This is a genomic window from Cupriavidus yeoncheonensis (assembly GCF_905397275.1).
Classification (GTDB): domain Bacteria; phylum Pseudomonadota; class Gammaproteobacteria; order Burkholderiales; family Burkholderiaceae; genus Cupriavidus; species Cupriavidus yeoncheonensis.
Genome location: NZ_CAJPUY010000010.1, coordinates 168,302 through 225,972 on the forward strand (window position 1 = coordinate 168,302; position 57,671 = coordinate 225,972).

General features: G+C 65.7%; 45 protein-coding genes and 3 tRNA genes (2 of these 48 running past the window's edge). 28 read left to right on the plus strand and 20 right to left on the minus strand.

The features are described from left to right. From KHO22_RS15695 to ompR, 4 genes are all read right to left on the minus strand, one after another. Window positions 1-170: the beginning of a peroxiredoxin gene (locus KHO22_RS15695; protein ID WP_011297535.1), read on the minus strand. The gene continues 379 nt to the left of window position 1, outside the view; the window shows 170 of its 549 coding nt (coding positions 1-170); its start codon is at window positions 168-170; its stop codon lies beyond the left edge, outside the window. 264 nt (window positions 171-434) lie between these two features. Beyond that, entirely contained in the window at window positions 435-1,733 is a 1,299-nt protein-coding gene (gene tcuC, locus KHO22_RS15700) for an MFS transporter (protein ID WP_211948076.1), read from the minus strand. 257 nt (window positions 1,734-1,990) lie between these two features. After that, window positions 1,991-3,340: an ATP-binding protein gene (locus KHO22_RS15705; RefSeq protein ID WP_211948077.1), complete on the minus strand. Its 1,350-nt coding sequence runs from the start codon at window positions 3,338-3,340 to the stop codon at window positions 1,991-1,993. A 22-nt stretch (window positions 3,341-3,362) separates the two neighbouring features. Continuing rightward, window positions 3,363-4,085, minus strand: coding sequence for an osmolarity response regulator transcription factor OmpR (gene ompR, locus KHO22_RS15710; RefSeq protein WP_010810107.1), 723 nt, complete (start codon window positions 4,083-4,085; stop codon window positions 3,363-3,365). A gap of 277 nt (window positions 4,086-4,362) precedes the next feature. On the opposite strand from ompR, the gene KHO22_RS15715 reads away from it, so the two are divergent. Further along, window positions 4,363-4,716 carry a hypothetical protein gene (locus KHO22_RS15715; RefSeq protein WP_211948078.1) on the plus strand — a complete coding sequence of 118 codons (354 nt, stop codon included), beginning with the start codon at window positions 4,363-4,365 and terminating at the stop codon, window positions 4,714-4,716. Window positions 4,717-4,737: 21 nt separating this feature from the next. Here KHO22_RS15715 and KHO22_RS15720 read toward each other — a convergent pair whose 3' ends face one another. Together KHO22_RS15720 and hpnD are read right to left on the minus strand one after the other, a co-directional pair. Next, window positions 4,738-6,003, minus strand: a complete 1,266-nt coding sequence (locus KHO22_RS15720; RefSeq protein ID WP_211948079.1) for a Zn-dependent hydrolase — start codon at window positions 6,001-6,003, stop codon at window positions 4,738-4,740. Window positions 6,004-6,097: 94 nt separating this feature from the next. Continuing rightward, window positions 6,098-6,934 carry a presqualene diphosphate synthase HpnD gene (gene hpnD / locus KHO22_RS15725; RefSeq protein WP_211948080.1) on the minus strand — a complete coding sequence of 279 codons (837 nt, stop codon included), beginning with the start codon at window positions 6,932-6,934 and terminating at the stop codon, window positions 6,098-6,100. Between the two features lie 461 nt (window positions 6,935-7,395). On the opposite strand from hpnD, the gene KHO22_RS15730 reads away from it, so the two are divergent. Together KHO22_RS15730 and KHO22_RS15735 are read left to right on the plus strand one after the other, a co-directional pair. Next, window positions 7,396-8,604: an efflux RND transporter periplasmic adaptor subunit gene (locus KHO22_RS15730; protein WP_211948081.1), complete on the plus strand. Its 1,209-nt coding sequence runs from the start codon at window positions 7,396-7,398 to the stop codon at window positions 8,602-8,604. A 9-nt stretch (window positions 8,605-8,613) separates the two neighbouring features. Continuing rightward, entirely contained in the window at window positions 8,614-11,724 is a 3,111-nt protein-coding gene (locus KHO22_RS15735; protein ID WP_211948082.1) for an efflux RND transporter permease subunit, read from the plus strand. Between the two features lie 76 nt (window positions 11,725-11,800). Here KHO22_RS15735 and KHO22_RS32860 read toward each other — a convergent pair whose 3' ends face one another. After that, entirely contained in the window at window positions 11,801-12,202 is a 402-nt protein-coding gene (locus KHO22_RS32860; RefSeq protein ID WP_230426887.1) for a hypothetical protein, read from the minus strand. Window positions 12,203-12,531: 329 nt separating this feature from the next. Between KHO22_RS32860 and KHO22_RS15740 the strand changes: the two genes are divergently transcribed. From KHO22_RS15740 to KHO22_RS15750, 3 genes are all read left to right on the plus strand, one after another. Further along, a tRNA-Leu gene (locus KHO22_RS15740) sits at window positions 12,532-12,618 on the plus strand. A gap of 138 nt (window positions 12,619-12,756) precedes the next feature. Then, window positions 12,757-13,707 carry an SOS response-associated peptidase family protein gene (locus tag KHO22_RS15745; protein WP_211948083.1) on the plus strand — a complete coding sequence of 317 codons (951 nt, stop codon included), beginning with the start codon at window positions 12,757-12,759 and terminating at the stop codon, window positions 13,705-13,707. 79 nt (window positions 13,708-13,786) lie between these two features. Then, entirely contained in the window at window positions 13,787-14,170 is a 384-nt protein-coding gene (locus KHO22_RS15750) for a VanZ family protein (RefSeq protein WP_211948084.1), read from the plus strand. Between the two features lie 20 nt (window positions 14,171-14,190). Here the strand turns inward: KHO22_RS15750 and KHO22_RS15755 are convergent, their stop codons facing one another. After that, window positions 14,191-15,048 carry a 23S rRNA (adenine(2030)-N(6))-methyltransferase RlmJ gene (locus KHO22_RS15755; RefSeq protein WP_211948085.1) on the minus strand — a complete coding sequence of 286 codons (858 nt, stop codon included), beginning with the start codon at window positions 15,046-15,048 and terminating at the stop codon, window positions 14,191-14,193. Window positions 15,049-15,163: 115 nt separating this feature from the next. Here KHO22_RS15755 and mnmC point away from each other — a divergent pair, with 115 nt between their 5' ends. The 8 genes from mnmC (at window position 15,164) to KHO22_RS15795 (ending at window position 26,173) form a co-directional block, all read left to right on the plus strand. Continuing rightward, complete coding sequence (gene mnmC, locus KHO22_RS15760; protein ID WP_211948086.1) at window positions 15,164-17,170, plus strand: bifunctional tRNA (5-methylaminomethyl-2-thiouridine)(34)-methyltransferase MnmC2/FAD-dependent 5-carboxymethylaminomethyl-2-thiouridine(34) oxidoreductase MnmC1; 2,007 nt, start codon at window positions 15,164-15,166, stop codon at window positions 17,168-17,170. 152 nt (window positions 17,171-17,322) lie between these two features. Further along, on the plus strand, window positions 17,323-18,678 hold the full coding sequence (gene tig, locus KHO22_RS15765) for a trigger factor (RefSeq protein WP_211948087.1): 1,356 nt from the start codon (window positions 17,323-17,325) through the stop codon (window positions 18,676-18,678). 90 nt (window positions 18,679-18,768) lie between these two features. Further along, window positions 18,769-19,419 (plus strand): ATP-dependent Clp endopeptidase proteolytic subunit ClpP, encoded by a 651-nt coding sequence (clpP, locus tag KHO22_RS15770; RefSeq protein WP_211948088.1) that lies wholly within the window; start codon window positions 18,769-18,771, stop codon window positions 19,417-19,419. A gap of 225 nt (window positions 19,420-19,644) precedes the next feature. Further along, the gene (gene clpX, locus KHO22_RS15775) at window positions 19,645-20,922 is read left to right on the plus strand and encodes an ATP-dependent Clp protease ATP-binding subunit ClpX (RefSeq protein ID WP_211948089.1); all 1,278 of its coding nucleotides are present in this window, start codon (window positions 19,645-19,647) and stop codon (window positions 20,920-20,922) included. Window positions 20,923-21,178: 256 nt separating this feature from the next. Continuing rightward, on the plus strand, window positions 21,179-23,590 hold the full coding sequence (gene lon / locus KHO22_RS15780) for an endopeptidase La (protein WP_211948090.1): 2,412 nt from the start codon (window positions 21,179-21,181) through the stop codon (window positions 23,588-23,590). Between the two features lie 243 nt (window positions 23,591-23,833). Beyond that, window positions 23,834-23,909: transfer RNA gene (locus tag KHO22_RS15785), tRNA-Val, on the plus strand. 42 nt (window positions 23,910-23,951) lie between these two features. Next, window positions 23,952-24,028: transfer RNA gene (locus KHO22_RS15790), tRNA-Asp, on the plus strand. A 195-nt stretch (window positions 24,029-24,223) separates the two neighbouring features. Beyond that, window positions 24,224-26,173 (plus strand): SurA N-terminal domain-containing protein, encoded by a 1,950-nt coding sequence (locus KHO22_RS15795; RefSeq protein ID WP_211948091.1) that lies wholly within the window; start codon window positions 24,224-24,226, stop codon window positions 26,171-26,173. Window positions 26,174-26,249: 76 nt separating this feature from the next. Here the strand turns inward: KHO22_RS15795 and KHO22_RS15800 are convergent, their stop codons facing one another. Beyond that, on the minus strand, window positions 26,250-26,906 hold the full coding sequence (locus KHO22_RS15800; protein WP_230426888.1) for an arylesterase: 657 nt from the start codon (window positions 26,904-26,906) through the stop codon (window positions 26,250-26,252). Here KHO22_RS15800 and KHO22_RS15805 point away from each other — a divergent pair. Then, a complete protein-coding gene (locus tag KHO22_RS15805; RefSeq protein WP_211948093.1) occupies window positions 26,905-27,603 on the plus strand; it encodes an ABC transporter ATP-binding protein in 699 nt (232 codons plus the stop codon). The two genes, KHO22_RS15800 and KHO22_RS15805, sit on opposite strands and share 2 nt — an antisense overlap. Here the strand turns inward: KHO22_RS15805 and pgi are convergent. The 4 genes from pgi to KHO22_RS15825 all read right to left on the minus strand — a co-directional run bounded on the left by pgi (window position 27,600) and on the right by KHO22_RS15825 (window position 32,672). Continuing rightward, window positions 27,600-29,237, minus strand: coding sequence for a glucose-6-phosphate isomerase (gene pgi, locus KHO22_RS15810; RefSeq protein WP_211948094.1), 1,638 nt, complete (start codon window positions 29,235-29,237; stop codon window positions 27,600-27,602). The two genes, KHO22_RS15805 and pgi, sit on opposite strands and share 4 nt — an antisense overlap. A 221-nt stretch (window positions 29,238-29,458) precedes the next feature. Further along, window positions 29,459-31,039 carry an NAD(P)H-hydrate dehydratase gene (locus tag KHO22_RS15815; protein WP_211948095.1) on the minus strand — a complete coding sequence of 527 codons (1,581 nt, stop codon included), beginning with the start codon at window positions 31,037-31,039 and terminating at the stop codon, window positions 29,459-29,461. Window positions 31,040-31,079: 40 nt separating this feature from the next. Continuing rightward, window positions 31,080-31,271: a hypothetical protein gene (locus KHO22_RS15820; protein WP_230426889.1), complete on the minus strand. Its 192-nt coding sequence runs from the start codon at window positions 31,269-31,271 to the stop codon at window positions 31,080-31,082. A gap of 45 nt (window positions 31,272-31,316) precedes the next feature. Next, the gene (locus KHO22_RS15825; RefSeq protein ID WP_211948096.1) at window positions 31,317-32,672 is read right to left on the minus strand and encodes an amidase; all 1,356 of its coding nucleotides are present in this window, start codon (window positions 32,670-32,672) and stop codon (window positions 31,317-31,319) included. Between the two features lie 205 nt (window positions 32,673-32,877). On the opposite strand from KHO22_RS15825, the gene KHO22_RS15830 reads away from it, so the two are divergent. Both KHO22_RS15830 and purL read left to right on the plus strand, forming a co-directional pair. Continuing rightward, window positions 32,878-33,483, plus strand: coding sequence for a winged helix DNA-binding protein (locus KHO22_RS15830; protein WP_211948097.1), 606 nt, complete (start codon window positions 32,878-32,880; stop codon window positions 33,481-33,483). Between the two features lie 203 nt (window positions 33,484-33,686). After that, complete coding sequence (gene purL / locus KHO22_RS15835) at window positions 33,687-37,733, plus strand: phosphoribosylformylglycinamidine synthase (RefSeq protein ID WP_211948098.1); 4,047 nt, start codon at window positions 33,687-33,689, stop codon at window positions 37,731-37,733. A gap of 105 nt (window positions 37,734-37,838) precedes the next feature. On the opposite strand, the gene KHO22_RS15840 is transcribed toward purL, so the two are convergent. From KHO22_RS15840 to KHO22_RS15865, 6 genes are all read right to left on the minus strand, one after another. Continuing rightward, on the minus strand, window positions 37,839-38,129 hold the full coding sequence (locus tag KHO22_RS15840; protein WP_230426890.1) for a hypothetical protein: 291 nt from the start codon (window positions 38,127-38,129) through the stop codon (window positions 37,839-37,841). A 51-nt stretch (window positions 38,130-38,180) separates the two neighbouring features. Further along, a complete protein-coding gene (locus KHO22_RS15845) occupies window positions 38,181-38,975 on the minus strand; it encodes a peptidylprolyl isomerase (protein ID WP_211948099.1) in 795 nt (264 codons plus the stop codon). 4 nt (window positions 38,976-38,979) lie between these two features. Continuing rightward, window positions 38,980-39,294, minus strand: a complete 315-nt coding sequence (locus KHO22_RS15850) for a BolA family protein (protein ID WP_211948100.1) — start codon at window positions 39,292-39,294, stop codon at window positions 38,980-38,982. Between the two features lie 68 nt (window positions 39,295-39,362). After that, complete coding sequence (locus tag KHO22_RS15855) at window positions 39,363-39,902, minus strand: septation protein A (protein WP_211948101.1); 540 nt, start codon at window positions 39,900-39,902, stop codon at window positions 39,363-39,365. 76 nt (window positions 39,903-39,978) lie between these two features. Further along, window positions 39,979-40,389, minus strand: a complete 411-nt coding sequence (msrB, locus tag KHO22_RS15860; protein WP_211948102.1) for a peptide-methionine (R)-S-oxide reductase MsrB — start codon at window positions 40,387-40,389, stop codon at window positions 39,979-39,981. 116 nt (window positions 40,390-40,505) lie between these two features. Further along, window positions 40,506-42,068, minus strand: a complete 1,563-nt coding sequence (locus tag KHO22_RS15865; RefSeq protein WP_211948103.1) for a protein adenylyltransferase SelO — start codon at window positions 42,066-42,068, stop codon at window positions 40,506-40,508. Window positions 42,069-42,452: 384 nt separating this feature from the next. Between KHO22_RS15865 and KHO22_RS15870 the strand changes: the two genes are divergently transcribed. The 6 genes from KHO22_RS15870 (at window position 42,453) to KHO22_RS15895 (ending at window position 49,395) form a co-directional block, all read left to right on the plus strand. Continuing rightward, on the plus strand, window positions 42,453-44,078 hold the full coding sequence (locus KHO22_RS15870) for a 3-(methylthio)propionyl-CoA ligase (RefSeq protein WP_211948104.1): 1,626 nt from the start codon (window positions 42,453-42,455) through the stop codon (window positions 44,076-44,078). 144 nt (window positions 44,079-44,222) lie between these two features. Then, on the plus strand, window positions 44,223-45,473 hold the full coding sequence (locus tag KHO22_RS15875; protein WP_211948105.1) for a branched-chain amino acid ABC transporter substrate-binding protein: 1,251 nt from the start codon (window positions 44,223-44,225) through the stop codon (window positions 45,471-45,473). Window positions 45,474-45,640: 167 nt separating this feature from the next. Beyond that, window positions 45,641-46,588: a branched-chain amino acid ABC transporter permease gene (locus tag KHO22_RS15880; protein ID WP_211948106.1), complete on the plus strand. Its 948-nt coding sequence runs from the start codon at window positions 45,641-45,643 to the stop codon at window positions 46,586-46,588. Between the two features lie 10 nt (window positions 46,589-46,598). Beyond that, the gene (locus tag KHO22_RS15885; RefSeq protein ID WP_420839607.1) at window positions 46,599-47,912 is read left to right on the plus strand and encodes a branched-chain amino acid ABC transporter permease; all 1,314 of its coding nucleotides are present in this window, start codon (window positions 46,599-46,601) and stop codon (window positions 47,910-47,912) included. Next, a complete protein-coding gene (locus KHO22_RS15890) occupies window positions 47,909-48,682 on the plus strand; it encodes an ABC transporter ATP-binding protein (RefSeq protein WP_211948108.1) in 774 nt (257 codons plus the stop codon). The genes KHO22_RS15885 and KHO22_RS15890 overlap by 4 nt, the downstream gene beginning before the upstream one ends. Beyond that, window positions 48,682-49,395, plus strand: a complete 714-nt coding sequence (locus KHO22_RS15895) for an ABC transporter ATP-binding protein (protein WP_211948109.1) — start codon at window positions 48,682-48,684, stop codon at window positions 49,393-49,395. Before KHO22_RS15890 ends, KHO22_RS15895 begins: the two co-directional genes overlap by 1 nt. Before the next feature lie 50 nt (window positions 49,396-49,445). Here the strand turns inward: KHO22_RS15895 and KHO22_RS15900 are convergent, their stop codons facing one another. Further along, window positions 49,446-50,966 (minus strand): amino acid permease, encoded by a 1,521-nt coding sequence (locus KHO22_RS15900; protein ID WP_211948110.1) that lies wholly within the window; start codon window positions 50,964-50,966, stop codon window positions 49,446-49,448. Window positions 50,967-51,467: 501 nt separating this feature from the next. Between KHO22_RS15900 and KHO22_RS15905 the strand changes: the two genes are divergently transcribed. The 5 genes from KHO22_RS15905 to KHO22_RS15925 all read left to right on the plus strand — a co-directional run. Continuing rightward, window positions 51,468-53,549, plus strand: coding sequence for a 3-hydroxyacyl-CoA dehydrogenase NAD-binding domain-containing protein (locus tag KHO22_RS15905; RefSeq protein ID WP_211948111.1), 2,082 nt, complete (start codon window positions 51,468-51,470; stop codon window positions 53,547-53,549). 34 nt (window positions 53,550-53,583) lie between these two features. Beyond that, a complete protein-coding gene (gene pncA, locus KHO22_RS15910; protein WP_211948112.1) occupies window positions 53,584-54,240 on the plus strand; it encodes a bifunctional nicotinamidase/pyrazinamidase in 657 nt (218 codons plus the stop codon). Window positions 54,241-54,268: 28 nt separating this feature from the next. Then, a complete protein-coding gene (locus KHO22_RS15915; protein WP_211948113.1) occupies window positions 54,269-55,447 on the plus strand; it encodes an acetyl-CoA C-acyltransferase in 1,179 nt (392 codons plus the stop codon). A gap of 196 nt (window positions 55,448-55,643) precedes the next feature. Beyond that, entirely contained in the window at window positions 55,644-57,506 is a 1,863-nt protein-coding gene (locus KHO22_RS15920) for an acyl-CoA dehydrogenase (RefSeq protein ID WP_211948114.1), read from the plus strand. A 46-nt stretch (window positions 57,507-57,552) separates the two neighbouring features. Continuing rightward, window positions 57,553-57,671, plus strand: the beginning of a protein-coding gene (locus KHO22_RS15925) for an SDR family oxidoreductase (RefSeq protein WP_211948115.1). It continues 664 nt past the right edge of the window; only the first 119 of its 783 coding nucleotides appear in the window; its start codon is at window positions 57,553-57,555; its stop codon lies off the right edge, out of view.

Here is a 57,671-nt window from a genome sequence, read left to right on the forward strand (position 1 = left end):
CACACAAAGGTGAAGTCCTTCGGGTAGAAGTAGATGATCTTCCACTTGCCTTCGAACGACTTTTCGGTGATGTCTTCGAAAGCCGACTGGCCGTTTTCCTCATGGTTGTTGAAACCCGGCTTGACACCAACGACGTGGAAGGCTTCGAGCTTGTCACCAACGGTCTTCATAGACTTCTCCTGATACGGTTGAAGAGAGAGTTTGTGCAAATGCGGTCAACCCCGCCACTGGCCAGGGCCAGAGGCTTTGGTGCACCGCGACAAGGCGAGATTATGCGTCAGGACGCACTGCAGGGCTAATTGAAATAATCAAACAGCGCGATAGCCGTGCGGCATGACGAGCTTAGTCGTCGCCCATGACAGTTTGCGCAAGCGGGGAAGTATGCCACGACCGGCCCCGAGAGGGCCGGTCGTGGCGGGAACGGCACTGCCGTGTCAGGCGGGGCGCAGGGCCGGCTGGCCACGGCGCGAGCGGAAGATGATCAGGGTGGCGATCAGACCGCAGGCGGCGGCGAACATCAGCCACAGGCCCGGGGCGGCCTTGTTGCCGGTGGCGTGGATCAGGTAGGTCGACACGGCCGGCGTGAAGCCGCCGAACAGCGCCGTGGCCAGGCTGTATGCAAGCGAGAAGCCCGCGGTGCGCACGGCCGGCGGCATGACTTCGGTCAGCGTGACCACCATCGCGCCGTTATAGCTGCCGTACAGGAAGGACAGCCAGAGTTCCACCATCAGCAGGCGCGAGAACGAAGGCTCGGCCACCAGCCACGTCACGGCAGGATAGGCGGTCAGCAGCGTGGCGACGGTGAAGAACAGCAGCAGCGGCTTGCGGCCGATGCGGTCGGACAGCGCACCCATCAGCGGCAGCCAGATGAAGTTCGACAGGCCCACGCACATCGTGACGATGAGGTTGTCGACGTCATCGAGCTTGAGCACCGTCTTGCCGAACGTGGGCGTGTAGGCGGTGATCATGTAGAACGACACCGTGGTCATCACGACCATCATGCAGCCGGCCACAATGATGCGCCAGTTCTCGGCCATGGAGCGGTAGATCTCGCGCACGGTCGGGCGATGCTTGCGGGCCTTGAATTCCTCGGTCTCTTCGAGCGAGCGGCGGATCAGGAACAAGAACGGCACGATCAGGCAGCCGATCACGAACGGCACGCGCCAGCCCCAGTCATCCATTTGCTGCGGTGCGAGCGTGGCGTGCAGGATCACGCCGAGCAGGCCGGCGAAGATCACCGCCACCTGCTGGCTGGCCGATTGCCAGGCCACGTAGAAGCCCTTGCGGCCCGGCTTGGCGATCTCCGCCAGGTAGACCGAGACGCCGCCCAGTTCCACGCCAGCCGAAAAGCCCTGCAGCAGGCGCCCCGCCAGCACGAGCAGCGGCGCGGCAATGCCGATCGAGGCGTAGCCCGGCACGCAGGCGATCAGCAGCGTGCCGGCCGCCATCAGCGCCAGCGTGACGATCAGGCCCTTGCGGCGGCCATGGTGGTCGATGTAGGCGCCGAGCACGATGGCGCCCAGCGGGCGCATCAGGAAGCCGGCGCCGAAGGTCGCCAGCGACAGCATCAGCGAGGCGAACTCGTCGCCGCTCGGAAAGAAGGTCCTGGCAATGGCGGCGGCGTAGAAGCCGTACACCATGAAGTCGTACATTTCCAGGAAGTTGCCGCTGACCACGCGGAACACGGTCTTGAATCCGTGCTGCTGGCCGGAGGTTTGGGTGGTCTCTGACATGGCTGTCTCTCTCGGACGCCGCCGGTGGGTTCCGGCGCATGATTGTTCGGTGAGCCAGCCAGGGCGTGGGGAGGAGGCAGCAGGCGTCGCCATGGCTGGGAAGATGCGTTTGCATCGGCCCTGCTGACGGGCGCCAGTGTGCGCCGCGCCGCTGTCATTGCCCTGTCAAATACCTTTCAGATCCCTATCAGCAGCTGTCGAAAACCTGTCAGCGGACAGGCGGGGTTCGTTGTGGGTGAGCGCTGAATGCCGGGTTCTCAGGCGCGGCGGAAGCAGGCGCTGACGACCAGGCCGGTATGCGGTGCGGAGCGGTTGGACAGCACCAGCCGTCCGCCGTTGCGCTGCAGGATGCGGTTGACGATCGACATGCCAAGACCGGCTCCCTTGGCTTCGCTGCGCGCGCTGTCCAGGCGGTAGAACGGACGCGTCAGCAGCGACAGCTGCGCGTCGGGCACGCCCTTGCCCTTGTCCGCCACGGTGAGCACGGCGTCCTTGTCGTCGAGCTTCGTGATGATCTCGACTTCGGCAATGCCGGTTTCATCGTCCTTGGCATAGCGGCGCGCGTTCTCGACCAGGTTGTCGAGAATGCGCTGGACCTCCATGCGATTGGCCACGGCCATGACCGGTTCGGTGGCGCGCACCGCCACGCGCACATCGTCGTGCGCGGCATAGACGCCCACGGCATCGTTGACCAGTGCCGACAGGTCCACCGGTTCGACCATCTCCAGTGGCGGCCGCGCGTAGTTCAGGAACTGGCCGATGATGGCGTCCATCTGCTCGATGTCGGTGATCATCGCATCGCGCGTGGCGTTGTCCGCCGGCGACATTTCGGTTTCCAGGCGCAGGCGCGTGAGCGGCGTGCGCAGGTCGTGCGAGATGCCGGCCAGCATCACCGCGCGGTCGTCGTCGAGCTGGCGCAGGTCGCGCACCATCTGGTTGAAACTATGGTTGGCCACCGCGACTTCGCTGGCGCCATGCTCGGGCAGCGAGGGCGGGTCGCCGCCCGCGCCGATATCGCGCGCGGCATTGGCCAGGCGCTTGAGCGGGTAGTTGACGCGCGCGGTGATGAACGCGGCGCCGATGATCGACAGCAGCAGCGCGGCAATACTCCACCACAGCCACTGGATGCCGGACACCCGCTCGAAGCGTTCCGGGCTGATCGCCACCCAGTAGTCGTCGCCCTCGATCTCGAAGCTGACCCACACGCCGGGGATGTCGTTGACGGTGGTGGCCAGCACCGTATCCTCGCCCAGCCGGCTGCGGATCTCCTGTTGCACCAGCTGGGTCAGGAACGGGTTGGCGGTGGGCGCGGCGAAATCGTCGTCCTTTTCGCGCGGATAGACCTTGATGCCTTCGTTCTGCACCAGGTCGAGCAGCAGGAATCGGCGCCGCGCCGGGTCGGAATAGAGCAGGGCCGCGCGCGTGAGCTTGACCACGCTGACCACCTGCATGGCAATCTGCTGCGCGCGCGGGGCGCGCTCGAACAGCCGGTAGCTCTGGAACCAGATGCCCAGCGAAATGGCCAGCAGGAGCGCGATCAGCATGAAGGTCCGCCAGAACAGCGAACCAAAGAAACGCGTGGCCGTACGGCCAATGACGGTCGGCACGATGGATGAGCGGCCGACTTTTTTACTTCACGCCATCGGGAATGAACACATAGCCCAGGCCCCAGACCGTCTGGATGAAGCGCGGGTTGCTCGGATCGGGCTCGATCAGCTTGCGCAGGCGCGAGATCTGCACGTCCAGGCTGCGGTCGAACACTTCGTATTCGCGGCCGCGGGCCATTTCCATGAGTTTCTCGCGCGACAGCGGCTGGCGCGGGTGGCGGGCAAAAACCTTGAGCACGGAGAATTCGCCCGTGGTCAGGGTGATTTCCTCGTCGTTCTTGGTCAGCGTGCGGGTGGCCAGGTTCAGCACGAAATCGCCGAAGGCAAAGGTCTCGGGCGTTTCCGACGGCGCACCCGGCACTTCCGCAGGCCCCTTGCGGCGCAGCACGGCATGGATGCGGGCAATCAGCTCGCGCGGGTTGAACGGCTTCGGCAGGTAGTCGTCGGCGCCCATTTCCAGGCCGACGATGCGGTCGACGTCCTCGCCCTTGGCGGTCAGCATGATGATCGGCGTCTGGTCGTTGGCGCCACGCAGGCGGCGGCAGATGGACAGGCCATCTTCGCCAGGCATCATCAGGTCGAGCACCAGCAGGTCAAAGCGCTCGCGCAGCCAGAGCTTGTTCATGGCGGTAGCATTCTCCGCCACCAGTACCGTAAAACCCTGTTCGCCCAGATAGCGGCGCAGCAGATCGCGCAGGCGCGGGTCGTCGTCCACGACGAGAATCTTGTGGCTGGTATTTTCCATGGCGGTATCTTAGCGACTATCGCTTTCGCTCAAAATGGCTTAACAAAACGTTACATACTTTACCCTGTGGTATGGCAGCGTGCACGAACCATGCCTTTACACTGCCGCATACCGTCTTTCGCGTACCGTCATTATCCGGTTGGCGTGGGTTTTGCCACCGAATTATCTGCGGCCATCCGCATATTGCATTGCGGCGACCGCGCGGACGGGTACCCGATTTTCCGGCTTCAGTCAGTCCAGGCGGCTGCAAATTCCGAAGCCAAAAACGCCATTATCGATGAAAGTGAACCGTAACCGGCATGGGCTGACCTTGCACGGCGCCTTCGGCGCCTGTCTGGTGCTCGCCGGTATGGCGCTGTGGCTGTGCGCGGCGCCGCAGCCGGCCCGCGCGCAGTCGGCCGGCATGGCCAACCTGCTGCACGGGCATGAGCGCCCATCCACCCACGCCAGCGATGCCGGCGCCAGCCAGCACGAGGCGCGCACCCGCGCCGAACGCCACCGCGCCGAGCAGCGCGAGGCCGAGCGCAGCAACCGCCAGGGACGCTCCGGCTCCAGCCTGTCCCCGGACGAGCGCCGCAAGCTGCGCCAGAACCTCTACGACCTCGGCCGCGAAATGTACCGGGGCGGCTGACGCCGCCGCACCGTCGCGCGCTCAGCCCTGCGGCTGGAAGTGCCGCAGGAAATCCACGAACACCTCCGCGGCAAGCTGTGCATCTTCAGCGGTGATGGTTTCCAGCGGGTTGTGGCTGATGCCGCCATTCCCGCACCGCACGAACAGCATGGCAACGTCGGTGATGCGCTGCATCATCATCGCGTCATGGCCCGCACCCGATGGCAGCTCGAAGGCAGGCAGGCCGCGCTTGCGCAGCACCGCCCCGAACTGGTCCATCAGCCAGCGCGCGCAGGGTGCGTTTTGCACCGGCCTGACCCGGTCCACGTGGGCGGACAAGCCGCGCCGCGCGGCGATCTGCTGGATGCCGGCCACGATGTCGGCAATGGCGGCTTCGCGAATGCCATCCTCGCCGGCGCGGATGTCCATCGAGAAGGTACAGGCTGCGGGAATGACATTGCTCGATCCGTCGGGTATCTGCAGTTGGCCCACGGTACCGACCAGCGTCGGTGCGGCGCTGCATCGCGCTTCGACCAGCAGGATCATCTCGGCGGCGCCGGCGGCGGCGTCCCGGCGCATGCCCATCGGCGTGGTGCCGGCATGACTGGCCTGTCCCTCGACCCGCACCTGGAAGCGGCTGCTCCCGGCGATCTGGGTCACGACGCCGAGTGCCAGTCCCTTGTCCAGCAGTACCGGGCCCTGTTCGATATGGACCTCGACAAAGCCGAGCAGGGCAGCCGGGTCGACGGCGGCGGCCTGCAGCGCCGCGAGTTCGCCGTTGCCGGGTAGGCCGGAGGCCGCGAGCGCCTCGCGCATCGTCACGCCGTCGGCATCCGTCCTGGCCAGCAGTGCCGGATCGAAGCGCCCGGCGAGCACGCTGCTGGCCAGGAAGCTCGTCTTGAAGCGCAGGCCCTCCTCTTCGGCGAAGCCGACGACATCGAGATGGTAGGGCAGGCGGATGCCTGCCGCATGGAGCGCGCCGACCACCGCGATCGGGAGCAGGATGCCGAGGCGCCCGTCGTAGCGGCCGCCATTGCGCACGGTGTCGAAGTGCGAGCCGGTCATGAGCACGCGCGCGTCGCCACCGGCAGCCGCGTCAGCGGCATACCGGCCGATCACGTTGCCGATGGCATCCGTGCGTACCTGCATGCCGGCCGCCTCCATCCACTGTGCCAGCAGGGCCTGGGCGGACCGGTGCGCAGGCGTGAGGAATGCGCAGGTGAGCCCGCCTTCCATGTCGGAGAACCGGGCGAGCGCTTCGGCGCGATCAAGAATGCTCTGTCCGAGCGGGTGGAGGTTGTTGGTCATGGCTGCGGTGCCGTACGGCGCGATGATGCTGGGGCAAATCCTGGCGATGGCCCGGGGTGTGGCCGGCCGCGTGGTCGGATTTCGGTGGCTTGATTCAACTGTTGCGCAGCCATGTTTTCCAGGCGATCCACAGCTTGCGCAGCGGGGTCAGCGCAATGCGCTGGTTCAGCACCTGGAAGTCGCTGCGTTCGATTTCGTCGAGCAGGGCGTGGTAGATGGCCCCCATCAGCAGGCCGGCGCGCTGGGCGCGGCGGTCCTGGCGCGGCAGGAGTTCGAGCGCTTCGCGGTACAGCGCGCGGGCGCGTCCGGCGTGGTACTGCATCAGCGCGACAAAGCGCTCGGAATGCTTGCCCTGCAAGATCTCGGAGGCGGGTACCTGGAATCGCTGCAGCGTGTCCACCGGCAGGTAGATGCGGCCACGGCGGGCGTCCTCGCCCACGTCGCGCAGGATATTGACGAGTTGCAGCGACAGTCCCAGCTTTTCGGCAAACACCAGCGTACGCGCATCGGAGTATCCGAACAGCCGCGCGCTGAGCGTGCCGACTACGCCGGCCACGCAGTGGCAATAGCGGTTCAGGCCGGTTTCGTCGAGGTAGCGGGTCTGGGTCAGGTCCATTTCCATGCCGTCCAGCACCTCGGCCATCTCCGCGTGCGGCAGGCCGGCGGACTTGACGTGAGGCTGCAGGGCCTGCGTCACGGGGTGGGTCGGCTCTCCCCCGAACAGGCGGCGCAGTTCACCGCGCCACCAGTCGAGTTGCTGGTGGGCCAGTCCGGGGTCGTGGGTGTCGTCGACCACATCGTCGACTTCGCGGCACCAGGCATAGAGCGCCGTAATGGCGCGACGGCGCTCCGCAGGCAGGAACAGGAAGCTGTAATAGAAGCTGGAGCCGCTCTGGGCGACTTTCTCTTGGCAATACTGATCGGGCGTCACGCCGGTCTCGGTCTGATGAGGTAGGGTGGGTGCGGGCGGGGTCGGGGGCTGGGCTGATGCCAACGCCGTCCAACGCCGCGGCCGGTCGGCGTCCCCGACGCTTGCGGCACGGCACGTTGAAGCAGGCAGCTCCGCCGCCTCTGCGCCTTGGTGGCACGGTAGGCGTCAAGCGGCGCGCCGGATTGTAGCATTGCGCTACCGCCGACCCGGCGCCTCGCCGGTCGGGCGGACGGCCTCCAGGCGTTGCATTTCAGGCAATTCATCCGTCTGGAGGAAAGCTTCGGTGGCCATTGCGGCCGTTTCGTCGCTGGCCGTTTGACGCACCTGAGGGGGCTCGCTATATTGCTGACCGGCCAGTTATTAATCGCCTGCGGCCGCCCTTGCCATGCAGTTTGTGTGCTGTGGGCCACTTATGCCGGCCGTGCCAGCCTTTCCCACGTTGTTCGATTCGCTGCTTATCCATGCCAGTGCATTGCCAAGTGCCGGAAGTTGCGGCCGTTCGTCCCGAGACTGCTCCTTACTTCCCGCCGCGGCCCCGGCTGGCCCGGGTGGGCGCCGCCATCCTCGCCTGCGTGGCCCTCACGCTGGCAGCCTGCGGCAAGAAGAGCGAACCTGTGCCGGAGGTTCGGCCGGTGCGCTTGCAGCAACTGAGCCAGCACACAGGCAAGACCATCTTTGAGTTCTCGGGCGACATCAGGCCTCGCGTGGAGTCGCGGCTGGGCTTCCGCGTGGGCGGCAAGATCGCGGCGCGGCTGGTTGACGTCGGTGCCGTGGTGCGCAAGGGCCAGCCGCTGGCCCGCCTGGACCCGACCGACCTGTCGCTGGCGGAAGCGGGCTCGCGCGCCCAGTACGAGGCGGCCCGCACCGACCGAGACCTGGCCGCTTCCGACCTCAAGCGCTACAACGAACTCTTCGCCAAGGGCTTTATCAGCGCGGCCGAGCAGCATCGGCGCCAGGCCACCTTCGATGCCGCCGAATCCCGCCTCAGGCAGGCCTCGGCGGGGTTGCGCAGCCAGGCCAACCAGACCGCCTATGCGGTACTGCTGGCCGATGCCGACGGCGTGGTGACCGCCGTGGACGCGGAGGTCGGGCAGGTCATCACCCCCGGCCAGCCGGTGATCCGCGTGGCACAGACGGCGGAAAAGGAAGTGGCCATCGGGCTCCCGGAAGACCAGGTCGACCTGTTGCGAGGCACGACGGAGGTGACGGTGCGAACATGGGCCGACCCGGGCCGCGCGCTGCCCGCACGCGTGCGCGAGATCGCCGCCGCCGCGGATCCCGTGACCCGCACCTATGCCACGCGCGTTTCGGTGCCCAACCCGCCGGCAGACCTCAAGCTTGGCATGACCGCCGTCGTCACCTTCGTGCGCACCGGCGCAGCGGCCGCGGTACGCGTGCCGCTGACCGCACTGCTGCAGGAGCAGGGCCGCGACCAGGTCTGGGTCTATGACCAGGCCGCCGGCACGGTCCGGCCAGTCCAGGTGACGCTGGGCGATCCGGTGGGCAACGAAATCGAAGTGCGCCAGGGTCTTGCGCCGGGGCAGACCATTGTCACGGCCGGCGTGCACCTGCTCAAGCCGGGGCAGAAGGTCAGGCCGATGCAGACTGTGGCGCCGGCCTCTGCACCGGCCTCGGCACCTGCGGCCGCTCGCGCGCCCCGGCAGGGTTGAGGGCGCGGCATGGATCATTCCCGCTTCAACCTGTCGCGCTGGGCCCTGGAGCACCAGCCGCTGACCCGCTACCTGCTGGTGGTGTTGCTGCTGGCCGGCCTGCTGGCATTTTTCCGGCTCGGCCAGGACGAAGATCCGCCGTTCACCTTTCGCGTGATGGTTGTGCAGGCGTTCTGGCCCGGTGCCACCGCCGAGCAGATCGCGGTGCAGGTCACGGACAAGATCGAGCGGCAACTGCAGGAAGTGCCATACGCCGACAAGATCCGCAGCTTTTCCAAGCCGGGCGAGACCACGGTCATCTTCCAGCTCAAGGACACGTCTCCGGCCAAGGAAACGGCGCAGATCTGGTACACGGTGCGCAAGAAGATCGGTGACATCGCGCAAACGCTGCCGGCCGGCGTGCGGGGCCCGTACTTCAATGACGAGTTTGGCGACGTATATGGCAGCATCTACGCGCTGTCGGCCGATGGCTTCAACTACAAGGAACTGCGCGAGTATGCCGACCTGGTGCGCCAGGAGCTGCTGCGCGTGCCTGCCGTGGCCAAGGTCTCGTTGCTGGGCCTGCAGGACGAGAAAATCTACATCGAGTTCAACCAGGCGCGCTTTGCCCAGCTTGGGCTCGACATCAATGCCATCGCCGACCAGATCACGCAGCAGAACAACCTGAACGGCAGCGGCGTGCTGGTCACGCCGACCGATAACCTGCAGGTGCGCGTGACCGGACAGTTTGCCAGTGTGTCGGATCTGGAGAACCTGGTGCTGCGTGGCCCGAACGGCATTGCCAATATCCGCCTGGGCGACATCGCGCATGTGTACCGCGGCTATGTCGACCCGCCGCAGAGCACCATGCGGTACAACGGCAAGAACGTCATCGGGCTGGGTATCTCGATGGCAAAGGGCGGCGACATCATCGAGCTTGGCAAGAACCTGCGCACCGCGTTCGAACGCTTGCGCGGGCAGTTGCCGGTCGGCATCGAGATGGACCAGGTGCAGGACCAGCCGCAGGCGGTCAAGCGCTCGGTCGGCGAGTTCGTGCATGTGCTGATCGAGGCCGTGGTCATCGTGCTCGGGGTCAGCTTTGTCTCGCTGGGCCTGCATACGCGGCCGCTGCGGCTGGATGTGCGCCCCGGCCTGGTGGTGGCCCTGACCATCCCGCTGGTGCTCGCGGTGACGTTCCTGTTCATGAACATCTTTGGCATCGGCCTGCACAAGATATCGCTGGGCGCGCTGATCGTGGCGCTGGGCCTGCTGGTCGACGACGCCATCATTGCCGTGGAGATGATGGTGCGCAAGCTGGAGGAGGGGCTGTCGAAGATGGAGGCGGCGACCTACGCCTACACCTCCACGGCCATGCCGATGCTGACCGGGACGCTGATCACGGCCGCGGGCTTCCTCCCGGTAGGCCTCGCGAAATCCACGGTAGGCGAATACACCTTCGCCATCTTCGCCGTGACCGCGCTGGCGCTGGTGCTGTCATGGCTGGCGGCCGTCTATTTCACGCCTTACCTGGGCTACCTGCTGCTGAAGTCGCGTCCGGGAGGCGGCGAGCACCACGAGGTATTCGATACGCCGTTCTACGCAGGCTTCCGGCGCCTGGTCGACTGGTGCGTGACCTGGCGCAAGACCGTCATCGCGGTCACGCTGGTGACGTTCGCGCTGGGCCTGTACGCATTCAAGTTCGTCGAGAAGCAGTTTTTCCCGGACTCGAGCCGGCCCGAGCTGATGGTCGAGCTGTGGATGCCGGAAGGCACCAGCTTTGCCCAGATGGAATCGGAAGCCAAGCGCTTCGAGGCCGCCATGCGCCAGGACCGCGACGTCCAGAGCCTGACCACCTTCGTCGGTACCGGCACGCCGCGCTTCTACCTGCCGCTGGACCAGATCTTTCCGCAAAGCAACGTGGCACAGGTGATCGTGATGCCGGTCAGCGCCGAGGCGCGCGATGCGCTGCGCCAGCGCGTGATCGCGGTGCTGAACAGCCAGTTTTCGCAGTTGCGCGGGCGCGTCAAGCTGCTGCCCAACGGGCCGCCCGTGGCGTACCCGGTGCAGTTCCGGGTGATCGGTCCGGATGCCGCGGGCGTGCGCCGGCTCGCCGACCAGGTCAAGGCGCTGATGCGCGCGAACCCGAACACGGTCGGCGTGAACGACAACTGGAATGAGAGCGTCAAGATGCTGCGCCTGGAGATCGACCAGGACAAGGCCCGTGCGCTGGGCGTGACGACCAGCTCGATCGCGCGCGTCATGCAGACCGTGCTGACCGGGATTCCGGTGGGCCAGTACCGCGACGGCGACAAGCTGATCGACATCATGATGCGCACGCCGCGCAACGAGCGCGACGCCATGTCCGACCTCGGCAATATCCAGGTGCCGACCAACACCGGCCGCGTCGTGCCGCTCACGCAGGTGGCGCGGCTGTCGCTGCGATCCGAGCCGGGCGTGATCTGGCGCGAGAACCGCGACTTCGGCGTGACCGTGCAGGCCGACGTGGTGGACGGCATCCAGGGTCCCACCGTGACCGCGCAGATCGATCCGCTGCTCAGCAAGCTGCGCGAGCAGCTGCCGCCGGGCTATCGCATTACGGTGGCCGGCGCCGAGGAAGAAAGCGGCAAGGCCGGGGCGTCGATCGCGGCGCAGCTGCCGCTGTGCATCTTCCTGATCTTCACGCTGCTCATGCTCCAGCTCCACAGCTTCTCGCGCACGCTGATGGTGTTTCTGACAGGCCCGCTCGGGCTGATCGGCGCCGCCGCCACGCTGCTGCTGCTGCGTGCGCCGATGGGCTTCGTGGCGCAGCTGGGCATCACGGCGCTGCTGGGCATGATCATCCGCAACTCGGTGATCCTGGTGGACCAGATCGAACAGGACATCAACGCCGGCGTGCCGGCGTGGAACGCCATTGTCGAAGCGGCGGTGCGGCGCTGCCGTCCGATCATCCTGACCGCCGCGGCGGCCGTGCTGGCCATGATCCCGCTGTCGCGCTCGCTGTTCTGGGGGCCGATGGCCGTGGCCATCATGGGCGGTCTGATCATCGCCACGGTGCTGACGCTGCTGTTCCTGCCGGCGCTGTACGCGGCATGGTTCCGGGTCACAAAGCCGGCGGCGGGTGCAGGGCCCCTGACGGCCTGAGCTTGCCAGGCCGATCGATCTGATCGAGTGCGACCGGCTGGCACAGGTGCCTGCATTCATGCAGGCACCACGCCAGCTAGTTGCAGAGCGTGCCAGGAACAGGCTTGCCGGAGGACGTCAGGCCCTGGCAGGCATCGCCGACCACGAGCGTCGAGTCGCCGGCGCTGGCCGGGGACAGCCTCAGCTTCCCTGCCACGGTGCAGCAGCCACGCGGCACCGGCACTGGCGCTGGCACTGGTACAGGAGCTGGCGCTGCTGCCGGTGCCGGCGTCGCCGGGGGAGTCGTCCTGGTAGTGGTTTGAGGGGGCTTGGGCGCGGTCGATTCCACCTGCTCATCCGTATCGGGGGAAACGCATTGGCCCTGCTGGCAAATCCGCTCCCCTTTGCATTGCATGTCGTACTGACAACCGGCAGCCTTGACCGTGGATGACCATGCAAGCGCCATCGAGGCTGCCAACAGCAAGGCAGAACATTTCATATCCCCCTCCGTGCGGGGCTGATGCAATGCGGCTGCGCCCGGCACGTTGCGATGTTGTGCGAGCATGCGTGCGCGTCCGACAACTTCAGAATAGATGGCGGACCACCGTCGCGAAAGGCGGCGCATATGAGGGCTTGCACTATGTCACCGGGGCGGGGCTGGATTTCCCCCCAAGGCTTGCGCTACAATCCCCGACTTCGTTGCACAGCCGGCGCGCAAGCGCGGCAGCGGGCGATGCGAGAAGGCGGGCAGTTCCAGCCGCCTTTTTTGCTTTCGCGCGCCGTGGCTGCAACGTGCATCGTGGCCACCGTCCGGCGGCCGCAAGGACCGCGAGGGTGGCGAAATTGGTAGACGCACCAGGTTTAGGTCCTGACGCCAGCAATGGTGTAGGGGTTCGAGTCCCCTCCCTCGCACCAGTCACATCTCTTGTTATTCCATTTCAAGTGGCGAAAGGCTGACTTCCCGTCTGCCGCAGCACGCGCCGCCTTTCCCGGCACCTCGGCTTAGAATGATCCTGCGCCAGCTCCGCTGGCGTCACGCGAAAGGACATTGCCATGTGCTATTCCTCCCAGATTCAGGCGGAGTTCCGCAAGTTCGAGCGCGAATACGGGGCGTCGATCAGCATGGAACGCTTCGTGGAGTTGTTCTGGCACCAGCGCCGCACCGGCGGCTGGCAGCGCATCCCGAAGGCGCTGCGCATGGCGTTTGCCGATGCAGGCACGGACGCTGCGCTGGTCGAGGAAGGCAACCAGGAGCAGGCCAACCGGTTCGAGGCAGAGATCTTCCAGCAACGAACGCGTCTTGCGGAGGCGGAGCGGGCGCTGGCCGTGCGGCCGACCAAGAAGGCCGAGACTGACCGTCGCATTTCGACGGACAAGATCGCCAGGGCCCAACAGAACCTTGCGGACCTGCGGCGTCCGGCGCTGACCGAGCAGGATTACCGCCTCTTTCCGGGCTACTACGCGCCCGTCATCATCGCGCAAGGCGGTCGCCGGGTGGTGGTGCCGATGCGCTATCAATGCCGGCTGCCGGGCTGGACGGAAGCCGACGAACGCAAGCGACCCGGCACCTACAATGCGCGCCGCGACAGCCTGGAGCGTGCCTGGCGCCCGTTGTTCGGGCATCGCCACGGTGTGGCGGTGATCACCGCGTTCTACGAGCATGTGCCGCGTCACAAGGCTGAACGACGCGCGCTACGGCCGGGCGAGGCAGAGGAGAGCGTCATCCTGGCATTCCATCCGCGCCCGCCGCAGGACATGCTGGTGGCCTGCCTGTGGTCGGTGAGTCCGGGCGAGGAGGATGGGCAGGACCTGTACTCGTTCGCCGCGATTACCGACGAGCCGCCGCCGGAGGTGGCCGCCGCCGGGCACGACCGCTGCATCATTCCAATCCGCCCCGGGCATCTCGATGCGTGGCTCAACCCGGATGCCTCTGACCTGGCTGCGATGCAGGCCATCCTTGACGATCGCGAACCGCTGTACTTCGACTGCAAGCTGGCCGCCTGAGCGCGGCGGCATCGGCGGATGCGCGGCAAGCCATGCGAACCGTTAGTATGCGGGTTCGTGAAGACCACATCGCCACCACATGAGCCTCAACTCCGCTTTTCGGCCGACGCCGCGCGTCTGGCGCCTGCTGTTCTGGCCATGCCTGGTTGCCGTGCTGGTGCTGGCGCTGATGCCGCCCACGCAGCCCCTGCCCACGACGGGCTGGGACAAGGCCAACCACGTGCTGGCCTTCCTGGTACTCGGCTGGCTCGGCCGGCGGGCTTATGGGCGCCAGCGTACGGCCGTGCTGCTGGCCCTGGTGGGATATGGCGTTCTGATCGAACTGCTCCAGGGCATGACGACGTATCGCGATGCCGATCCTGCGGACGTGCTGGCCGACTCCATCGGGCTGCTGGCCGCCCTGGCGCTGGATTGGTGTCTCGCCTGGGCTGGCCGGTTGCGTGCCGGCGCTTGGCGCGGTTAGCCGCGCGGTCAGTCCCGCGGTTACTCCTCTTCGGCTTCGAGCACGAAGCTGGCGCCATCATCCTGCGCCAGCAGTTCCCTGAGCACCGGCATGGCTTGCTGCAGCGATTCCTTGAGCCGCCATGGCGGGTTGACGATAAACATCCCGCTGCCGTGCAGGCCGAGACCTCCCGCAACGGGATGCTTGACGGTCAGGCTGACGTGGAGCCAGCTCTTGAGCGGCAGGTTCTTCAACTGCACCGGCAGTTGGATCGATTCGCGGCGCTGGACCTGCGGGTACCAGACGGCGTAGACGCCGGTGGCAAAGCGTTGCAGCCCGTCCTGGACGGTCTGCAACGTGCGCGCGTAGTCCTGCTTGTCTTCATAGGACGGGTCGATCAGCACCAGCGCGCGGCGCGGGGGCGGCGGCAGGATAGCCCTGATGCCGCCAAAGCCGTCGCCGTCATAGAGCATGACTTTGCGGCCGGCGCCGCGAAAGTTGTCGCGCAGCACCTGGATCTCCGTGCTGTGCAGTTCGAACAGGCGCAGGCGGTCCTGGTCGCGCAGCATCTGCCACGCCAGCCACGGCGAGCCCGGATAGTGGCGAAGGTGCCCGTCCGGATTGAGCGCGCGCACCTGGTCCAGGTACTCATCGAGCATGGGCGGCAGCGGGGTGCCACTGGCGGCGGCGCGCCAGAGCGGGGCGATGCCGGTCTCGAACTCAGATTTCTTCTGCGCGTAGGCATGATCCAGCGCATACAGGCCGGCGCCCGCGTGCGTGTCGATATACCAGAATGCCTTGTCCTTCTGCGTCAGGTGCTCGAGCAACTGCACCACGACGGCGTGCTTGAGGACATCGGCATGGTTGCCGGCATGGAAGGCGTGACGATAGGACAGCATGGTGGATCAGCACAGGGCAGCAGCCGGGGCGGCCGTGCCGGGTTCAGGACGGGGCGCTATGCTACCATCCGCCGCGAGTCGCCCCCTGACTCTTGTTCCTGTTTCTGTTCAGTCTATGCCGCGCGCACTCGAGCCCGCCGAGCCCATCCTGTCTGCCGAGGGCACCCCGTATTCCCCGCGTTACGACGACGTCTACCACAGCACTGAAGGCGGCCTGGAGCAGGCGCATCATGTCTTCCTTGCCGGCAACGCGCTGCCACAGGCCTGGGCCGGGCGCGAGCAGTTCGTCATCATCGAAACCGGGTTCGGCCAAGGGCTGAACTTCCTGGCAACGTGGCAGGCCTGGCGCAAGGATCCGCAGCGCTGCGCCCGCCTGCATTTCGTCTCGATCGAGAAGCATCCGTTCACGCGCCAGGGGCTGGCGCAACTGCACGCACGGCTGGAAGACCTGCTGCCGCTCGCAGGCCAGCTTCAGGCTGCGTGGCCCGATGCGCTGCCGGGTCTGCACCGGCTTGCCTTCGAGGATGGCGGCGTCATCCTGACGCTGGCGCTTGGCGATATCGAGACCATGCTGCCCAAGCTGGTAGCCGGCGCCGATGCGTTCTATCTGGACGGTTTTTCCCCCGCGCGCAATGCCGATATGTGGTCGCCCAAGGTGTTCCGCGGGCTGGCGCGCCTGGCACGGCCGGGTGCCACGCTTGCGACCCATACGGCGGCGGGCTTCGTGCGCCGTGGCCTCAAGGAGGCCGGATTCGACGCGCGCAGGGCGCCGGGCTTCGGTGGCAAGCGCCACATGACGGTCGCCACGTTCCGCCCGGCGTGGAAGGTCAGGCGGCATGCGCCAAGCCCTGCCGCGGACTGGCAGGCCCGGCATGCCATCGTGATCGGCGCCGGGCTGGCCGGGTGCGCCATGACGGAGCGGCTGGCTTCGCGTGGCTGGCGGGTGACACTGCTGGACGGCCACGACGGCCCGGCCAGGCAGACATCCTCCCATCGCGCGGCGGCCATGCATGCGCATATTTCGGCCGACGACAGCCTGTTGTCCCGCCTGTCGCGCGCGGGCAACCAGTACGCGCTGCGCGGCTGGGCGGCGCTGGCCGCTGCCGGCCATCCCGTCGGCTGGCATGGGTGCGGGGTACTCCAGATCGGCGAAAACGAAGCGGAGGCCGAAGCGCAGCGTGCGGCGCTCGAGGCGCTGGGTTTGCCGGAGTCCTTCGTGCGCTGGATGACGCCCACGGAAGCGGCGACGCATCATGGCGCCGGAGTGCCGCGCGGCGGGCTCTGGTTCGCCCAGGGCGGTTGGGTCGCGCCGCCGGATATCTGCAACGCGCAGTTGCGCCGCGCGGGAGATGCCGTCCATGCGAGATTCGGCGTGCGCGTGGATCGCATCCGCCGACACGACGGCGCGTGGGAAGCCATCGGCCAGGATGGCGCGATCCTGGCGTCGGCCCCCGTCATGGTCCTGGCCAATGCCCACGAAGCGCCGCGGCTTGCCCCGATGCGGCACCAGGTGGTGCGTCGTGTCCGGGGGCAGCTCACCACGCTCTCGCCGGAGCAGGTCGGTGCCCTCGGGCAATGGCCTGACTGCGTGGTGACCGGAGCAGGGTACCTGCTGCCGGTGGCTGAAGATGGCAGCGCCAGAGTGGGTTCCAGCTATGAGGCGGATGAAGGACCTCTGGTCGCGCGGACGGCAGTGCACGCCGAGAATCTTGAGCGCCTGGCCGGGCTGCTGCCCGGCGCCTCAGCGGGGATCACCAGCCTGGACGTCCACGCGATGAGCGGATATGTCGGGGTGCGTACCGTCTCGCACAACCGGCTGCCATTGATTGGCCAGATGCCGGATGAGGCGGCGGCCGCAGCCGCAGCGGCGGCATTGCGCGGAGCGCACTTGCGCGACATTCCGCGCCTGCCAGGGCTGTACGCGGCACTTGCATATGCGTCGCGCGGCCTCACATGGGCCGCATTGGGCGCGGAACTCCTGGTCAGCCAGATCGAGGGCGAACCCCTTCCGCTCGAAGCCGACCTGGCCGATGCCGTGGATCCGGCGCGCTTGCTCCTTCGCGCGCTGCGCCATGGGCAAGTCATCCGTGCGGAAGAGCATTCTGGCGGTACGTCAGGGTAAAAACTGCCAGAACCGGATGGAAACCGTGCGATAATGCTCGTTTTCCGTTTGCGCGGAGCTTGCAACTCGCGGGCACGCGCCAGTGCCGGACTGGCCGGCGCAAAAGCGATTGCGCTACGAACACAACTACATTTCTGGATTGGATCACGACCATGTCGAACGTCATTGAAAACCTCGGCAAGCTGGACCGCAAGGTGACCCTGGCCATTCCCAAGGCCGAAGTCGAAAAGGAAAAGCAGGAGCGCCTGGTTCGCCTGTCGAAGACGGTGAAGATGTCGGGCTTCCGTCCGGGCAAGGTGCCGATGAAGATGGTCGAGAAGCAATACGGCCAGCAAGTCGAATTCGAAGTTCGCTTCGACAAGGCTGCCCGCAAGTTCTTCGACATCACGAAGGAACAGGACGTCAAGGTTGCCGGCCAGCCGAAGTTCGAGATCAAGACCGAAGGCGTGGAAGCGGACGAAGTCGCGTTCGACGCGACCTTCGAGGTGTACCCCGAAGTCAAGCTGGGTGACCTGACGGGTGCGGAAGTGACTCGCACCAAGACCGAAATCACCGACGCCGAAATCGACAAGACCATCGACATCCTGCGCAAGCAGCGCGTGCACTACCACGTGCGCGGCGAAGCCGGTGAGCACGGCGACGGCGGCGGCGACGTGACCGCCCAGAACGGCGACCGCGTGACGCTGGACTTCGTCGGCAAGATCGACGACGTGGAATTCCCTGGCGGCAAGGCCGAAGACTTCCCGTTCGTGCTGGGTGAAGGCCGCATGCTGCCCGAGTTCGAGGCCGCCACGCTGGGCCTGAGGGTCGGCGAAAGCAAGAGCTTCCCGCTGTCGTTCCCGGCCGACTATCACGGCAAGGACGTGGCCGGCAAGACTGCCGAGTTCACCGTCACGCTGAAGAAGATCGAGTGGGCCCATCTGCCGGAAGTGAACGATGCGTTCGCCAAGTCGCTCGGCATCGCCGACGGCAGCGTCGAGAAGATGCGCGCCGACATCCGCGAGAACCTCGAGCGCGAAGTGAAGCGCCGCACGCACGCCATGCTGAAGGACCAGGTCATGGATGCGCTGCTGAAGGTGAGCGAACTGGACGTGCCCAAGGCCCTGATCGAACAGGACCAGGAGCGCCTAGTGGAAATGGCCCGCCGCGACCTCGAGCAGCGTGGCATGCCAAACGCCAAGGACATGCCGATTCCGGCCGAGATGTTCGTGCAGCAGGCCGAGCGCCGCGTCAAGCTGGGCCTGATCCTGGCCGAGATCGTCAAGGCCCACGGCCTGGAAGCCAAGGCTGACCAGATCAAGGCCGAGATCGAAGACTTCGCCAAGAGCTACGAAGACCCGAAGGAAGTCATGCGCTGGTACTACGGCGACCAGCAGCGCCTGGCCGAGATGGAAGCCTACGTGCTCGAAAACAACGTGGTAAATTTCGTGTGCGACAAGGCCAAGGTCACCGACAAGTCGGTGTCCTTCGAGGAACTGACCGCCGAAGGCAACGCACCGCAAGCCTGAGGTCCGGCATGATTCGCAGCCCCCGCGCCGTGGCGCGGGAATGTGAAGACCGGCGTTCCTTGCCATCCAACGATACCCTGGAGAACTTGCATGACCCGCAATGATTTGCTTGACCGTCTGGCCACCACGCAGGCTTCAGCGCTGGAAACCCAGGGTCTGGGGCTGGTGCCGATGGTGGTCGAGCAGTCCGGCCGGGGCGAGCGCGCCTACGACATCTACTCGCGCCTGCTGAAGGAGCGCGTGGTGTTCCTGGTTGGCGAGGTCAATGACCAGACCGCCAACCTGGTGGTGGCGCAGTTGCTGTTCCTGGAAAGCGAAAACCCGGACAAGGATATTTCGCTGTACATCAACTCGCCGGGCGGTTCGGTTTCGGCAGGCCTGGCGATCTACGACACCATGCAGTTCGTCAAGCCCGATGTGCAGACGCTGTGCATGGGCATGGCAGCGAGCATGGGTGCGTTCCTGCTGGCGGCCGGTGCCAAGGGCAAGCGCTCCGCGCTGCCGAACTCGCGGATCATGATCCACCAGCCGCTGGGCGGCGCGCGTGGCCAGGCTTCCGATATCGAGATCCAGGCACGCGAGATCCTGTACCTGCGCGAGCGCCTGAACAGCATCCTGTCCGAAGTGACCGGCCAACCGGTCGAGAAGATTGCGCGCGACACCGATCGCGACAACTTCATGAGCGGCGACCAGGCAGTGGACTACGGCCTGATCGACAAGGTCATTGCCCGCCGAGGCTGATGCTGCGCGCCGCTGCGGCAAGGTTGTTCGCGGCGGCACGCTGGCTGGCCGAAACGGCACAGGCTACACCGGAACGAGGCCTTGTGCCTCGTTTTTTGCGTTTGCCCCACATGCCGGGGTAACCCTGCCGGCTGGGCAAATTGATTTGGCGTATGATGCGTCAGAAGCGTACTCCTGCGGCACCCCCCGTGTCGCGGTGCGCGCACTGCTAAGTGACTGATTCCTATGGCGGAAAAAAAAGGTTCATCCAGCGAAAAGCTTCTCTATTGCTCCTTCTGCGGCAAGAGCCAGCATGAGGTGAAGAAGCTGATTGCCGGCCCGTCGGTGTTCATCTGCGACGAATGCATCGACCTGTGCAACGAAATCATCCGGGACGAGGCCACCGCGTCCGAGAAGGATGCGACCGCGGCCGCGCGCTCCGACCTGCCCACGCCGCATGAGATCCGTGAAAGCCTGGATCAGTATGTGATCGGGCAGGAACAGGCCAAGAAGATCCTGGCCGTGGCGGTGTACAACCACTACAAGCGCCTGAAGCATCTTGGCAAGAAAGACGATGTCGAACTTTCCAAGAGCAACATCCTGCTCATCGGTCCGACCGGCTCCGGCAAGACGCTGCTCGCGCAGACGCTGGCCCGACTGCTGAACGTGCCGTTCGTGATCGCGGACGCGACCACGCTGACCGAGGCCGGCTATGTCGGCGAGGATGTCGAGAACATCATCCAGAAGCTGCTGCAGAACTGCAATTACGAAGTCGAGAAGGCGCAGCGCGGCATCGTCTACATCGACGAGATCGACAAGATCTCGCGCAAGTCGGACAACCCGTCGATCACGCGCGACGTTTCGGGCGAGGGCGTCCAGCAGGCGCTGCTCAAGCTGATCGAGGGCACCATGGCCTCGGTGCCGCCCCAGGGTGGCCGCAAGCACCCGAACCAGGACTTCCTGCAGGTCGACACCACCAACATCCTGTTCATCTGCGGTGGAGCGTTCGATGGCCTGGAGAAGGTCATCATGCAGCGCTCGGACAAGACGGGCATCGGTTTTGCCGCCCAGGTCCAGAGCAAGGAAGAGCGCGATGTCAGCGAAGTGCTGCCGCAGACAGAGCCGGAAGACCTGATCAAGTTCGGCCTGATTCCCGAACTGATCGGCCGCTTGCCCGTGGTCGCCACGCTGGCCAAGCTGGACGAGACCGCACTGCTGCAGATCCTGGTCGAGCCCAAGAATGCGCTGGTCAAGCAATACCAGAAGCTGCTGGCGATGGAAGGCGTCGAGCTGGAAATCCGGCCCGGGGCGCTGTCGGCCATTGCGCGCAAGGCGATCCGCCGCAAGACGGGTGCACGCGGACTGCGATCGATCCTCGAGCAGTCACTGATGGATGTCATGTACGACCTGCCCAACTACAAGGGCGTGCAGAAAGTGGTCATCGACGAAAGCACCATCAACGGCGATGCACCTCCGCTGCTGATGTACGAGGAGCAGCAGCCGAAGGTGTCGGGCTCCAACTGACGCGAGCGCTGTCCGGGGGTGAAGTGGTCAGGAGCCCACGGCAGCCAGCCAGCAAGGCCGTTCGCGTAGAAGCGAGCGGCTTTTTTTGTTTATTTCAACCGACGAAGAGGAGGAAACGCGGGTATGCTGTTCCAGATGGGCCTGCAAGTGCAGGATGCGGCATCAGCCTGTCAATCCGAATCGGTTTCGTCACGGTATCTTGTAATCGATTTGGGCGGCCCAATTTACGCCTTAAATGACTGACTTGGGGAAAATGATGTCCGGAACACAACTCCTCCCGGCCGAGCCGATTCGCCTCCCATTGTTGCCGCTGCGCGACGTGGTGGTGTTTCCGCACATGGTGATCCCGTTGTTCGTGGGACGCCCGAAGTCCATCAAGGCGCTTGAGACTGCGATGGAGTCGGGCAAGAGCATCATGCTCGTGGCGCAGAAGACCGCCGCCAAGGACGAACCGACCGCCGACGACCTGTACGAGGTCGGCTGCATCGCCAATATCCTGCAAATGCTGAAGCTGCCGGACGGCACCGTGAAGGTGCTGGTCGAAGGCACGCAGCGCGCAAACATCCGCGAGGTCAGCGAAGACGAGTCGCACTTCATGTGCGAAGCCGTCCCCGTGCCGCCCGCGGCGGTCGAAAGCGCCGAGACCGAGGCCCTGCGCCGCGCGATCGTGTCGCAGTTCGACCAGTACGTGAAGCTCAACAAGAAGATCCCGCCGGAGATCCTGACCTCGCTGTCGGGCATCGACGAGGCAGGGCGCCTGGCCGACACGATCGCCGCGCACCTGCCGATCAAGCTCGAGCAGAAGCAGAAGATCCTGGAGATGGTCAATGTGACCGAGCGCCTGGAAAGCCTGCTGTCGCAGCTCGAGGGCGAGATCGACATCCTGCAGGTGGAAAAGCGCATCCGCGGCCGCGTCAAGCGCCAGATGGAGAAGAGCCAGCGCGAGTACTACCTGAACGAGCAGGTCAAGGCTATCCAGAAGGAACTGGGCGAGGGCGAGGAAGGCGCCGACCTGGAAGAGCTCGACAAGCGCATCAAGGCTGCGCGCATGCCGAAGGAAGCCAAGAAGAAGGCCGACGCCGAATTCAAGAAGCTCAAGCTGATGTCGCCGATGTCGGCGGAAGCCACCGTCGTGCGCAACTACATCGACACGCTGGTGAACCTGCCGTGGCGCAAGAAGAGCAAGGTCAACAACGACCTGGCCAACGCCGAACGCGTGCTCGATGAAGACCACTACGGTCTCGAGAAGGTCAAGGAACGCATCCTTGAGTACCTTGCCGTGCAACAGCGCGTGGACAAGGTCAAGGCGCCGATCCTGTGCCTGGTCGGGCCTCCCGGCGTGGGCAAGACCTCGCTCGGCCAGTCGGTGGCGCGCGCCACGAACCGCAAGTTCGTGCGCATGGCGCTCGGTGGCGTGCGTGACGAGGCCGAGATCCGCGGCCACCGCCGTACCTACATTGGTTCGATGCCGGGCAAGATCCTGCAGAGCCTGTCGAAGGTCGGTGTGCGCAATCCGCTCTTCCTGCTTGACGAAATCGACAAGATGGGCATGGATTTCCGCGGCGATCCGTCGTCGGCGCTGCTCGAAGTGCTGGACCCGGAACAGAACCACACGTTCCAGGACCACTACATCGAGGTCGACTTCGATCTGTCCGACGTGATGTTCGTGGCGACGTCGAACTCGCTGAACATTCCGCCGCCGCTGCTCGACCGTATGGAAGTGATCCGCCTGTCGGGTTACACGGAGGAAGAAAAGCTCAACATCGCCACGCGTTACCTGCTGCCCAAGCAGATCAAGAACAATGGTCTGAAGGTTGGCGAGATCGAGGTGACCGATGCCGCGATTCGCGACATCATCCGTTACTACACGCGCGAAGCCGGCGTCCGTTCGCTCGAGCGCGAGGTGTCCAAGATCGCCCGCAAGGCGGTCAAGCTCCTGCTGCTGAAGAAGGAGTCGGGCACGATCAAGGTCGATTCGGACAACCTCGACAAGTTCCTGGGCGTGCGCAAGTACGACTTCGGCCTGGCCGGCAAGGAAAACCAGGTCGGTCAGGTGACCGGTCTGGCGTGGACCGAAGTGGGCGGCGATCTGCTGACCATCGAAGCCGCGATCATGCCGGGCAAGGGCAACATCACCCGCACCGGTTCGCTGGGCGATGTGATGAAGGAGTCGGTCGAGGCCGCGCGTTCCGTGGTGCGTTCGCGGGCACGTCGCCTGGGTATCGCGGATGAGATGTTCGAGAAGCGCGACATCCACATCCACGTGCCCGAAGGTGCCACGCCCAAGGACGGCCCGTCGGCCGGCGGCGCCATGACGACCGCGCTGGTGTCGGTGCTGACTGGCATTCCGGTGCGTGCGGATGTGGCAATGACCGGCGAGATCACGCTGCGTGGTGAAGTGCTGCCGATTGGTGGCCTCAAGGAAAAGCTGCTGGCTGCCCACCGTGGCGGTATCAAGCTGGTGCTGATCCCGGAGGAAAACGTCAAGGATCTCGCCGAGATTCCCGACAACGTGAAGAACGCCATCGAGATCGTGCCGGTCCGCTGGATCGACAAGGTGCTGGAGCTGGCACTCGAGCGCAAGCCCGAGCCGCTGCCCGAGGAAGACGCCAAGCCCGCCGAGGTGTCGGACAAGGCCACGGCCAAGGTCGAGATGATCCACCACTGATCCGCTTACTGCACAGCAGGACAAAGCGCCGCGGAGTCACATCCGCGGCGTTTTTCTTTGCTGCGCGCAGGCCGCATCCGTGTCTTAGGCCTTCGAAAAGATTATTGCGGTCAGTGCTTGGCAAATCGAAAACTCTCGTATTACAATCGCGGCCTCGCAACGCAAACAGCGGCATCCAGGCAGTAACTGTCGAGTCGTGCGAAGCGAGATACCTGCGGGCGGCCCAGCCTGCGATGGTCTAGTGGGTGCTTAGCTCAGTTGGTAGAGCGGCGCCCTTACAAGGCGTAGGTCGGGGGTTCGAGCCCCTCAGCACCCACCACTTCACCATCGCGCATATCCGGCCGTTGCGGGAACCGACATAGGAGTGGTAGTTCAGTCGGTTAGAATACCGGCCTGTCACGCCGGGGGTCGCGGGTTCGAGTCCCGTCCACTCCGCCAGATCATGCAATGCAAAAATGCCCGCCTGCGCGGGCATTTTTGTTTTTTGCGTCAGTGGCGCCGGCCATGGCAAGGGGCGGGATCGAGCGCTGGCATCTGTGTCCGCTGCCCCGGCGGCAAATGGCGGTGTGGCGCCCGGCTCCTGCTAGAATCGCGGGGTTTGACGTTCGTGCCAACCCTCTTACCTGAGTCCGCATGCTTGATTTCGTACGCAACAACCGGCGCCTGATGCTTTTGCTGCTGCTGGTGCTTGTCTTTCCTTCGTTCGTGTTTTTCGGCGTGGAGAGCTATTCGCGCTTCATGGACAGCTCGCACGATGTCGCGAAGGTCGACGGCCGCGCGATCACGGTGCAGGAACTGGACAACGTGGTGCGTGAACAGAGCGAACGCATGCGCCAGATGCTGGGGGCCAGCTACGATCCGCGCCAGTTCGAAGGCCCGGCGCTGCGCAAGAACGTGATGGACCAGCTGATCCTGCAACGCGTGGTGGCCAACGAGGTGGCGCGCGAGCACCTGACGGTTTCGAATGCGCGTTTGTTCGAGGCCATCAACAGCATCCCGGCCATTGCGCAATTGCCGCGCAAGCAGGACGGCTCGATCGACGACAAGGCCTATCTGCAACTGCTGGCGGCGCAGGGCATGACGCCCGAGCAGTTCGATGCGCGCATGCGCTTTGACCTGGCCACGCAGCAGCTGGGCACCTCGATCGCCGGCACGGCGTTCGTACCCAAGTCGTTGCTGGATCGCCTGATCGCCGTGCGCGACCAGCAGCGCGACGTGCAGTCGCTGCTGTTCAAGCCGGCCGACTACACGGCCAAGGTGCAGCCGGATGCGGCAGCGCTCAAGGCATATTACGAGAGCCACCAGTCGGCGTTCTCGGTGCCCGAGCAGGCCAAGGTGGAATACGTCGTGCTGTCGGGCGATGCGCTGGCGGCGACGCAGGCTGTCACGCCGGAGGAACTGAAGTCCTACTACGACAGCAACATCGCGCGCTTCCGCACGGATGAGCAGCGCCGTGCGAGCCATATCCTGATCGCGGCGCCCAAGGATGCGCCGGCGGCGCAGCGGCAGGCAGCGAAGGACAAGGCCGCCAAGCTTCTGGAGGACCTGCGCAAGCACCCCGACACGTTCGCCGATGTGGCGCGCAAGCAGTCGCAGGATCCGGGTTCGGCGGAAAAGGGCGGTGACCTTGGCTTCATGGGCCATGGCGCATTGGTCAAGCCGTTCGAGGATGCCATGTACGCGCTCAAGGAAGGCCAGATCAGCGACGTGGTGGAAACCGACTATGGCTATCACATCATCAAGCTGACCGGCCTCAAGCCGGCGGAAACCAGGCCGCTCGAGGCCGTGCGGCCCGAGCTCGAGGTCGAGTTGCGCAAGCAGCTTGCCGCCAAGAAGTACGCGGAAGATGCCGATGCGTTCGGCAATATGGTGTACGAGCAGTCTGACAGCCTGAAGCCGGCTGCCGACAAGTTCAAGCTGACGATCCAGACCGCGGATGGCGTGACCCGCCAGCCGAACCCGGCGCTGGGCCAGAACAGCCCGCTCAACAACGACAAGGTGCTCAAGGCGCTGTTCAGCGATGATGCCATCAAGAGCAAGCGCAACACCGAGGCTGTCCAGATCGGCCCGACCACGCTGATCGCGGCCCGCATCGTGGATTACCGTCCGGCGACCGTGCGCAAGTTCGAGGAAGTCGAGGGCAAGGTACGCGAAGGCTACGTTGCCCAGCAGGCGGCGGAACTGGCCCGCAAGGATGGCGAGGCACGCCTGGAAGCGCTGAAGAAGAGCGACAACGCGCAGGGCTTCGGCGGTGTGACCATGGTGTCGCGCGCCAAGGCCGAAGGCATGGAGCCGAAGGCGGTCGAGGCCATCATGCGCGCGGATGCCACGAAGCTGCCCGCCGTGGTCGGCGTGGACCTGGGCGCGAACGGCTACGCGGTGTACCGCATTACCAAGATCACCCAGCCGCAACAGGCCAACGAAGGCCAGCGCCAGGCCGAGGCGCAGCAGCTTGCGCAACTGGCTGGCCAGACGGAGATCGGAGCCTACTACGAGAGCCTGAAGGCTCGCTCGAAGGTCAAGATCCTCAAGCCAGTCACGCCGGCCGATACGGCGGCCGGCAGCGAAGCGGCGGCGCAGTAAGGCCCGCGCCAATGACAAAGACCCCTGCGAAACTCGCAGGGGTCTTTTTTTTTCTCGGCCAGAGTGTGCAGTGCGCTCAGCCTTTTCCGCCGGCCTTGAGCAGGGGCTTGAGCTGGGGCCACACGGTATCGAGCAGGGCGGGCTGCGCGTCTGCCGTCGGATGGATCCGGTCTGGCTGGAACCAGTCCTGGCGCGAGATGACCTTGTCGAGGAAGAAGGGCACGAGCGGCGCCTTGAATTCCCGGGCCAGCCGCGGATAGAGCGCGAAGAATTTCTCGGTGTAGTCCTGGCCGTAGTTCGGCGGGATGCGCATGCCGACCAGCAGCACGCTGGCGCCGGCTTTCTGCGCGCCGCCAACGATCGTGCGCAGGTTGGATTCAGTCACCTGCAGAGAAAGGCCGCGCAAGGCGTCATTGGCGCCCAGTTCCACGATCACCACGGCGGGACGATGCCGCGCCAGCAGGTCAGGCAGGCGCGTCTTGCCGCCAATCGTGGTCTCACCGCTGATGCTCGCGTTGACGACGCTATAATCGAGGCGCTCTTTCTGCAAGCGCTGCTGCAGCAGGCTGACCCAGCCGGTGCCGCGCGCGATGCCGTATTCAGCCGAGAGGCTGTCGCCAAGCACCAGTACGGCAGGCGCTGCCTTGGCGGCGGCGTCTGCCGCGGACACCATGAAGGCCATGCAGGCGGCCAGTGCCGCCTTGTGCCAACTGCTTCGGATCCAACTCTTCATGTCCTCTTCCATCCTCGACGTCGAGTCATTGGGCAAGACCGTTGCCGATGCGACCGGTTCGCTGACGATTCTGCACGACGTCACGTTTTCCGTCACGAGCGGCGAAACGCTCGCCATCGTGGGGGCATCGGGCTCGGGCAAGTCCACGCTGCTCGGCTTGCTGGCCGGACTGGATCTGCCTACCAGCGGCGCGGTACGGCTCATGGGCCAGGACCTGTTCGCCCTGAACGAGGATCAGCGTGCAGCGCTGCGGGGCAGGCATGTGGGGTTCGTGTTCCAGTCGTTCCAGCTCGTGGGGCACCTGACCGCGCTGGAAAATGTCATGTTGCCGCTCGAGCTGCGCGGTGAAGCGGAGCGGATCAGGGAGCGGGCCATCGATATGCTTCAGCGCGTCGGTCTGGGCGCGCGGCTGAACCACTATCCGCGCACACTCTCCGGCGGTGAACAGCAGCGTGTGGCGCTTGCCCGCGCGTTCGTCACGCGTCCCGACATCCTGTTTGCCGACGAACCCACGGGCAGCCTCGATACCTCCACTGGCGAGGCCGTGATTGCGCTGATGTTCGAGCTCAACCACGACGCTGGCTCGACCCTGGTGCTGGTTACCCATGACCGGTCGGTGGCGGCGCGCTGCAACCGCATACTGACGATCGATGCTGGCCGCGTGGCCAGCGACGAGTGGATGGCGACCGAGGTCTAGCCCCCACGCGCCAGCACGCCACGGGCCCTGGCAATGAGGGCTGCCGTGGACGCGTCGTGCGGGCTGGCTTCGGCACCGTCCAGTTCCGCTTCGATCGGGCGAGCCAGGATCTTGCCGAGTTCCACGCCCCATTGGTCGAAGGAATTGATGTTCCAGACCACACCCTGCACGAAGGTCCTGTGCTCGTAGAGCGCGATCAGGGCGCCCAGTACATGCGGCGTCAGGTCTTCCATCAAGAGCGTATTGCTGGGGCGGTTGCCCTCGAACACCATATGGGCGATGCGCAGTTCGTCGGTCATGCCGGCCGCACGCAGCTCCTCCGCGGAGCGGCCGCGCATCAGCGCCTCGGCCTGCGCGAAGCAGTTTGCCAGCAGCTTGGCATGGTGGCCGGGCAGTTCGCGCGGAGGCACCAGCGGCGCAACGAAATCCACCGGCACGATCTGCGATCCCTGGTGGATCATCTGGAAGTACGCATGCTGGCCATTGGTGCCCGCGGTACCCCACACCACCGGCGAGGTATGCGTGCGCACGCGCCGCCCGTTGAGCTGCACGGACTTGCCGTTGCTTTCCATCTCCAGTTGCTGCAGGAACGCCGGGAACAGCTCCAGCGACGTGGAGTAGGGCGCCATGCAACTGGTCGGCAGGTTGAAGAAGTTGCGGTACCAGATGCCGAGCATGCCCAGCACGACAGGCATGTTGCGTTCAAGCGGCGCGGTGCGGAAGTGCTCGTCCATGGCGCGGCCACCCGCCAGCAGGTCGGCAAAGGCATTGAAGCCGACCGCCAGGGCGATCGACAGGCCCACCGAGGACCACAGCGAGAAGCGGCCGCCGATCCAGTCCCAGAACTCGAACATATTGGCCGGGTCGATGCCGAACGCGCGTACGGCCTCCAGGTTCGTCGAAACTGCGACGAAGTGCCGGGCCAACTGGTCCTCGGCCACGCCATTGGCCAGGAACCATTGCCGCGCGCTGTGCGCATTGGCCATGGTTTCCAGCGTGGTAAAGGTCTTCGAGCAGACGATCATCAGCGTGCGCCGCGGATCCAGGCGCTCAAGCGCTTCGGCCAGCTCGGTACCGTCGACGTTCGATACGAAATGCATGCGCGGCCCCGCGTGGCCGTCGTCGTGCGCCAGGTGCGACAGCGCGCGGCACACCATCTTCGGACCGAGGTCGGAGCCACCGATGCCGATATTCACGACATCGGTGATGCGCTCGCCGGTCATGCCGGTCCACGCGCCGCTGCGTACCGCTTCGGAGAATGCGCGCATGCGAACCAGCACAGCCTGAATTGCAGGAACCACCGGGACGCCGTCAACCTTGAAGCCGGCACCGGCAGTAGCGCGAAGCGCAACATGCAAAGCGGCACGATCCTCGGTGGCGTTGATATGCTCACCGGCGAACATGGCATCGCGGCGAGCCGGGACACCGGCTTCATCGGCAAGCTGCAGCAGCAACTGCATGGTCTGCGGCGTGATCCGGTTCTTGGAGTAGTCCAGGTACAGGCCGGCGGCTTCCAGCGAAAACTGCCTGACGCGATCCTCGCCGCCTTCTGCAAACCAGTCCCGCATCTGGTGATCGCGAATGGCGTCGTGATGCTGCAGCAGGGCGTTCCAGGCGTGAAGATTGGTGGGCATGCGAGGTACAGATTCGTTGCGGGAGCTTTGCTGCCCGGAAATCTCCAGGCTTTGCAAGTATAAAGCGTGTCTTGCGTCGATCACGCTTTGTCGGGGGCGTTATCGTTACGAGATGAAACCGTAGCGCATCTCGTTGCCACCGGCCTGTCGGCCTTTGTCCGATTGTGGCGATGATAACGGTGCCATTGTGTCCGTTGAAGCACCGGTGCAACCGTGTTGCGCTATCCCGCTTCGGCACGCAATAGCGCATTCAGGATCGAACGGGCAGGGAGACAGAGTTCGCTGGCGGTGAGTCCGGCCGGCCCGGCCCCATTGGCGACCAGCAAGTCGGCCGCGCGGCCATGGATCCATACGGCCGCCTGTGCTGCCTGCAGCGGCGGCATGTCCTGGGCAAGCAGGGCGCCTGCCATGCCGGCCAGAACGTCGCCGGTCCCGGCGCTCGCGAGCGCCGCGTTGCCGGTCGGGTTGATCGCGCAGGCCGGCGTGCCGGGCGCGGCGATCACGGTTCCCGAGCCCTTGAGTACGACGACGGCCTGCCACTGTGCGGCCAGCGCATCGGCGGAGGCCAGGCGGTCGCCCTGCACCGCGGCCACGGTGCTGCCGAGCAGACGTGCCGCTTCTAGCGGATGCGGCGTCATGATGCGGGGCAGTCCCGAGGCCGACAGCGTGGCCGCGAGGCCGGCATCGGCGGCCAGCAGATTGAGTGCGTCCGCATCGAGGGCCAGCGCTGGCGGCGATGCGCAACGGCCGGCATCCTCCAGCCATTGCGCGAGAGCCTTGCGTGCGCCGGGATCGGTCCCCATTCCTGGCCCGATGACCAGGGCCGACATCGCGCCGGGGGCAAGGTCCGACAGCGGATGCAGCATCAGCTCGGGGTGAAGCGGATCGATGGCAGGCGCGGAGGGCGCAAGGAAGCCGATGTGGACTTTGCCGGCGCCAAGGCACTGCGCCGCACGCGCGCCAAGCAAGGGGGCGCCGGTCATGCCGGTGTTGCCGCCGATGATCGCAAGCGAGCCGAATGTGCCCTTGTTGGCGGCGTGGCGACGTGCCGGCAGCGCGTGCCGGAACAGCGAAGGTCCGTTCACCCACGCACGGGGCGTATGCGCCGGGGGATAGTCCAGCCCGAGCGGTGCGATGTCGACGTTGCCGGCGCAATCTCGCCCGTCGAGCGTGAGCAGGCCCGGCTTGGCGCCGAGGAACGTGAGCGTGCGGCACGCGCGTACAGCGGGGGCACCGGCACCGGTATCCGCAAACAGGCCACTTGGAATATCGAGCGCGAATATCGGAGCCGGCGCTTGCGCAAGGCGCTCGATCCACGCGGCGATCGTGCCGCCCGCGGGGCGGTTCAGGCCGATGCCGAGCAGGCCATCGACAATGGCCGTCATCCCCTCGGGCCACGCGGCCATTGCCGGCACGGTCTGCATGGGCACGCCCGCGGCGCTGGCGTCCTGCCATGCGCGCGTGGCGTCGGCTGGCATGCGTGCGGGATCTGCGGCGAGCCAGACCAGCACTGCGCGTCCCGTCTGGTGCAGGCGCGTCGCGGCGACCAATGCGTCGCCGCCGTTGTTGCCGGGACCGGCCAGGAACAGCAGCAATCCTTGCGGCACGTGCTGCGCCAGCCAGCCCGCGGCGGCGCCGCCGGCGCGAGACATCAGTTCAAACGACGGCAGGCGCGCGAACGCGTCTGTCTCGATGCGGCGGATGGTGTCGACATCGTAAAGCGGGATGGCCTGTTCCGAATCAACGGTCAGCGCGGTCCAGCCTTCGGCCGGGATGGAGGAGCAAGGTTGCATTGGTTTCATGCAGGTTCATGCGGGTTCAGCCGGGGCCGAGGCGATCTGGTCAGCGGCAATCTTGCCGCAACCTCGTGCCATTGCCCAGTCCTCCCTGTCCGAGTTCCTTCTGCATGACGACGCCGGGCAGCCACGTCACCAGGCCCCGGCCGGATCGTGACGATGCACCGATCGCCACGACCATCGACATGAAGAAGGGCAACGATACCCGGGCAATATCGTTGCTGTCCTTGCCCGTCATGCTCTGCGACACCGCAGGCGCAAGATCAGCGGCGCGGCGGCAGGCTTATTCGTCGCGCAGGCCGGGTTGCACGATGCTTTCCAACGCAAGGGCCGTGCCGAGCAGATGCGCGTCGCGCATCGGCCCATGGGACAACATCAGGCCCACCGGCAGTTCGTCGGGGGCATGGCAGGGCAGCGAAATCGAGCAGCCATCAAGGAAGTTGAAGGCCGAGGTATTGCGCAGCAGCAGCGCGTTGGTGCGGAAGAACAGGTCGTCGTCGCTGCGCAGCGGCTCGATGGCGGGAGCCACCATCGGCACGGTCGGGCAGATCACGGCGTCGAAGCGGGCGAGGCGGGCTTCGACCCGCGCGATCCAGTCAATGCGCGCACGGGCCAGGTCGACATAGTCGGCCGCGCTCATGGCCGCGCCGCGGTCGATGCGCATCGCCACACGCGGGTCGTAAAGCTCGCGCCGGGTCGCGAGCATCTGGCGATGGATGGCGTAGGCCTCGGCCGAGCTGAAGCCGCCCATGGCGTTCAGGTCCGGGAGTTCGGCCAGCTCGGGCAAGTCCGTGTGCTCCAGCTGCACGCCTGCGGCGGACAGCCGTCCCAGCGCGCGGTCGAAGGCTCGCGCGACCACGGGATCGAGGTCGTCCAGCAGCACCTGGCGCGGGATGGCCAGGCGGATCGCCGCCGGAGCCGGGGCGCTCGGTATCAGCGCGCTGTCGGCAATCACGCTGTCGACCAGCAGGCAGTCGTTGACCGTGCGGGCCATGGCACACGCGGTGTCGAGCGTGTAGGACAGCGGAAAAGCTCCGCTGAGCGGTACGCGGCGCGTGGTCGGCTTGAAACCGGTCAGGCCGCACAGGGCCGCCGGGATACGGATCGATCCGCCGGTATCGCTGCCGAGCGCCGCTACTGCGAGCCCCAGTGCAACCGAGACCGCCGCGCCGGACGAAGATCCACCGGGGATGCGGGCGATGCCATCCTCGCTCGCCGGGTTCACCGGTGTGCCGAAATGGGGGTTGATGCCCACGCCCGAGAACGCGAACTCGGTCATGTTGGTGCGGCCGACAATGGCCGCGCCGGCCTGGCGCAGGCGGGCGACCACGGCGGCATCGGCGCTGGCTGGCGCCGCGTCGTGGCGTACCGCCGACGCCGCGCGCGTCACCTCGCCGGCCACATCGAAGAGATCCTTCACCGAGACCGGCAGGCCGGCGAGCGGGTGCAGGGGCTTGCCGGCGCGGCACGCGGCATCGGCCGCGCGGGCGGTCTGGGCAGCGCTGTCGAAGGTGCTGTGCAAAAACACGGCCTGCGCGCGTTCGCCGGCCGCCGCCGCGGCAGCCGTCGCGACCAGGTCGGCGCGGCTCGTGGCGCCTTCGCGCAGGCGGGTGTTCAGTGTGTTGAGGTCTGGAAGCATCGGTGGCGTGGAGGCGGGCAGGGCGCGAGGGCTCGGAAGTGGCCGGCGCGCTGGCTCCAGGCGCGCAGCCGTTCGAGCCCTGCCTGTTCTTGTCAGGCACTCATGCTCATAATTTGCCGATAAACTGTCAAGCCAAAAATTGGCGGGGGCGTCACCGTGGGCATGGCCCGGCGGCTCCCGTCCAAGGTTGCAAGGAGCATTCCCCATGGCACGCAAGCCCGCCGCGTCCGGTCCGGCCGCCGAAGCGGACCTCATTCCCGCGCCGGACAACGCCTCCGTCAAGCCGGCCACCTCGCTGTCGCGCGCGTCGGGCACCAACATCGTGTCCTCGTCGCACCTGGTGTCGGCGCGCAGCCCGGAGCTGTCCGAGTTCGAGTTCGGGCTGAACACCGCGTACAACGCCTACAGCCGCTGGGTGGTGCGCTGCATGGGTGCGGCCGGCGTGCGCGACCTGACCTTCCTGGACGTGCTGGTGCTGCACCATGTCAACCACCGCGGCCGCGCCAAGCGGCTCGCCGACATCTGCTTCGTGCTGAACGTGGAGGACACCCACCTGGTGACCTACGCGCTGAAGAAGCTGCAGGGCCTGGGCCTGGTGACGGGCGAGCGTGTCGGCAAAGAGGCCACTTATTCGACCACCCCGGCAGGTGGCGAGGCCTGCGCGCGCTACCGCGAAATCCGCGAACAATGCCTGACCAGCAACTTCACCGAGGGCAGCGAGGAAAACGCGGAGATCGGCGAGCTCGCGCGATTGATGCGCGTGCTGACGGGGCTCTACGAACAGGCTGCGCGCTCGGCCACGTCACTTTGAGTGTGGGAAGCGGGTCGCGTTGGTAAAAGTGATGCATAGGCATTATCACGGTGAGACGTAACACGGGGCGGCGGTGATGGCGCAGTGCAAAATCCGGGTGCCGGCAAGGTACAATAGCGGTTTCCCGCCGGCCGGCATCCCATGCAGCGGTGCCGGCAAGCAGCAGCCCCTACCTCCTCCTTCGCCTCCCGACCGCTACGATCATGGCGCATTTTTCATGCTTCCCCGGCGCTTTGGCGCTTTCCGCCTTCCGCCAGCAACGCCTGCTCACCGCCCTGCGGCAGATCGACTCCGATATCGAATCGGTGCACGGCCAGTTCCTGCATTTCGTTGACTCGGACACGCCGCTGTCCACCGAAGACCAGAGCCGCATTGCCGCATTGCTGACCTACGGCGCCCCGTTTGCCGAGCAGCCGGAGGGTGACCGCTTTGTCGTGATCCCGCGTTTCGGCACGATTTCGCCGTGGGCCAGCAAGGCCACCGACATCGCCCACAACTGCGGGCTGACGCATGTGCATCGCATCGAGCGCGGCATCGAGATCACCGTGATCTGCAAGAAGGGCCTGCTGCGCGGGCGCAAGGCGCTGGATGCCGACACGCGTGCGGCCGTGGCCGCGCACCTGTTCGACCGCATGACCGAAACGGTGATCGCCACGCGTGAGGACGCCGCCGGACTGTTCCAGGAACTGCCGGCCAAGCCGCTGCGCTTTATCGACATTTCCGCCGGCCGCGGCGCGCTGGCCGAGGCCAACGTGGCCATGGGCCTGGCCCTGTCGGAAGACGAGATCGACTATCTGATCGACGCTTACGCCCGGCTGGAGCGCAATCCGACCGACGTCGAGCTGATGATGTTCGCGCAGGCCAACAGCGAGCACTGCCGCCACAAGATCTTCAACGCCACCTGGACCATCGACGGCGTGCAGCAGGACAAATCGCTGTTTGCGATGATCCGCAACACGCACCAGCTCAATCCGCAGGGCTCGATCGTCGCCTATTCGGACAACTCCGCCGTGATGGAAGGCGGCATGGCCGAGCGCTGGTTCCCGCGCGGCGAAGACCATCAGTATGGCCGCCACGAGGCGCTGACCCATACGCTGATGAAGGTCGAGACGCACAACCACCCGACCGCGATCTCGCCGTTCCCGGGGGCCTCCACGGGCGCCGGCGGTGAAATCCGCGACGAGGGCGCGACCGGCCGCGGCGCCAAGCCCAAGGCGGGCCTGACCGGCTTTACCGTCTCGAACCTGATGCTGCCCGAGGCCGTGGAGTCCTGGGAGAACGACCGCGACGCGGCCCAGCCGACGGCGCACCGCAATCCCGACGACAAGGCCGGCGTGACCGGCAAGCCGGACCGCATCGCCTCGCCGCTGCAGATCATGATCGAAGGCCCGCTCGGCGGCGCCGCGTTCAACAACGAATTCGGCCGGGCCAACCTGGGCGGCTATTTCCGCGTCTACGAGCAGAACGTGGGCGGCACCGTGCGCGGCTACCACAAGCCCATCATGATCGCGGGCGGCATCGGCAATATCGACGCCAACCACACGCACAAGAACGACCTGCCGGCCGGCACGCTGCTGATCCAGCTCGGCGGTCCGGGCATGCGCATCGGCATGGGCGGCGGCGCCGCCAGCTCGATGGCGACCGGCACCAACACCGCCGACCTGGATTTCGATTCGGTCCAGCGCGGCAACCCCGAAATGGAGCGCCGTGCGCAGGAAGTGATCAACGCCTGCTGGCAGCTCGGCGACGAGAACCCGATCCTGTCGATCCACGACGTTGGCGCGGGCGGCATTTCCAATGCGTTCCCCGAAGTGGTGGACGGCGCCGGCCGCGGTGCGCGCTTTGACCTGCGCAAAGTGCACCTGGAAGAGTCCGGCCTGTCGCCGGCCGAGATCTGGTGCAACGAATCGCAGGAGCGCTATGTGCTGGCCATTGCGCCGGACAATTTCGCCAGGTTCCAGGCCATGTGCGAGCGCGAGCGTTCGCCGTTCGCCGTGGTGGGCGTAGCCACCGAGGAAAAGCAGCTGCAGCTGGTCGATTCGCATGTCGACGCCGCGCTCAAGGAGCACTACACGGTCGACATGCCGATGGACGTACTGCTGGGCAAGCCGCCGCGCATGCACCGCGACGTGAAGCGCGTCGAGCAGTCGCTGCCGGCGGTGGACGTCACCGGCATCTCGCTGGAACAGGCCGTGCGCGACGTGCTGCGTCACCCGACGGTGGCCAACAAGTCGTTCCTGATCAGTATCGGCGACCGTACCGTGGGCGGCATGAACGCGCGCGACCAGATGGTCGGGCCGTGGCAGGTGCCGGTGGCCGACGTGGCCGTGACCACGCTCGACTACAAGGGCAATGCCGGCGAGGCGATGACCATGGGCGAGCGCACCCCGCTGGCCGTGATCAATGCCCCCGCTTCCGGCCGCATGGCGATCGGCGAAGCGCTGACCAACCTGGCCGCCGCGCCGGTCAAGGACCTGGGCAAGGTCAAGCTGTCCGCCAACTGGATGGCCGCCTGCGGCGTCGAAGGCGAAGACGCCAGGCTGTATGACACCGTGCATGCCGTCGGCATGGAGCTGTGCCCGGCACTCGGCATCAGCATCCCGGTGGGCAAGGATTCCCTGTCGATGCGCACCAAGTGGCAGGACGATGGCGTGGCCAAGGAAGTGGTGGCGCCCGTGTCGCTGATCATCTCGGCGTTCGCCGCGGTGGACGACGTGAACCGCACGCTGACGCCGCAACTGCGTACCGACGCGGGCGACACGGTGCTGATCGGCATCGACCTGAGCCGTGGCAAGAACCGCATGGGCGGCAGCATCCTGGCCCAGGTCACGCAGCAGGTGGGCGACAGTGCGCCGGACGTCGACAGCGCCGAAGACCTGAAGAACTTCTTCAATGTGATCCAGCGCCTGAACGCCGAGGGCAGGCTGCTCGCGTACCACGACCGCTCGGATGGCGGCTTTGTCGCCACGCTGGCGGAAATGGCGTTTGCCGGCCACTGCGGCATCTCGCTGAACGTCGACATGCTGGCGCTGGATCCGCAGCAGGAACAGGACTATGGCGATGCCAAGAACTGGGCCCAGCAGATCGCCGAGCGCCGCAATGACCAGACCCTGCGCGCGCTGTTCTCGGAAGAACTCGGTGCTGTAGTGCAGGTGCGCCTGCAAGACCGCGACACGGTATTCGCCGTGCTGCGCGAAGCCGGCCTGTCGGCGTGCAGCCACGTGGTCGGCAAGCCCAACGCGACCGACCAGATCGAGATCTATCGCGACGCCAAAAAGGTGTTCGGCGCTTCGCGTACCGACCTGCAGCGCAACTGGAGCGAGGTCAGCTGGCGCATCGCGCGCCTGCGCGACAACCCGGCCTGCGCCGACAGCGAATACGATCGCCTGCTGGACGCCGCCGACCCCGGCATCAGCCCGGTGCTGACCTTCGATCCGGCCGAGGACATCGCGGCGCCGTTCGTGGCGACCGGTGCCCGTCCGCGCGTGGCCATCCTGCGCGAGCAGGGCGTCAACTCGCAGATCGAGATGGCTTACAGCATGGACCGCGCGGGCTTCGATACGCACGACGTCCACATGAGCGACCTGATCGCGGGCCGCGCGAACCTGGCTGACTTCAAGGGCTTTGTCGCGTGCGGCGGCTTCAGCTACGGCGACGTGCTGGGCGCGGGCGAAGGCTGGGCCAAGACCATCCTGTTCAATGCCCAGATGGCCGAGCAGTTCGCGGCGTTCTTCAACCGCCAGGACACCTTCGCGCTGGGCGTGTGCAACGGCTGCCAGATGATGAGCAACCTGGCCCCGATCATCCCGGGCGCCGGTGCCTGGCCGAAGTTCACGCGCAATCAGTCGGAGCAGTACGAGGCGCGCTACGTCACGGTGGAAGTGCAGCAGTCGCCGTCGATTTTCTTCACCGGCATGGAAGGCAGCCGCATTCCCATCGTCGTCGCGCACGGCGAAGGGTTTGCCGATTTCTCGCAACAGGGCGAGATCGGGCAGGCCAATGTGGCGCTGCGCTTTGTCGACAACCTCGGCGCGGTGACGCAGACCTATCCGTTGAACCCGAACGGCTCGCCGGATGGGATCACCTCGGTGACGACTACCGATGGGCGCTTTACCGTGCTGATGCCGCACCCGGAACGCGTGTTCCGTGCCGCGACCATGAGCTGGGCGCCGGACGCCTGGAAGCAGGTGGCGGATGGGGCCAGCCCGTGGATGCGGATGTTCCGCAACGCGCGCAAGTGGGTGGGGTAAGGCAGGGACTCCGCCGGGCGGCGCATGCCGCCCGGCGCGAAATCAGTGGAAGCGGAGGAAGCGGCGTGTCGCACCCGGATCAGCGGGTGTGGCACGCCGCTTTTCTTATTCCGGTAGCGGCGCTACCAACCGTGAACTCCACGACGCATACGCGAAGTGCAGCAGCCGGTGCCGGTCGCAATCCTTGAGGGGAATGATTTCGCCGCGCGATTCCTTGTAGGCGACCACTGCCCGAAGGATCTTCTCCGGCGCATAGCGGTCCCGCAACGGCAGGTGGTGGTGGAGCGTGCGCCACCCGGGGGCGGCGCCGTCAAGAGAGGCCGAGGCAAGTGCGCAGTAGCACATGCCCCGGGAAGAGAGATACCAGAGTTGCCAGTAGCCGGCTTGAGGCTCCACGCTGCTGCTTCCTTCTAGTCTGCAGCCCGGCGGGGGTACCGGCCTGCAACGTTACTGGATCTTGGCCTTTTCCTTGAGGGCCTTCATCATGGCCTGGAACTGCTCGCGCTGCCAGTTCTGGTCACCCATCATCATCTGCATCAGCTGGGGCTTGACCTCTTCGAAGCTCGGGATCTTCGATTCGCGGACGTCGACGAGCTCGATGATGTGCCAGCCGAACTGGGTCTTGACCGGCGTATCGGTCATCTGGCCCTTCTTCAGACCCGTCATGGCCGCCGAAAATTCCGGCACGTAGCTGCCGCTGTTGGCCCAGTCCAGGTCGCCGCCATTGGCCGCCGAGCCCGGGTCCTTGGACGAGGCCTTGGCCAGGTCCTCGAACTTGGCGCCGCCCTTGATCTTGGCGATGATGGCCTTGGCGTCGGCTTCGTTCGCCACGAGGATGTGGCGCACGTGGTATTCCTTGCCGTTGCCGAACTGGGACTTGATCTTGTCGTACTGCTTGCGCAGTTCGGCGTCGCTGGCGCCGTGGGTCTTCACGTAGTCTTCGAACACCGCGCCGGCCAGCACGTTCAGGCGGGCTTGTTCCAACTGCTCCTGCACGTCGTCACGCTGCGTCAGGCCGCGCTTGTTGGCTTCTTGCACCAGCAGTTCGCGGTCGATCAGCATGCTGCGCGCACGGTCCCGCAACTCCGGGTTTTCGGGCTGGCCGGTGCCGGCGATCAGCTTGTCCAGCTTGGCCGAGGGAATGGCCTTGCCATTCACGACAGCGGCATTCTGGGCGGCTGCGGGCAGGCTGCCGGCAGCGAGCACAGCCGCCAGGCTGAACGAGAGGACGGTGGTCTTCATGGAATCAGTTCTGAGAGTTGCTGGAAGTACCGCGTGAAGTTTCGCGGGATTGGAATTCTTGATCGGTGAACGCGGTCACGGCCAATGCGTGGATCTGCGTGGGGAACAGACCGCGCAGCGCATCATACACCATGCGGTGCCGCGCAACGCGGGAGTGCCCCGTAAAGCGCTCGCTGACGATGGTCACGTCATAGTGGCCGCCGCCGGACGCCGCGCCGGCGTGGCCGGCATGCAACGCGCTGTCGTCGCGCACGACCAGATGGCTGGGGGCGAGCGCTTCGCGCAGCATCGCCTCGATGGTGGCGGGATCAGCTGCCATTTGTATTCCTTGGGGGTTCTTGGGAGCGAAGCCAGGAAGCACCGGGCCCCGCCATGTGGTGAAGGCGCTCAGTCCTGCGTGTTTTCCTGCATGTGGCGCGACAGCCAGACGCTCTGCGCGATGATGAAGACGAGCATCAGCCCCATGCTGCCGAACAGCTTGAAGTTCACCCAGACGTCCGTGGAGAACTGAAAGGCCACATACAGGTTCAGCACCCCCATGGCGGCGAAGAAGCCGGCCCATGCCGCATTGAGGCGGCTCCATACCGTGTCGGGCAGCGTGACCTGCTTTTCCATCATGGCGCGGATCAGGTTCTTGCGCCAGCCGATCACCGAGCCGACCAGCGCAACGGCGAACAGCCAGTACAGCACGGTCGGCTTCCACTTGATGAAGGTCTCGTTGTGCAGCACCAGGGTGGCGCCGCCGAACACGCCGATGATCAGCAGGCTCACCCACTGCATCGGTTCGACCTTGCGGTGGCGCAGCCATACCCAGCCGATCTGCAGCACGGTGGCGCCGATGGCCACGGCCGTGGCGGTGTAGATGCCGGCCAGCTTGAAGGCGGCAAAGAAAAGGATGACCGGAAACAGGTCGAAGAGGAATTTCATGCAGGAATAGCTTGGGTTGGCGGGCCCGGCTGCGCGCCCGGCCCGCGGGCCGGCTGCACGGCCGGGCGCATGTGCGTCAGCCGTCGCGCTCAGCCGGGTCGCGATCGTCGAATTTTAACGCAGCCGAGTTGATGCAATAGCGAAGTCCGGTCGGCGCGGGGCCATCCTCGAATACGTGGCCGAGATGGCTGCCGCATTCCTTGCAGCGGACCTCGACGCGAACCATGCCATGGGTGTGGTCGGCATGCTCCGCGATCACTTCGCCGTTGATCGGCCGGAAATAGCTGGGCCAGCCGCAGCCGGCGTCGAACTTGGTGGCCGATTCGAACAGCGGGGTGCCGCAGCCTACGCACTTGTAGATGCCGTTGTCCCAGTGGTCCCAGTAGCGGCCCGTGAACGGGCGCTCGGTCGCGGCTTCGCGCGCCACGCGGTATTCGATGTCGGAGAGTTGCTCGCGCCACTCGGCGTCGGTCTTGCTTGTGGTCATGCTGGATCCTTTCGGTAGGGGGCTGGCGCTTCATGCCGGCCCCACGCATTGGTCGCGGCCGTTGTTCGAACCTTACACCAGCCCGGAGGCGCGTGCCGGGCGGCGCCAGGCCGACTTCACGACGAGCAGCTCACTTCCAGGCCCGACGCCCAGTCTGGCGGCAGCGCGGCGTAGGCTTCCGATTCCGGCTGTTCGTCGAAGGGACGCGACAGCACGGCGAGCAGCCTGTCCACCTCGCTGAAATCCTTCTCCCGCGCGCGGCGGATGGCGGTTTCGGCCAGATGGTTGCGCAGTACGAACTTGGGGTTGACCGCCAGCATGGCGGCGCGCCGGGTGGTGTCGTCCGACTGTTCCGCCCGCAGCCGGGCCCGGTAACCCTCCGCCCAGGTATCCCAGGCGGCACGGTCGAGGAACAGGTCGCGCACCGGCGCGTCGCTGGCGCCATCAGCGGAGGAGATGTGGGCCAGCTTGCGCCAGAACAAGGTGTAGTCCACGCGTTGTTGATGCAGAAGCTGGAACAGGCTGTTCATCAGCGGCTCGTCTTCCTTGTCGCCGCCGGCGGGCATGCGCAGGCCCAGCTTGGCGCGGTAGTGGCGGAAGAACTCGCTGGCATAGCGGTCGCGGAACGGGTCGAGCGCTTCGCGCGCCTGCGCCACGGCGCCGTCACGCGCGGTGTCGCCGGCATCCGGCTCCAGCCACAGCGGCAGCAGCGCCTGTGCCAGGCAGTGCAGGTTCCAGAACGCGATCTGCGGCTGCTGGCTGTACGCGTAGCGGCCCTGGGTGTCCGAGTGGTTGCAGATGTGGTTGGCGTCGAACGCGTCAAGGAAGCCGAACGGACCGTAATCGATGGTCAGGCCGAGGATCGACATATTGTCCGTATTCATCACGCCGTGGCAGAAGCCGATCGCCTGCCAGTGCGCCACCATGTCGGCCGTGCGCAGCGCGACCTCGCGCAGCAGCGCCTGGTAGGGCTGGGCGGACTCGCGGCAGGCAGGCATGAAATTGTCGATGACAAAATCGGCGAGCTGGCGCAGCGCGGCAACGTCTTCGTGCGCGGCAAAGTGTTCGAAGTGCCCGAAGCGGATGAACGTGGGCGCAAGCCGCGTCACCACCGCGGCGGTCTCGATGGTCTCGCGCCGCACGGGCGCGTCGGAACCGATGATGCTCAGCGCGCGCGTGGTCGGCACGCCGAGCGCCGCCATGGCTTCCGAGCACAGGTATTCGCGGATCGATGAGCGCAGCACCGCGCGACCGTCCGCCATGCGCGAATAGGGCGTGAGTCCCGCGCCCTTGAGCTGGATCTCCCACGGCCCGGCATCGGTCTGTGCCTGCGCCAGGCGGATCGCCCGGCCATCGCCAAGCTGGCCCGCCCATACGCCGAACTGGTGCCCGGAATATACGGTGGCCAGCGGGTCGGCCCATGCGGGAACGCTGTTGCCGACGAACGCTTCAATGAACTCCGGCTGCGCCGACGCCTCGGCCGGCATGCCGAGCAGCGCGGCGGCGGCCGGCGCCATGCTCACCAGGTAGGGCGAAGGCAGCGGCGTGGGGCGCAGCCGCGTGAAAAAGCGCTCGCCAAGCCCGGCAAAGCCGGGCGTGGTACGGAATGGCGCCTCGAACGTTGCGCTGTAGCCGGCGGCATCGCGCTGTGCGGAAGGGGGATTGAGGGTATCGGACATTGTCTGGGGGCGGACCGCGCGGCGATGGATTCAGGCATTGATTGGCGAATGCCGCGTGTGGGCGGTGCAGCGCCGCCATGCCGCTTCTCCCGGAAGTGCGCTTGCGTGCTAGGGAAAACGACATGTTGAGGCGCAACATGGCTCGCAGTATTGTACTTCCACATCCGGATCAGGCCCGCCTGGCTGCCTCGTGACACGCAATCTTCTTCCCATTGATTGCGTCGATGAATCCGGTGCATGAAACCTCGCAGAATTGCGGCTCTGAATATGGCAGTGCACAACGGAATCCCGTTGACGTTGATCCAAGGCGTGGGAACAATCGCCAAAAAATAGAACGGTTGTTCGTTTTCAGACGAGAATTATTAAAACTCAGGAGACTGTTTCATGGCATTGATGGGTCAAATGATGAGCGCGCCGCTGCTCATTTCCTCGATCATCAAGCATGCTGCCCGCTACTACGGCGGCACCGAAATCGTCTCGCGACGTACCGAAGGCGACCTTCACCGCTACACCTATCGCGACTGCGAGTTGCGCGCCCGCAAAGTGGCCCAGGCGCTCGGCGCGCTCGGCGTGAAGCCGGGCGAGCGCGTTGGCACGCTGGCCTGGAATGGCTATCGCCACCTTGAGATCTACTATGGCGTGTCCGGCACGGGCGCCGTCTGCCACACCATCAACCCGCGCCTGTTCCCGGAGCAGATCGCCTATATCGTCAACCACGCCGAAGACGGCTATGTCTTCTTCGACCTGACCTTCCTGCCGCTGGTGGAAGGCGTGGCGCCGCATTGCCCGAACGTGAAGGGCTGGGTGCTGATGAGCGACCGCGCCCATATGCCGGCCGAGTCCAAGGCGAAGCTGCTGTGCTATGAGGACCTGATCGACGCGCAGGACGGCAACTACGAGTGGCCGCAGTTCGACGAGAACCTCGCGTCGAGCCTGTGCTACACCTCGGGCACGACCGGCAACCCGAAGGGGGCCCTGTACTCGCACCGTTCGACCGTGCTGCATTCCTACGCGTCGGCGCTGCCCGATGCGCTGGGTTGTTCGGCGCGCGACGTGATCCTGCCTGTCGTGCCGATGTTCCACGTCAATGCCTGGGGCCTGCCGTATTCGGTGCCGCTGGTCGGCGCCAAGCTGGTGTTCCCGGGCCCGAAGCTGGACGGAGCGTCGCTCTTCGAACTGTTCGAGCAGGAGAAAGTCACGTTCTCCGCCGGCGTGCCGACGGTCTGGCTGGGCCTGCTGCAACACGTACAGGCCAACAAGCTGGCGTTCTCGACCTTCCGCCGCACCGTGATCGGCGGCTCGGCCGCGCCGCCCGCCATGATCCGCGCGCTCGAGGCGCTGGACGTCGAGGTGATCCACGCCTGGGGCATGACCGAGATGTCGCCGCTGGGCACGTCCTGCAAGCTGCTGGCCAAGCATGAGGACCTGCCGGACGCCGAGCGCCACAAGATCCTGGAGAAGCAGGGCCGTGTCATCTACGGCGTGGACATGAAGATCGTCGACGGCGATGGCAACGAGATGCCGTGGGACGGCAAGGCCTTCGGTGACCTGATGGTGCGCGGCCCGTGGATCATCGATCGCTACTTCCGCAACGACGCGAACCCGCTCGTCGACGGCTGGTTCCCGACCGGCGATGTGGCCACGATCGATCCCGACGGCTACATGCAGATCACCGACCGCAGCAAGGACGTGATCAAGTCCGGCGGCGAATGGATCTCGTCGATCGATATCGAGAACGTGGCCGCCGCCCATCCGGCCGTGCACATGGCCGCCTGCATTTCCGTGTACCACCCGAAGTGGGACGAGCGCCCGCTGCTCGTCGTGGTGAAGAAGCCGAACGCCGAAGTCACCAGGGAAGAACTGCTGAAGTTCTTCGAGGGCAAGGTCGCCAAGTGGTGGATTCCCGACGATGTGGCTTTCGTCAGCGAGATCCCGCTGACCGCCACCGGCAAGATGCAGAAGCTCAAGCTGCGCGACCAGTTCAAGGACTACCGCCTGCCGACTGCCTGAGGCGGGAACGGGCATCCGCCCTTGCCGTGCCTGCTTGCGGCACGGCGAGGGCGGGGCAGCCGGCGGCGCGCGCAGAGCGCTGGAGCGCCCGCCCGGCAAGCCGCAATCGATGACAAGCCAACGACAAGAGTGAAGGAGACAGGTATGACCAAAATGCGTCCGCTGGTGGCCGGCGTGGCCGCGTTCGCGGCACTGGGTTCTGCGCTGGTTTCGGGCACGGCACTCGCGGATACGGTGAAGATCGCCTTCATCGATCCGCTCTCGGGGCTCATGGCCCCCGTTGGACAGAACCAGCTCAAGAGCTGGCAGTACGTGGCCGAGGTGGCCAACCAGAAGGGATGGGGCGGCCCGCACAAGTTCGAGGTGGTCGGCTTCGACAACAAGCTGTCGCCGCAGGAGAGCCTGACGATCCTGAAGCAGGTGGCGGATCAGGGCATCCGCTACATCGTGCAGGGCAATGGCTCCTCGGTGGGCATGGCGCTGGAAGACGCGGTGGCCAAGCACAACGAGCGCAATCCGGGCAAGGAGATCGTCTACCTGAACTACGCCGCGGTGGACCCGGACATGACCAACAGCAAGTGCAATTACTGGCATTTCCGGCTCGACGCCAACTCCGACATGAAGATGGAGGCCCTGACCACCTACCTGGCCAAGGACCCCAGCGTCAAGAAGGTCTACCTGATCAACCAGAACTACTCGTTCGGCCATCAGGTGGCACGTGCGGCCAAGGACTACCTGAAGCGCAAGCGCCCGGATATCCAGATCGTCGGCGAGGACCTGCACCCGCTGGCGCAGGTGAAGGACTTCGCGCCGTATGCGGCCAAGATCAAGGCCTCGGGCGCCGATACCGTCATCACCGGCAACTGGGGCAGCGACCTCGCGCTGCTGATCAAGGCGGGCAAGGACGCCGGCCTGACCACCAACTACTACACGTACTACGCCGGCACCACCGGCGTGCCGACGGCCATGGGCGCCGCCGGTGCCGAGCACGTCAAGTACGTCGGCTACTTCAACGCGAACAACGAGGGCTTCAAGGGCTCCGACATCATCGAGGGCTACAAGAAGAAGTACAACGACGACTTCTACGTGATGGCCGCCTACACCGGCGTGGCCATGCTGGCCAAGGCCGTCAAGACCGCCAGCTCCACCGATCCGGTCAAGGTCGCCAAGGCCATGGAAGGCATCAAGGTGGACAGCATGAACGGCCCGGTCGAGATGCGCAACACCGACCACCAGGCCCAGCAGTCGCTGGTGGTGGCGACCTGGACCAAGGTCAACGGCAAGGACGTCAAGTACGACCAGGAGAACACCGGCTACGGCTGGAAGACCAACGCGCTGATGGACCAGTACGTCGCGGCGCAGCCGACTTCCTGCCAGATGAAGCGGCCGGGCTGATCCTGCCCACGGCGGGCCGGCCGGCAGCATAAAGCCGGCCGCCCGATCCTGCATACTTTCGGTCGAAACCGGGGAGCGTCCGGGTACCACGTACCCGGCATGACGGCGCTCACCCTTGTTCAAACCGGATGGCTGCGCTGTGGCGCAGCCAGATTGAAGGATAAGTTGTGGAATTCTTCGTCATCTCACTGCTGAACGGCATCAGCTACGGGCTGCTGCTGTTCATGCTCTCGTCTGGTCTTACCCTGATCTTCAGCATGATGGGCGTGCTCAATTTCGCGCACGCCAGCTTCTACATGCTGGGGGCCTACTTTGCCTATACCGTGGCCAGCAAGATCGGATTCTGGCCCGCGCTGATCCTGGCGCCGCTGCTGGTGGCATGTGCCGGCGCACTGGTGGAGCGCTTCGGCCTGCGCACCGTGCACAAGTACGGCCACGTGGCTGAGCTGCTGTTCACGTTCGGCCTGGCCTACCTGATCGAGGAGGGCGTCAAGCTTGTGTGGGGCCTGGCCGCCGTGCCGTACCGCATTCCGGCCGAACTGGACGGGCCGCTGTTCACGGTGTTCACCTCGTCGTTCCCGAAGTACCGCGCTTTCATGATGCTGGTTTCGCTGGGCATGCTGGTGGCGATCTATCTCGTGCTCACGCGCACGCGCATTGGCCTGGTGATCCAGGCCGCGCTGACGCACCCCGAGATGGTCGAGGCGCTCGGCCACAATGTGCCGCGCGTATTCATGATGGTGTTCGGCGGCGGCGCCGCCCTGGCGGGGCTGGCCGGCGTGATCGGCGGCAATGCCTTTGTCACCGAGCCGTCGATGGCGGCGGCGGTCGGCTCGATCGTCTTCGTCGTGGCGGTGGTGGGCGGCATGGGATCGCTGGTGGGCGCTTTCATCGCGTCCATCCTGATCGGCGTGCTGCAGACCTTCGCGGTGACCATCGATGCCTCGCTGGCTGGCCTGTTCGGCAGCATCGGGCTGGCCGTGAGCGACACCACGCCGTTCTATTCGCTGTGGAAGCTCACCGTGGCCCAGGTGGCGCCGGTGCTGCCTTACCTGCTGCTGGTGCTGATGCTGATCTTCCGGCCGCGCGGCCTGATGGGAACCCGGGAGAGCTAAAGCCATGGGAATCGAATCGACGATGGAACAACGCCGTGAAGCGGTCATAACCGGCCGTACCGTGCACTACAAGCCGCTGAACCTCGCGCGCTGGCTGATCTGGGGCCTGACCGTGCTGGTGATGCTGGTGCTGCCGCTGATCTTCAGCGGCGGGTTCGCGATCACGCTGATGTCGCAGATGGGCATCATGGTGATCTTCGCGCTGTCGTACAACATGCTGCTCGGCCAGACCGGCATGCTGTCGTTCGGGCACGCGGTGTATTCGGGGCTGGGCGCCTTCATTGCCGTGCACGTGCTCAATATGGTCGGCGCGGGCAAGGTGTGGTTGCCGGTGTCGATGCTGCCGCTGGTGGGCGGCGTGGCCGGCGCCTTCTTCGGCGTGCTGTTCGGCTACGTGACCACCAAGAAGTCGGGCACCACCTTCGCCATGATCACCATGGGCATCGGCGAGATGGTGTTCGCCAGCTCGCTGATGTTCCCCGAGTTCTTCGGCGGCGAGGGCGGCATCTCCACCAACCGCGTGGTGGGTGACCCATTCCTCGGCATCAGCTTCGGTCCCGGGCGTCAGGTCTACTACCTGATCGCCGCATGGTGCCTGGTGTCGATGGTGGCGATGTATGCCTGGACGCAGACACCGCTCGGACGCATCGCCAATGCGGTGCGCGACAACCCCGAGCGCGTCGAGTTCATCGGCTACAACACGCAGCGCGTGCGCTATCTGGTGCTGATCCTGTCGGCGTTCTTCGCCGGGATATCGGGTGCGCTGTCGGCGATCAATTTCGAGATCGTCTCGGCCGAGAACGTCAGCGCGGTGCGCTCCGGCGGCGTGCTGCTGGCGGCGTTCATCGGTGGCGCGGGCGTCTTCTTCGGGCCGATCATCGGTGCGGTGGTCTTCATGCTGTTCGCGGTGGCGCTGTCGGACCTGACCAAGGCGTGGCTGCTGTACCTGGGCCTGTTCTTCGTGCTGATGGTGATGTTCGTGCCGGGCGGCATTGCCAGCCTGCTGCTGATGCAGATGCCGCTGGTGGCGAAGGGCAAGTTCAGGCAGATGCTGCCGTCCTACGGGCGCGCGGCGGCGGCCGGCGTGGTGCTGCTCGCGGCCATGATCCTGACCGTGGAGCTGGTCTACAAGGTGCAGGTCGACAGCGCCAACGGCACCGACATGTCGCTGTTCGGCATCGGCTTCGATGCGGGCACGCTTGTACCGTGGGCGGTCGCGGCCGTGCTGTGGGTGGCCGGGCTGCTGGCCTGGCGCATGGCAGCGGCGCGCGTGCGTGCCGCCTTGGACAAGGTGCAAGGGGAAATCGCGGGAGGCAGGGCATGACAGCGGCACTGGAACTGACCGATGTACGCAAGAAGTTCGGCCAGACGGAGATCATCCGGGGCGTGAACCTGGCCATTCCCAAGGGAGAACGCCACGCGCTGATCGGGCCCAACGGCGCCGGCAAGTCGACCACGTTCAACCTGATCTCCGGGCGCTTCGCGCCGACCACCGGCTCGGTGCGCCTGAACGGGCAGGAAATCGGCGGGCTGCAGCCGTTCGCCATCAACCGCATGGGGCTATCGCGCAGCTTCCAGATCACCAATATCTTCCACCGCCTGTCGGTGTTCGAGAACTTGAGTTGCGCGGTGCTCTGGTCGCTCGGCTACAAGTACTCGTTCTGGCATCGCCTGTCGGCGCTGCGCGACGCGCGCGAGCGCGCCGACGAGGTGCTGGAGCTGATCGGCATGCACCACCGGCGCGACTCGCAGGCGGGGCTGCTGACGTATGCGGAGCAGCGCGCGCTGGAAATCGGCATCACCATCGCCGGGGGTGCCGACGTGATCCTGCTCGACGAACCCACTGCCGGCATGAGCCGCTCGGAATCGGACCATGCGGTCGAGCTGATCCGCAAGGTCACCGCGGGCAAGACGCTGGTGATGGTCGAGCACGACATGAGCGTGGTGTTCGGGCTCGCCGACCGCATCTCGGTGCTGGTCTATGGCGAGGTGATCGCCACCGACACGCCGCAGGCCATCCGCAACAACCGCAAGGTCAAGGAGGCGTACCTGGGTACCACGCTGGACGAAGACGCCACCGAAGGAGCGCACTGATGGCAAAGCGCATGCTGGACGTCAAAGGGCTGCATGCCTACTACGGCAAGAGCCACATCCTCCACGGCGTGGACGCGCATATCGATGAAGGCGAGATCGTTGCGCTGCTCGGGCGCAATGGCGTGGGGCGCTCGACCATGGCGAAGGCCATCCTCGGCATGGTCAAGGCCGAGGGGTCGGTGCGCTTTCGCGACGAGGAGATCCTCGGCCGCCGCACCTTCGAGATCGCGCACCTCGGCATCGGCTACGTGCCGGAGAACCGGGACATCTTCCCGACGCTGACGGTGCGGCAGAACCTGCTACTCGGCGAGAAGCGCAACCCGCGCCAGGCCAGGCCACGCTGGTCCGTCAACGATATGTTCGCCATGTTTCCCCGCCTGAAGGAGCGCGAGAACACCGCGGCAGGCGTGCTGTCAGGTGGCGAGCAGCAGATGCTGACGCTGTGCCGCACGCTGATGGGCGACCCCGACCTGATCCTGATCGACGAGCCGACCGAGGGCCTCGCGCCGATGATCGTGACGCTGGTGGGCGACTACCTCAAGACGCTGAAGGAGCGCGGCGTGTCGGTGCTGCTGATCGAGCAGAAGCTGGCCATCGCGTTGGATATCTCGCAGCGGGTGTACGTGATGGGCCACGGGCACATCGTGTTCGAAGGCACGCCGACCGAACTGAAGGCGAATGCGCAGGTACGCAAGGAGTGGCTGGAGGTGTAGCGATGCCGGCGCGGCCGGTACGGGCAAGTACCCGCCGGCCGCGCCCGGCATCACGCTTGCGCCGTCTGCTTGCCGGCATCGACGGCGGGCTTCGGCAGCTCGAACGGCATATCCTCATAGTCGATCAGACGCGTCTTCCTGACGATGCGGTAACCGAGCCACAGCGCCAGGAACACCGGCACGCCGATATAGGTGGCGATGATCTCGGGCCAGCGGTTTGGAATGTCCGAGAAGGCCTGATAGTTCTGTCCGGCCACGATGACCAGGCAAAGCACCCCGGCGAAGATCGGGCCGAACGGATACAGCGGCGAATGGTAGGCCAGCGCACTGACGTCGTAGCCCTGATAGACCAGCCCGCGGCGAAAGCGATAGTGGCTGAGGGCGATGCCGAACCAGGCGAAGAAACCCGTCATGGCCGACGTGTTCAGCAGCCACAGGTACACGGCCTTGTCGCCGAACAGCGAGCTGAAGAAGCACAGCGCGCCGATGGCGGTGGTGGCCAGCAGCGCATTGAACGGCACGCCGTTCACGGTCAGCTCGCCGAGCCAGCGCGGCGCGCGGCCGCTGACGGCCAGGCCGTAGAGAATGCGCGTGGACACATACATGCTCGAGGTGCCCGCCGACAGCAGCGCGGTCAGCACCACGGCATTCATCAGGCCCGCGGCAAAGGCCAGTCCGGCGTGGCGGAACACCAGCGCGAACGGACTCACGCCGACGTCGGTCACGTCATTGCGCAGCAGGTTTGGGTCGGTATAGGGAATCATCACGCCGATGATCAGGATCGCGATCACATAGAACAGCAGGATGCGCCAGAAAGTCCGGCGGATCGCGCGCGGGATGGTCTGGGCCGGATTCTCCGCCTCGCCCGCCGCGACGCCGACCGTCTCGGTGCCCTGGAACGAGAAGCCCGCGATCATCGCCACGCCGATCATGGCCGGGATGCCACCGACGAACGGCGCGTCGCCGGTGGTGAAGTTGTGCCAGCCGGATTGCGGCCCGCCTTTCATGATGCCGAAGATCATCAGCAGGCCCACGCCCAGGAACACGATCACCGTGATCACCTTGATCAGCGCGAACCAGTACTCGGCCTCGCCGAAGCCGCGCACCGAGAACGCGTTGAGCGCGAACATCAGCAGCAGGAAGCCCGCGCTCCAGGCCATGCCCGGCATGCCGGGAAACCAGTACTGCATCACGAGCTGCGCCGCCGTCAGTTCCACGGCAATGGTCACGGCCAGGCTGAACCAGTAGTTCCAGCCGAGCGCAAAGCCGAAGCCCTCGTCGACATAGAGCGCACTGTAGGTGACGAAGGAACCGGCCACCGGCATGTGGACTGCCAGTTCGCCCAGGCTGGTCATCAGGCAGTACACCATGAAGCCGAGCAGCGCATACATCAGCAGCGCGCCGCCGGGGCCGGCCTGCGCGATGGAAGCGCCCGAGGCGACGAACAGCCCCGTGCCGACGGCGCCGCCGATCGCGATCATGGTGAGATGGCGCGCCTTGAGCCTGCGCTGCAGGTCGTCATGCTCGACGACCGGGTGCTGGTGCGGATGAGGGTGGGAGTGAGAAGACATCAGGGTCGCTGGAGCTTCACCGGCCCGCACCTCTTTTGGATGTCCGGGCCGGAAAAAACGAAAAGTCGCGAGTCTAACTTGTCTTTTTTAGCGGATCGTCCGGCAACGTCAAATAAAGTCGCATACTGGGATGGATTCGTCCGGCTGGCGACAACAATGTGCCGGAATCAGCATCGCGGACAGGCAACGGCTGTCACGTCAGCCAAGGGGCTTCCGCCGACCGGAACCTGCCCCTATGCACGCGGCGGAGGGGTGGAATAAACCGCGCGCATGATGGGGGAAACCCCCAAAAATTAAAATTGAACGACCGTGCTATTTTGTGTATGCTGTGTTTCGCCCGTCGGCTGAAACGCTTGTCAGGCGCGGGAATGCGGAGGGTTTACCCTTCGGTCGCGGCTCCAGCCGCAGCAGTCAAACGGCCGAGACAGGCCGGCAGTGCAGCACGAAGACATATTCGAGAATTCGAATCCCGAGACAACCCAAGACACCAAAGGAACCAGCATGACAGCGCAGTATCAGGTTCAGGACGGCGTAGCCGTCATCACGCTCGATAATCCTCCTGTCAACGGCCTGGGTCACAGCACCCGGCTTGGCATCGTCGATGGCATGACCCGTGCGCTGGACGATGCGGCCGTCAAGGCCATCGTCATCACCGGCGCCGGCAAGGCATTCTCGGGCGGCGCCGATATCCGCGAATTCAACACGCCCAAGGCCACGCAGGAGCCGACGCTGCATTCGGTGATCCGCGTGATCGAAGGTTCGTCCAAGCCGGTCGTGGCAGCGGTCCACTCAGTGGCGATGGGCGGCGGCCTGGAACTGGCCCTCGGCTGCAACTATCGCGTGGCTTCGAAGGGTGCGCAGATCGCGCTGCCGGAAGTGAAGCTGGGCCTGCTGCCCGGCGCCGGCGGCACGCAGCGCCTGCCGCGCGTGATCGGCCTGGAAGCGGCCGCCAACATGATCGTGTCGGGCACCGCCGTGCCGTCCGAGAAGTTTGCCGGCACCAAGCTGTTCGATGAAATCGTCGATGGCGACGTGCTGCCCGCCGCGGTCAAGTTCGCCCAGAACGTGGCCGCCGCGCCCGGCCCCTATCCGAAGGTGCGCGACCTGAAGGTCCGCCACGAGAACGCGGAAGGCTTCCTCGGCTTCGCCAAGACCACCGTGGGGGCGATGGCCAAGAACTTCCCGGCGCCGCTGAAGTGCCTGGAAGCCGTGGCCGGTTCGCTCAAGCCGTTCGAGCAGGGCCTGAAGGAAGAGCGTGATGGCTTCCTGTACCTGGTGACCACGCCGGAGTCGCGCGCGCTGCGCCACGCCTTCTTCGGTGAGCGCGCCGCCAGCAAGATCCCCGACGTGCCGTCGGATACGCCGGTCCGCAAGATCGAAAAGATCGCCGTGATCGGCGCCGGCACCATGGGTGGCGGCATCAGCATGAACTTCCTGAACGCCGGCATTCCGGTCACGATCCTGGAAACCAAGCAGGAAGCGCTGGACCGCGGCGTCGGCATCATCCGCAAGAACTACGAGAACAGCGCCAAGAAGGGCAAGCTGACGCAGGAAAAGGTCGAGCAGCGCATGGGCCTGCTGTCGACCACGCTGTCCTATGACGACATCAAGGACGCCGACATGGTCATCGAGGCCGTGTTCGAAGAGATGGGCGTCAAGGAAATCGTCTTCAAGAAGCTGGACGAAGTCATGAAGCCGGGCGCGATCCTGGCTTCGAACACCTCGACGCTGGACGTGGACAAGATCGCCTCGTTCACCAGGCGTCCGCAGGACGTGGTCGGCATGCACTTCTTCAGCCCGGCCAACGTGATGAAGCTGCTGGAAGTGGTGCGCGGCGCCAAGACCGGCAAGGACGTGCTGGCCACCGTGATGGCGATCGGCAAGAAGATCAAGAAGACCGCCGTGGTGTCGGGCGTGTGCGACGGCTTCATCGGCAACCGCATGATCGAGCAGTACAGCCGCCAGGCGGGCTACCTGCTGGACGAAGGCGCGCTGCCGGAACAAGTGGACAAGGCCATCGAGAAGTTCGGTTTCGCCATGGGCCCGTTCCGCATGGGCGACCTGGCCGGCAACGACATCGGCTGGGCCATCCGCAAGCGCCGCGCCGTGGACAAGCCGGACATCCAGTACTCGAAGACCGCCGACCTGCTGTGCGAAATGGGCCGCTACGGCCAGAAGACCGGCGCGGGCTGGTACGACTACAAGGCGGGCGACCGCAAGCCGTACCCGAACCAGCAGGTCAACGACATGATCGTGCAGCATTCGAAGGACCTCGGCATTACGCGCCGCAAGATTTCCGACGAGGAGATCGTCGAGCGCCTGGTGTTCGCGCTGGTCAATGAAGGCGCGAAGATCCTGGAAGAGGGCATTGCGTCGAAGGCCTCGGATATCGACATGGTGTACCTGACCGGCTACGGCTTCCCGCTGTTCCGCGGCGGCCCGATGCTGTACGCCGACCAGGTTGGCCTCTACAACGTGGCGCTGGCCATGAAGAGGTACGCCAAGGGCTACCACGGCGAAGCGTGGCAGGTCGCACCGCTGCTGCAGAAGCTGGCGGACGAAGGCAAGGGCTTCAACGACTGAGGCCCGGGCCGCAGCAAGGCTGACGGAGGCGAACATGAGACCCGGTCCGGATGACTGCCTGCTGGTCATCGACGTGCAGAACGATTTCATGCCCGGCGGCGCGCTTGCCGTGCCGCATGGCGATGAAATCGTGCCTGTCGTCAACCGGCTGGCGCGCGTGTTTTCGCACGTGGTGCTGACGCAGGACTGGCACCCGGCGGACCATGTCTCGTTCGCCGCCAACCATGCCGGCGCCGAGCCGTTCCAGATGCTCGCGCTGCCGTACGGCCAGCAGGTGCTGTGGCCGGTCCACTGCGTGCAGGGCACGGCGGGCGCGGCGTTTCATGCCGGGCTCGATGTGTCCCATGCCCGGATGGTGATCCGCAAGGGCCATCACGCGGGCGTGGACAGCTACTCCGCCTTCCTGGAGGCGGACCGCAGCACGCGCACCGGACTGGCCGGCTACCTGCGTGAGCACGGCGTGAAACGCGTGTTCCTGGCCGGGCTGGCGACCGACTACTGCGTGGCGTGGAGCGCGCTGGACGCGCGCGCCGCGGGCTTCGAAGCCGTGGTGATCGAGGACGCCTGCCGCGCCATCGACCTGAACGGGTCGCTGGCGCAGGCGTGGCAAGACCTCGCCGCCGCGGGCGTGGAGCGCATCCAGTCGGCCCGACTGCTGCAGCCAAAGGCTGAACCGAACCAACCGAACTGAAAGACACCAAGATTCCGAGGAGCAAGACATGAACGAGGCAGTCATCGTATCCACCGCCCGCACCGGGCTGGCCAAGAGCTGGAAGGGCGCGTTCAACATGACCCATGGCGCCACGCTGGGCGGCCACGCCGTGCAGCACGCCATCGCGCGCGCCAGGATCGAGGCCGGCGAAGTGGAAGACGTGCTGATGGGCTGTGCCAATCCCGAAGGCGCTACCGGCTCCAACATCGCACGCCAGATCGCCCTGCGCGCCGGTTGCCCGGTCACCGTGCCGGGTGCGACCGTGAACCGCTTCTGCTCGTCCGGCCTGCAGACCATCGCCATGGCCGCGCAGCGCGTGATTGCCGACGAAGGCGATATCTTCGTGGCCGGCGGCGTGGAGAGCATCTCCTGCGTGCAGTCGGAAATGAACCGCCACATGCTGGCCGACCCGTGGCTGGTCAAGAACAAGCCGGAAATCTACTGGAACATGCTCCAGACCGCCGAGAACGTGGCCAAGCGCTACAACATCTCGAAGGATCGCCAGGACGAGTATGGCGTGCGCAGCCAGCAGCGCGCCGCCGCCGGCCAGGAAGCGGGCAAGTTCAAGGACGAGATCGTGCCGATGACGGTGCTCGCGGGCGTGGCCGACAAGTCCACGGGCCAGCTGGTCACGAAGGAAGTGACCATCGACCGCGACGAAGGCATCCGCGGCGACACCACGCTGGAAGCCGTGTCGAAGATCCGCACCGCGGTGCCGGGTGGCGTGGTCACCGCCGGCAATGCGTCGCAGTTCTCGGACGGCGCATCCGCTGCCGTGGTGATGAACGCGCGCGTCGCCGCCGCCAGGGGGCTGCAGCCGCTGGGCGTGTTCCGCGGTTTCGCCGTGGCCGGCTGCGAGCCCGATGAAATGGGCATCGGCCCGGTGTTCGCGGTGCCCAAGCTGCTGAAGAAGGCGGGCCTGAAGGTCGATGACATCGGCCTGTGGGAACTGAACGAAGCGTTCGCCGTGCAGGTGCTGTACTGCGCCGACAAGCTGGGCATCCCGATGGATCGCCTGAACGTGAACGGCGGCGCCATCGCCGTGGGCCACCCGTACGGTGTGTCGGGTGCCCGCCTGGTCGGCCACGCGCTGATCGAAGGCAAGCGCCGCGGCGTGAAGTACGTGGTGGTCACCATGTGCATTGGCGGCGGCCAGGGCGCGGCGGGTCTGTTCGAAGTGCTGTAACCGCTGACGCCTGTTTGCACCCTCTCCCGCTTGCGGGAGAGGGTGACGCTCGAAGTCCGTCCCAAGCCAGCGGTTCTGGCGAACTCAGTACCGCGCAAGGCTGCTTCCTTTCCACAGGGTGTTTTCACACCCTCGGGCGCACCAGCAAGACAAAAGAATTCGCGGTACGCCAAGCAGCGCGCCGCACGGAGACACCATGTCACTGATCCTTTCCCGCCGTGACCTGAATTTCGTCCTGTACGAGTGGCTCAAGGCCGAAGAGCTGAGCCGCATTCCGCGCTACGCCGACCACTCGCGCGAGACCTTCGACGCGGCGCTGGATACCTGCGAGAAGATCGCCACGGACCTGTTCGCGCCGCACAACAAGAAGAACGACCAGCACGAACCGGAATTCGACGGCGAGACCGTCACCATCATTCCCGAAGTCGGCACCGCGCTGAAGGCCTTCTGCGAGGCTGGCCTGATGGCCGCCGGGCAGGACTATGAACTGGGCGGCATGCAACTGCCGGTGCTGGTGGAAAAGGCCGGTTTCGCCTACTTCAAGGCCGCCAATGTCGGCACCAGTTCCTACCCGTTCCTGACCATCGGCAACGCCAACCTGCTGCTGACGCACGGCACGCCCGCGCAGATCGAGACCTTCGTCAAGCCGGAGATGGAAGGCCGCTTCTTCGGCACCATGTGCCTGTCGGAGCCGCAGGCGGGTTCGTCGCTGTCCGACGTCACCACGCGCGCCGAGTACGAAGGCGAATCGCCGCTCGGGGCGCAATACCGGCTGCGCGGCAACAAGATGTGGATCTCGGCCGGCGAGCATGAGCTGTCGGAGAATATCGTCCACCTCGTGCTGGCCAAGATTCCCGGCCCGGACGGCAAGCTGGTGCCGGGCGTGAAGGGCATCTCGCTGTTCATCGTGCCCAAGTACCTGGTCAATGCCGATGGCTCGCTCGGCGAGCACAACGACGTGGTGCTCGCCGGGCTGAACCACAAGATGGGCTACCGCGGCACCACCAACTGCCTGCTGAACTTCGGCGAGGGCATCAAGTACCAGCCGGGCGGCAAGGCCGGCGCGATCGGCTACCTCGTCGGCGAGGCCGGCAAGGGCCTGGCCTGCATGTTCCACATGATGAACGAGGCCCGCATCGGCGTGGGCCTGGGCGCGGTGACGCTCGGATACACCGGCTACCTGCACGCGCTGGACTATGCACGCAACCGCCCGCAGGGGCGGCCGGTCGGCCCCGGCGGCAAGGATCCCGCCAGCCCGCAGGTCAGGCTGGTCGAGCACGCGGATATCCGCCGCATGCTGCTGGCACAGAAGAGCTATGTGGAAGGCGGCCTGGCGCTCAACCTGTATTGCGCGAAGCTCGTCGACGAAGAGCGTGCCGCGGCGACCGCCGGGGATGCGGACGCGCACGGGCGGCTGTCGCTGCTGCTGGACATCCTGACCCCGATCGCCAAGAGCTGGCCGTCGCAGTGGTGCCTGGAAGCCAATAACCTGGCCATCCAGGTGCATGGCGGCTACGGCTATACCCGCGAATACAACGTCGAGCAGTTCTACCGCGACAACCGCCTGAACCCGATCCACGAAGGCACGCACGGCATCCAGGGCCTGGACCTGCTGGGCCGCAAGGTGGTGATGAAGGACGGCGCCGCATTCCGGCTGCTGGGGGAGCGCGTGCGGGCGACGTGCGAGCGCGCGCTGTCCACCGGCGACACGCAGCTGGCCAGCGAGGCGCGCGCGCTGGGTGCGGCGGCCACGCGACTGGCCGAAGTGACCAAGGTGCTGTGGAGCGCTGCCGACGCCAGTGTGACGCTGGCCAACGCCAGCCTCTACCTGGAGGCCTTCGGCCACGTGGTGGTGGCATGGATCTGGCTGGAGCAGGCGCTGGTGGCGCAGGCCGCGCTGGCACGCGGCGCCAGCGGTGAAGACGAGACTTTCTATCGCGGCAAGCTGGCCGCGGCAACGTACTTCTCGCGCTGGGAGCTGCCCAGGGTCGGCCCGCAACTCGAATTGCTGGCCACGCTGGATCGCACCACGCTGGACATGCAGGACGCCTGGTTCTGACCGGCGCCGCCATTCCCAATATCGAGCATCATCTAGGAACCGAACCATGCGTACCATCCAGCAATTGTTTGATCTGAAGGGCCGTACCGCGCTGATCACCGGCGGGTCGCGCGGGCTTGGCCTGCAGATTGCCGAAGCGCTCGGCGAGCAGGGCGCGCGCCTGGT

Excerpts from the sequence above, each read along its gene's own strand:
- KHO22_RS15900 (WP_211948110.1), bottom strand. The coding sequence starts at position 50,966 with ATGTCTTCTCACTCCCACCCTCATCCGCACCAGCACCCGGTCGTCGAG.
- KHO22_RS15805 (WP_211948093.1), top strand. The coding sequence starts at position 26,905 with ATGTCCTCTTCCATCCTCGACGTCGAGTCATTGGGCAAGACCGTTGCC.
- KHO22_RS15795 (WP_211948091.1), top strand. The coding sequence starts at position 24,224 with ATGCTTGATTTCGTACGCAACAACCGGCGCCTGATGCTTTTGCTGCTG.
- KHO22_RS15920 (WP_211948114.1), top strand. The coding sequence starts at position 55,644 with ATGTCACTGATCCTTTCCCGCCGTGACCTGAATTTCGTCCTGTACGAG.
- KHO22_RS15870 (WP_211948104.1), top strand. The coding sequence starts at position 42,453 with ATGGCATTGATGGGTCAAATGATGAGCGCGCCGCTGCTCATTTCCTCG.
- pncA (WP_211948112.1), top strand. The coding sequence starts at position 53,584 with ATGAGACCCGGTCCGGATGACTGCCTGCTGGTCATCGACGTGCAGAAC.
- KHO22_RS15915 (WP_211948113.1), top strand. The coding sequence starts at position 54,269 with ATGAACGAGGCAGTCATCGTATCCACCGCCCGCACCGGGCTGGCCAAG.
- KHO22_RS15895 (WP_211948109.1), top strand. The coding sequence starts at position 48,682 with ATGGCAAAGCGCATGCTGGACGTCAAAGGGCTGCATGCCTACTACGGC.
- lon (WP_211948090.1), top strand. The coding sequence starts at position 21,179 with ATGTCCGGAACACAACTCCTCCCGGCCGAGCCGATTCGCCTCCCATTG.
- tig (WP_211948087.1), top strand. The coding sequence starts at position 17,323 with ATGTCGAACGTCATTGAAAACCTCGGCAAGCTGGACCGCAAGGTGACC.
- KHO22_RS15865 (WP_211948103.1), bottom strand. The coding sequence starts at position 42,068 with ATGTCCGATACCCTCAATCCCCCTTCCGCACAGCGCGATGCCGCCGGC.
- clpX (WP_211948089.1), top strand. The coding sequence starts at position 19,645 with ATGGCGGAAAAAAAAGGTTCATCCAGCGAAAAGCTTCTCTATTGCTCC.
- KHO22_RS15745 (WP_211948083.1), top strand. The coding sequence starts at position 12,757 with ATGTGCTATTCCTCCCAGATTCAGGCGGAGTTCCGCAAGTTCGAGCGC.
- KHO22_RS15735 (WP_211948082.1), top strand. The coding sequence starts at position 8,614 with ATGGATCATTCCCGCTTCAACCTGTCGCGCTGGGCCCTGGAGCACCAG.
- KHO22_RS15830 (WP_211948097.1), top strand. The coding sequence starts at position 32,878 with ATGGCACGCAAGCCCGCCGCGTCCGGTCCGGCCGCCGAAGCGGACCTC.
- KHO22_RS15730 (WP_211948081.1), top strand. The coding sequence starts at position 7,396 with ATGCCAGTGCATTGCCAAGTGCCGGAAGTTGCGGCCGTTCGTCCCGAG.
- mnmC (WP_211948086.1), top strand. The coding sequence starts at position 15,164 with ATGCCGCGCGCACTCGAGCCCGCCGAGCCCATCCTGTCTGCCGAGGGC.
- KHO22_RS15800 (WP_230426888.1), bottom strand. The coding sequence starts at position 26,906 with ATGAAGAGTTGGATCCGAAGCAGTTGGCACAAGGCGGCACTGGCCGCC.
- KHO22_RS15845 (WP_211948099.1), bottom strand. The coding sequence starts at position 38,975 with ATGAAGACCACCGTCCTCTCGTTCAGCCTGGCGGCTGTGCTCGCTGCC.
- clpP (WP_211948088.1), top strand. The coding sequence starts at position 18,769 with ATGACCCGCAATGATTTGCTTGACCGTCTGGCCACCACGCAGGCTTCA.
- KHO22_RS15720 (WP_211948079.1), bottom strand. The coding sequence starts at position 6,003 with ATGACCAACAACCTCCACCCGCTCGGACAGAGCATTCTTGATCGCGCC.
- KHO22_RS15815 (WP_211948095.1), bottom strand. The coding sequence starts at position 31,039 with ATGAAACCAATGCAACCTTGCTCCTCCATCCCGGCCGAAGGCTGGACC.
- pgi (WP_211948094.1), bottom strand. The coding sequence starts at position 29,237 with ATGCCCACCAATCTTCACGCCTGGAACGCCCTGCTGCAGCATCACGAC.
- KHO22_RS15820 (WP_230426889.1), bottom strand. The coding sequence starts at position 31,271 with ATGACGGGCAAGGACAGCAACGATATTGCCCGGGTATCGTTGCCCTTC.
- KHO22_RS15890 (WP_211948108.1), top strand. The coding sequence starts at position 47,909 with ATGACAGCGGCACTGGAACTGACCGATGTACGCAAGAAGTTCGGCCAG.
- KHO22_RS15850 (WP_211948100.1), bottom strand. The coding sequence starts at position 39,294 with ATGGCAGCTGATCCCGCCACCATCGAGGCGATGCTGCGCGAAGCGCTC.
- msrB (WP_211948102.1), bottom strand. The coding sequence starts at position 40,389 with ATGACCACAAGCAAGACCGACGCCGAGTGGCGCGAGCAACTCTCCGAC.
- KHO22_RS15750 (WP_211948084.1), top strand. The coding sequence starts at position 13,787 with ATGAGCCTCAACTCCGCTTTTCGGCCGACGCCGCGCGTCTGGCGCCTG.
- KHO22_RS15875 (WP_211948105.1), top strand. The coding sequence starts at position 44,223 with ATGACCAAAATGCGTCCGCTGGTGGCCGGCGTGGCCGCGTTCGCGGCA.
- ompR (WP_010810107.1), bottom strand. The coding sequence starts at position 4,085 with ATGGAAAATACCAGCCACAAGATTCTCGTCGTGGACGACGACCCGCGC.
- KHO22_RS15855 (WP_211948101.1), bottom strand. The coding sequence starts at position 39,902 with ATGAAATTCCTCTTCGACCTGTTTCCGGTCATCCTTTTCTTTGCCGCC.
- purL (WP_211948098.1), top strand. The coding sequence starts at position 33,687 with ATGGCGCATTTTTCATGCTTCCCCGGCGCTTTGGCGCTTTCCGCCTTC.
- KHO22_RS15825 (WP_211948096.1), bottom strand. The coding sequence starts at position 32,672 with ATGCTTCCAGACCTCAACACACTGAACACCCGCCTGCGCGAAGGCGCC.
- KHO22_RS15905 (WP_211948111.1), top strand. The coding sequence starts at position 51,468 with ATGACAGCGCAGTATCAGGTTCAGGACGGCGTAGCCGTCATCACGCTC.
- KHO22_RS15755 (WP_211948085.1), bottom strand. The coding sequence starts at position 15,048 with ATGCTGTCCTATCGTCACGCCTTCCATGCCGGCAACCATGCCGATGTC.
- KHO22_RS32860 (WP_230426887.1), bottom strand. The coding sequence starts at position 12,202 with ATGAAATGTTCTGCCTTGCTGTTGGCAGCCTCGATGGCGCTTGCATGG.
- tcuC (WP_211948076.1), bottom strand. The coding sequence starts at position 1,733 with ATGTCAGAGACCACCCAAACCTCCGGCCAGCAGCACGGATTCAAGACC.
- KHO22_RS15715 (WP_211948078.1), top strand. The coding sequence starts at position 4,363 with ATGAAAGTGAACCGTAACCGGCATGGGCTGACCTTGCACGGCGCCTTC.